Below are 57,671 nucleotides of genomic sequence, written 5' to 3' on the forward strand. Positions count from 1 at the left end.
AGAACTTAATAAAACTCTATATGCGAAACGCAAAGAAACGATCGAACGAGTCTTTGCGGACGCAAAAGAAAAGCATGGCATGCGTTGGACGACCTTAAGGGGTCTTAAAAAAGTTTCAATGCAGGCGATGCTTACGTTTGCTGCCATGAATCTTAAGAAATTGGCAAACTGGACATGGCGAGGACCATGTCCAGCCTAAAAAAAAGAAAAATCTTTTAAAATAACAGAAAACCCCATCTTCGCTTAAATGCAAAGGTGGGGTTTGTCTACGGTCTGAAGAGAGGTTCTTGAAAGAACCTCTCTCCTCGTACGATTAAATTATTTAGCAGCTGAATAACGCTTCGCTACTTCATCCCAGTTTACAACGTTCCAGAACGCACCGATGTAATCAGGGCGACGGTTTTGATAATTCAGGTAGTAAGCATGCTCCCAAACGTCAAGACCTAACACAGGAGTTTTACCTTCCATTAGAGGGCTATCCTGGTTTGGTGTGCTTGTTACTTCTAATTCACCGTTGTTTACTACAAGCCAAGCCCAACCTGAGCCAAAGCGGGTAGCAGCAGCGTTAGCGAATTCTTCTTTAAATGAATCGAAGCTTCCGAATTTGGAAGAAATGGCATCTGCCAGCTCTCCAGATGGAGCGCCTCCACCATTCGGAGATAATACTGTCCAGAATAGAGAGTGATTAGCGTGGCCGCCACCATTGTTGCGTACTGCAGTACGAGCACCTTCAGGAACAGCGTCTAAGTTAGAAACAAGATCTTCAATGGATTTGCTTAGTAAATCATCGTGACCTTGAAGTGCATCATTTACTTTCGTAACATATGCGTTATGGTGTTTCGTGTGGTGAATGTTCATTGTTTCCTTGTCGATATGAGGTTCTAATGCATCATATCCGTAAGGTAATTGCGGTAATTCGTAAGCCATTATAAATTCCTCCCTATGTATAGTTTCCTGAACAATGAATTCAGGCCGTTTCAGTATAAGATTACCAAAACTACTATATCTGTTCAAATATTTTGCCTTCATTTCTTCACTTTTTCGTACAAGTTTAAAATCCCCTATATTTTTTTCTCTAGTCATAAGAAAAAATCATTCCGGTCAAATGACAATGAAGAAATAGATAGCCATGACAATCTGGATGATTCCTTTTGTCACGACACTGGAGATGAATCCAACGACAGATCCTACGCCTACTTTTACGGCGGTCTTTAGATTGGATCTATGAACTACCCATTCACCGATGATGGCCCCTAAAAAAGGACCAATCAGGATTCCGATGACAGGAATGACGAAAGGTCCGATGAGCAAACCGATTGTACTTCCCCATATCCCTGCTTTCGTACCACCAAATTTCTTTACCCCAATAAGGTTCGCCATGTAATCAGCACCGAAAAGAAGAATCACAAACAGAACCTGCACAGTCCAGAATAACCAGCTAAAGGGTTCGAAGCTGAAAAACACTCCGTACAAAATAAAGCTTCCAATCAGAAAGACAACACTAGGCAAGATAGGATATATCAATCCAACAAAGGCTAAAATCATTAATACGATAATAATGGTCCAATAAATAAATTCCATCTTTTAACACCTCCCATAAAGTATAAAAAAAACTGACCCATTTGACAAATTTCAAATGAGTCAGCACTTGTATTATTCTACACCCAATACGGCCTCTGCGATATTAACAGCATGATCACCGATACGTTCTAAGTTACTGACGATATCAACAAACACGATACCTGCTTGTCCCGAACATTTCCCTTCGTTCATACGCAGTATGTGTTGTTTACGAAGTTTTCTTTCCATCTTATCGATCTGATCTTCTTTTTCAGCTACTTCCCTTGCAATATCAGTGTCGTTCAAGTCTAAAGATTTTAACGCTTTTTCCACTGTTTCAATTGTTAGATTGAACATTACTTCAAGGTCATTCATTGCATCATCCGTAATCTTAACCTTGTTGGTCTGTTGGTATTCAATCAGTTCAATAATATTTTCAAAGTGATCTCCCACACGTTCGATGTCACGCACGGTATCCATTAAGATTGAATGTCTCTCTGATTCATTCTCTGATAACGAAGACGAAGAAAGATCGACCAAATAGTTCGTAATTTTTTTATCAAGATTGTTGATTGCACCTTCTATTTGATAGGCTGTTTCTGCATTTTTTGAATTCTTTGATCTTAAAAATTCGTTTGTTTGTTCTAATCCTTTAACAGCAAACTGACCCATACGAAGAACTTCTTCTTTAGCTTGCCCCAATGCAATAGAAGGAGACTGTTCAATAAACATTGGATCTAAATGTTTTGAATTATAATCCACTATTGAATCCTGTCCAGGAATTAGTTTTGTTACGATAATTGCCAATATAGCAATGAATGGAAATTGAATAATTGTATTAGTAACGTTGAAAGTACCATGTGCAAATGCGATGGTCATTGGTTCATTTAAATTTAACTGCGCTTGAAGATATAATACGAACTTCTCAAACACCGGTAATATTATTAAGAAAAGGGTTGTACCAATTAAATTAAATAACACATGGACCGCTGCAGTTCTTCTTGCAGCTACTGATGCACCCAAGGCAGCTAACACTGCAGTAATCGTTGTTCCAATGTTATCTCCGAACAATACGGGTAAAGCAGCATTGATATCAATCAAATCTGACGAATAAAGTTCCTGTAGGATACCAATTGTGGCAGATGAACTTTGTACGATAACAGTAAATAGAGTTCCAATCACTACTCCTAGAATAGGGTTCGAGCTCATGCTAACCGTTAAATCGTGGAAAGCTTCTAGAGAACGCAGAGGTTTCATTCCTCCACTCATTAATTCCAGACCATAGAACAAAGCTCCAAAACCAAAAATCATCTGACCAAAGTTGTGAACTTTTTTATTTTTGAAGAAGAATAGCATAATTGTACCAACTGCTATAATTGGTAAAGCATATTCACCAATATCGATCCCAATAATAAACGCGGTTACTGTAGTACCGATGTTAGCACCCATTATAACCCCGATAGCTTGCTTAAGGGTCATGAAACCTGCGCTTACCAGACCTACAACAATAACCGTCGTACCACTACTTGTTTGTAGAAGGACTGTTACAAAAATACCAGCGAGTACACCCATAAACGGGTTCGTCGTGAACTTGTCAAGAATTTCTTTCAAACGTTCTCCAGCTGTTTTTTGAAGTCCGTCCCCCATGTACTTTATCCCGAAGAGGAAAATCCCTAATCCTCCAAAGAACTGAAACAACATCTCTTGCCAATTTAATTCCATTTTTTCAACCCCTACTTAAATTTTCGACATTAAACAACAAAAACCCCATATCATTTTTAATATATTCTATAGAAAAGGTAAATACTTTTTGCTCTAAATTTACAATAGGTTAATAAAACTCTACTTTTATTACAATTATGTTACAAAATAAAATCATTCCAAATTGTTCATATTCTCTACACTTGATGAAGAAGAAAGACAAGCATAAAATAGTAAGGGTATGCACGAAAGGAGAAAAAGTATAAATGAATGTTTTTCAACAATTGTATAAAAGTATCTATTCCCCAAAAGACATTGCAACATTCCGCTTTCAGGGAATTGGCAAGACGATCCGTTACATATTCTTACTGGCACTAATATCTATTTTACCAGTGGCTGTACAGTTTATATCGTTTGCAACCAGTGCCATCGACAATGTAAGAGAATCAGTTGAAGCTGAATTTCCACCCTTTACAATCGATAATGGCTCGTTATCTTCCGATCAATCAGAACCGATCACACTCGAAAAGGACGGTATCACCATCATCTTTGACAGTACAGGCGAACTTAAGAAAGAAAAACTTGATGCAAACGATGATACGATAGCCTTTTTGGAAAAGAGTTTTGTAGTCATCAATCAAGGGAATGTTCAATCTTCTTCCTATAGTTTATTTGGGGATACATCGCTTACTAAGGATGGCTTAATTGATCTATTGGATTCGTTAATAGATATGAAATGGATCCTCCTTCCCGTAGCGTTATTCTTTCTTTACTTATTCACTTCCGGAATGACGTTCTTGAAGATCACGTTATTCGCCATAATCGGTGTTACCTTTGCCAATGTCCTTAAACGAAATGTAAACTACCGGCAAAGTTTTCGAATGACCGCCTATTCCGCGACGGTTTCCACCATATTTTTTACCCTAATGGAAATGCTGCAAACCTATATTCCTGCAGCCCCGATATTGGATTGGTTCGTGATCACCGTCATTCTCTACTTAGTCGTGAAAGAGATTCCTCAGAGAAAGATACGATCATAATTAACTCCCCTGTATAATCATAAAGACCGCTATACAGGGGAGACCAATAAATCACTCCTCTTTAAATCAGATTGACCCTTCTTTCTTTTCTATGATTTAAATACCAAAAGCAGAAAAGGTTCACTAAAGACAATCCAAAGGTAATCTCAAACATCTCTATCGTGTCCTCTCTCCATACACTATAAGCAATCGGACCCAGGGCAACTCCCCCGAACCGCACCGCTCCATAAATACTGACAACCAATCCCCTTTCGCTCTCCGATACACTCCCCGTAATAAAGGTATTAATGACCGGCAGCATCAAGCCCAACCCACCAAAGCTTACCGTTATAAAGAACATTAAAAACCCCAACGATGAAAAAAAGATCAGAAAGCCTAATGGGACCGACATCATTAACATCCCACATTTCATATACGTCCATCCGAGTTCCTCATCCGCCTTTAACCTCCCCCCACACCAGTAAGAGCTAATGGTCATCGCGCCAAGTGGAAAGATAAATGTAAATCCCTTGAAAAAGCCATCAATATGAAAAGTATTTTCAATATGGTAGGAAAGGAAGAAGAGAATGCCGAATAATAAAAATAAGCCTACCCCTCCAATCGCATATAGTGGAAATAATAAGCGTCCCTTTGAAATAAAGATGGAGTACAGGCTCTTTTTATCAGCCTTGTGATAAACCTCTTTCGTTTCAACCGTTTTTCTTAGTCCTATCAATATCACCATGCACAATACAGGAAACACCCAAAATGCATGATTCCAATGGACCAGGATAGCCAGTGTGGCACCAGTAAGGGGTGCGACTACCTTGCCTATCCCATTAAACACCTCTAACGAACCTAACATCCTTGAGCGTTCCTTTCCCTGAAAGATATCACCGATCAATGCCATGGCCAGAGGTGTCGTTCCAGCGGCCCCCACACCTTGTAATCCTCGGCCAATCATGAAAAGACTAACGTTTTCATTTACTTCTCCGCTCACAACACAAAGTACGCTTCCCAGAACCATTATCCATAGTGAAACAATGATTAATCGTTTACGTCCAAAGCGATCCGACAACATCCCCACAAACGGAATCACCACTGCTGCAGGTATGGTGAATGAGCTTAAGATAAAACCAGACCAGCTGCTATTCAAATGTAAATCCGCTTCAATACTCGGGAGAATGGGAATAAGCATAGAATTTCCCAGTACCATTAATATGGGCAGTAATCCGATTACCAGTTGGAGAAGCTTATTCGTCATGATTTGTAACCCCCTTCATAGTCAGATTCATTCTAAAAAACCCGGGAGGAAAATATATATGAAAAGAATGGCTATTTTCTTTGGTATTATCATTCTTCTTTATAGTGTCTATTATGATTTAAATAAGGGAACCCTGAGGCTCCTTTATAATGAATCCACAGTCGCAACAGCCCAGCCACAGGTTAATCAGGCGTCTCCAGCCGCGTCACAGGAAACTGCTGAGGAAGATCCCTCATCCCTACCTTACGTGGAAATGGAGGTCAAGCCCGGTGATACAGTATTAAGTCTTGTAGAAGATCTTCTTGATGGTTCTATACCTGTTCCCATTGAACGTGTGATTACCGATTTCGAAGAATTAAATGATGTGCCGCCTGCCAAGATCCAAATCGGGAAAATCTACAAAATCCCGAATTATCAATAATCCAAGCATTCAAAATACACCTATTTCTTGTCATTTCACACAAAACACTGTTACAATAGCTTCGTATTACTTTTAATGAAAGTTTTTAGAACCTTTCTAAAGGAGCGAATTACACTTGAGTGAAATTATACATCGTTCAAAAACACGTCCGGTCAAAGTCGGAGATTTAACTATTGGTGGTAACAACGAACTTGTTATCCAAAGTATGACCACTACAAAGACACATGATGTTGAAGCAACGGTTAAAGAGATTCACCGTCTCGAAGAAGCAGGTTGTCAGGTTGTCCGGGTAGCTTGTCCAGATGAACGTGCAGCAGAAGCGATAGCTGATATTAAGAAACAAATCAATATTCCACTTGTTGTCGATATACATTTTGACTATAAACTAGCCTTAAAAGCCATTGAAGGCGGAGCCGATAAAATCCGGATCAATCCAGGAAATATCGGTCGCCGAGAAAAAGTGGAGGCAGTTGTCAAAGCAGCGAAAGAAAAAGGGATTCCAATTCGAATCGGGGTAAATGCTGGAAGCTTGGAAAGAAAAATTCTTGAAAAGTACGGATACCCAACGGCTGACGGTATGGTAGAAAGTGCCCTTCATCACATCAAGATCCTGGAAGATTTAGATTTTCATGACATAATCGTTTCCATGAAAGCATCTGATGTAAACTTGGCCATCGAAGCATACACGAAAGCGGCTAAAGCATTTGATTACCCGCTTCACCTTGGAATCACTGAATCAGGTACATTATTTGCAGGAACAGTAAAGAGTGCAGCGGGGCTAGGGGCGATTCTAAGCCTTGGCATTGGAAATACACTGCGTATTTCATTAAGTGCTGACCCTGTTGAAGAAGTGAAAGTAGCGAGAGAACTATTAAAGTCGTTTGGATTAGCTTCAAATGCAGCTACCTTAATCTCATGTCCCACATGCGGACGTATCGAAATCGACTTAATTTCAATAGCCAATGAAGTGGAAGAATACATCTCCACCATTAAAGCACCAATCAAAGTCGCTGTCCTTGGATGTGCAGTAAATGGACCCGGTGAAGCCAGAGAAGCCGATATCGGCATTGCCGGGGCTCGTGGTGAAGGACTGTTATTCCGAAAAGGAAAAACTGTCCGGAAAGTTCCTGAAGAAACGATGGTTGAAGAATTAAAGAAAGAAATCGACAAGATCGCAGAAGAATATTTTGCACAGCAAGAAGCAGAAAAGAAAGAACAGGAAGTATAAATCATGTAAAGAGGACTGATCTAAGATCAGTCCTCTTTTTAAATTTCTTGAAATGCTCCCAATTTCAAGAAAAAGCATTATTCTTAAAAGAACGGCAGTACAAATAATCCGATAATTATCGATACAGCCCCAATTCCGATTGCCCAGGCACCGAGCATTTCTGCTCCTCGTCTTCTTGCCACGAATCCAAGAACAATCCCCGCAGCCCCCATGATTACCGGGAGAATAAATAAGGAAAGAATGGATAGAGCAAGTGCAGAGTAACCTAATACACGACCTGATGTTGTCGTATCTTCGGCGTTATCCTCTTCAAAGTCACGGCTTACACTCATTGGAGCAGCAATTTCTGCTGCTGTTTCTTCACGGTATTCTTTACTCACATCTGTTTCCGGATTGTCGTAATACACGTCGATATCTTGTAGATTTCGATCAACGCTGTTTAATTCGCGTCGTTCATCATTCATACAGCAATCCCTCACTTTCTGTGTTTGGGAGCCTTCTTATTGTGTGTCACTCCGCTTTTTTTACTATGCTAATGTTTGTCAATTTTGTTAGCTAATCTTCACTTTTTAAACCATTCATTGCTTTTGAAAGGCTTCTTTTCGCAAAGTTTGTTGCGATCTTAAGGAAGAAAATAGTAGTTGATCTCCGCTCCAGGATGCTCGCTTTCCGCGGGGCTGGCGGTGAGCCTCCTCGGCACGCCTCCGGGGTCTCACCTGTCCAGCTATTCCCGCAGGAGTCGAGCATCCTTCCGCTCCAATCAACTTTCTAAGCATGTTTCTTTTAATAGTAATAAAAAAAATCAAAACCTTTTAGCAAACAATCTCTATTGAGGTGAATAGAATTAATGTCCTATTGGAGAAGAATTCATTCTTCTAATTAGTTCGTTTTTTAACACCTTTAGCTCTGTCACGAAAAAACTTTTAATGATGGTGAGGGGAACTGCGTAGACTCCTGCGGAAGTACGGGCGCGCCGAGACCCCGGAAGCGAAGCTGAGGAGGCTTGGCCGAACGTCCGCGGAAAGCGAAGCAGTTCACCTCACCATCCAGCACACACTAATGGACAGAGCCAAAGCAGATATTATGTTAAAGATAACAATCTTTACGAAAAGAGCCTTTTGAAAACAGCGGTTATCTACTGGTCAGAAATGTGATAAACTTGAAGGAGTTTTTATAAAGAGGAGCATGATAAAGAATGAAACGTTTTGGAATCGATATTGATGGGACAGTTACGTCACCTGAATCTTTACTGCCTCACATAAATGATTATTTTAAGTTGAACTTAACCTTACAAGACATCACCCAATACGAACTGACAGAGGTTCTGAATATTTCACCCCAAACTTTCGGAAAATGGTTTAAGGAAGCAGAACCAACCATTTACAAAGAATCTCCACTTGCTCATGGCGCAAAGCAAATATTGGATCAATGGAAAGAAATACATGAGCTTTATTTCATAAGTGCAAGAAGATCCGATCTCACCCAATTAACCAAAGAATGGTTCAATACCCAGGATTTGATATATCATCACATCGAATTAATTGGTTCACATGACAAAATTTCAACAGCTAAAAAACACGGAGTTGATATTTTCTTTGAAGATAAACATGATAATGCAGTAGCGATTTCTGAAGAACTATCGATTCCGGTTCTGTTATTTAACACACCATACAATCAACAACCGATCCCTGATGGAGTCATTCGCGTAAATGACTGGCAGGAAGCGAACTCCTGGGTTCAAACCTGGCTTCAAAATGAATCATAGAAAAAAGCCTCTAATCGTAAGAGGCTTTTCCTTTACTTATTAAATAAATCTTTAAAATGTTCCACCCGTTTCCGATTCACTTTAAAATCATAAAATCCAAGACGTGAACCTGACTTGATATGTAGAAGATGTTTACTTTCATCGATATAGAGTTCCAGGTCATCCATGAATTTCAACCACTTTGATGTGAAAACCGCATGCACATAATGTGACTTATCTTCCTTGATCTCTACATGATCGAACTTACTGAGGGTGCTGCGGATTCTCGCCTTCGCATCCTCTGTGCTTCCACTGATGGGAAGTGGTGCTATACGATGATATGATGTGAGGTCTATCGTGCTCACACAGTTTTTTTTATTCGTCGGGCTGTGAGTGAAAGGGATTGATTCCATGGCTGCATCTCCTTTCAATTCCTTCTGTATAATTGCATTTTTTTCCTCTTTTACCTTCACTTAAACTTTGGAAATTTCAGTAAAAGAAAAAGACTTCCAAGAAAAACAAATTTATCATAAGTGGTAGTATGAAGACATGGACCCTTCCTTTCCGCTCCACTCTGTGCTAATACAAAAAATAATCATTTCGATTATCAATCAAACCTCAGGGTTTTAAAAAGGCGTAAAATTTCTTTAAAGAGGCTGTTTTCAATTTAGTTAGTTTTTGACACCTTTTAGCTCTGTCAAGAAAACCTCTTAAAGATGGTGAGGGGAACTGAGTAGACTCCTGCGGAAGTACGGGCTTAGCCGAGACCCCGTTCGGCTAAGCTGAGGAGGCTCGGCCGAACGCTAGCTGCAAGCGAAGCGGTTCCCCTCACCATCTAAGCACACACTTGTTGACAGAGCAACCAGCAGATCTTATGTAATATAACAACAAACTTTTCGAAAAGAGCCAAGAAAAAAGAGACCCTAAAAGGATCTCTCTACTGACATTGAGGGCATTTGCCATAAATTTCGAATTTATGGCCGGATATATCATACCCTGTGTCCGTTAAATTATCTTTTAACGCTTCCATGGGACATGTGTGAATTTCTTTCGTTTTACCACAATCCATACAAATGAAGTGATGATGATGGTGATGACTTTCACATGTAAATCGAAAATGTCTTTCACCTGAGAGTTCAGTCTCTTCCAAAATCTCAAGTTCAACAAACAAGCTCAAATTACGGTAGATTGTATCAAAACTGAGCCCCGGGTAGTCAGCTTTCATATTTTCCAATACATCCCTGGCCGTCAAATATTTATTAGAGCTGGAAAACAGTTCAAGTAATTGCTCCCGTTTTCCTGTATGCTTATATCCTTTTGATTTTAACAGGTCCATTGCTTCCGTTACATTCATTTTCTACACCTCAACTCTAGAAGAATGACTCGACGTTCTTATTTTTTTAATCACAATTGTACTGAGAAGGATTAAAATAGCCGTCATGACAATCGTACCACCTGGTGCAAGATTCAAATAGAAGGCACTGATTAATCCAACAATAACAGAAATTTCACCAAATAATAGTGAAAACCCAATTGTTTGTTTAAATCCATTGGCAATCCTGATACTTGCAGCAACAGGTAATGTCATAAGAGACGAAACCAGCAGGATCCCGACGATGCGCATGGAAGCGGCAATCACAAGTGCTACCATGACCATAAAGATAAAGTGGATCGCCTTAGCGGGGATTCCTGACGCCTTTGCATGATCCTCATCAAAAGATAGAAGAAACAATTCTTTATAAAGCAGGAAAATCACCCCTATCACAAGAACGCTGATTCCTCCAATCAAATACAAATCTCCCCTGCTGACTGCACTGACACTTCCAAACAAATAGCTAAATAAATCTGTATTAAAACCGTCTGCTAGAGAAATGAAGATGACCCCTATCCCGATTCCTCCAGATAGTATGATCGGAATTGCAAGCTCCTGATAATGCTTGTATAACATACGCAAACGTTCAATGAATAAGGAGCCCACGACAGAGAATAACATTCCAAAATATAGTGGATTCAATCCCGAAAAAGCAGGTATCGTTTTACTTAAATACAGGCTCGCTGCAATACCAGACAGAGTGACGTGACTCAATGCATCCGCAATTAAAGAAAGCCTCCTTACGACGATGAATGCTCCTAATAAAGGTGCGATGATTCCAATGAGAATCCCCGTTAGAAATGCATTTTGTAAAAATTCATATTGAAAAATAGCTTGAAGCATTGTCTTCCCTCCAATCGATCATGAATGATGTTCATGCTCATGATTTAAAAAATGTACATCATGACCATAAAAAGAGGAAAGCTGATTTTCCTTTAGCTTCTCAAACTCTTCTGTTTTGCCATGGAAATGTAAATGTTTATTTAAACAAGCGACATGAGTCACTTTGTTCGAAATCGATCCAATGTCATGAGTGACAAGTACGAGAGTAATCCCTAAATCTTTATTTAAGGTTTCTAACATATCATAGAAGTTTTGGACGTTTTGACTATCCACTCCCACTGTCGGTTCATCAAGAATCAATACATCAGGCTGGCTGACGAGCGCACGGGCAATAAACACCCTTTGCTGTTGTCCACCTGATAATTCTCCAATATTACGTTTGGCGAATTGACTCATCCCAACCGATTCTATGGCTCCGTATACATCTAGTTTATATTTAGATGAAATCCTCTTGAACAAACCTGCTTTTTTCGCTAATCCGCTTGCCACCACCTCATATACTGTAGCTGGAAAGCCTGTATTGAAGCTATTGGCCTTTTGGGAAACAAACCCTATGCGATCCCATTGTTTGAATTTATGCTGAGGGATCCCAAATAGCTCAATATTCCCTTGTTTTACTCGTAAAAGGCCCAGAACAAGCTTTAGTAATGTCGATTTACCTGAACCATTAGGTCCGACGATTCCAAGGAATGCCCCTCTGGGAATGCTTAAGTTAATATCTTCGAGCACTCTTTCCCGCTCATATCTGAAATTCACATCTTCTATTTTAATAATAGGATTTGCAGTATCCATTTTAATCATCTCTCTTTATAAGAATCATTACGATTTAAAAGTACATAGGGTAGTATACATGATGGGTGCACAATTGTAAATCATTCATGCCCCAATACCGGACTGCTCAATTTGAGTGAGCAGTCCGGTATTTGTATGCTGCATTAGTGAATGGCAGACTTAAATCGTGCACCCTTTGTTTCCTGTGTACTCATAATCGTAATGAAAGCATTTGGATCTACATCAGAAACAATGGATTTCAACTTTGTTACTTCAAGTCTGGTGACCACGACATAAATGACCTCTTTATCATTATCTGTGTAACCTCCACGCCCCTTTAACATGGTTGTTCCCCTGCCAAGTCTTTTTAGTATTGCGTCGGATACATCAAGGTAATGGTCAGAAACAATGATTACAGCCTTCGTTTCATCCATTCCCTGAATCACCGTATCAATCGTCTTAAAGGCTATATAGTAGGTCATAACGGAATACATCGCTTCTTCAAGTCCGAAGACAAATGCTGCCCAGGCGAAAATGAAAATATTGATGAACATAACAAACTCTCCCACTGAAAACGGAAGTTTTTTCGTTAAAAGAATTCCTAGGATTTCAGTTCCATCCAGAGATCCACCATGACGTATCACAAGGCCGACCCCAACTCCAAGTGTCAAGCCTCCAAAAACAGTGGCTAACACTTTCTCTGTTACAAAGGGATCAATATGGTGTAATAGGCTTTCGATGCCTGCTAGCGCAATAATGGCAAACAGTGAAGAAACTACAAAGGTTTTCCCGATATGTTTATACCCGTAATACATGAAAGGGAGATTTAGAAGAACCAGCAGGGTTGCAAAGTTTACAAATGGAATGGTGTCTGAAACTAAATAATCCAAAATCAGCGAAACACCAATAATACCACCATCAATAATATTATTTGGAACAAGGAATAACTCAATGGATATAGCAGCTAATGCTGCTCCAATTATAATAAAGATTAATCGGTAAATAAAATGAAGGGGACTTTCTTTTTTATGTACTCTTTGGGTCATCGTCAATTCCTTTCCTTTCACTTTATTTTCTTATAAAAATGTCACTTTCTGATCAGGAGTTACATATGTATCTGTTGAGGAGTGATAAACATGAAGCTATTACAAAACGTGATTAATCACAAAATTAACAATATCACAAATGAAGAATTATTAAAGTACGCCAATCAATATAACATTTCATTGACTTCACAGCAGGCAACAAGCATCGTCGCTAGTGTTAAAGGAAAGAACATTAATATCTTCAATGACAGCAAACGCAGTAAATTGGTGAAGGAATTAGCAAGGCTAATAGGTCCTGCCAAGGCGAAGGAAATCAACCAACTCTTTTTGCAGCTCATCAGATAGTAAAAGAAGAGGAGGCGTCCCTATTGATGAGAGATGACCTCCTCCATTGCCTTTTTTATTGATTCAGAATTTTCGTTAATACATCTTCATCGAACGTTTGACTCTGAAGCATGTCAATTTCGAACTTGTAAGGAGGCTTTTTATTTTTCTTATCTTCCCCTACATATGGTGTTTCCAGAATCTTAGGTACCTCTTGCAGCTGTGGATGATGCACAATATAGTTCAGTGCTTTGAATCCGATATGTCCGAATCCTAAATTTTCATGGCGGTCTTTACTAGCCCCACGTTCATTCTTACTATCGTTAATGTGTAGAACCTTTAAGCGATCAATCCCGACAATCTTATCGAATTCTTCCAAGACTCCATCGAAATCATCCACAATATTATATCCTGCATCATGGGTGTGACAAGTATCGAAACAAACAGAAAGGCGGTCATTCAGTTCTACCCCATTGATGATTTGAGCTAATTCCTCAAAAGATCTTCCACATTCTGAACCCTTCCCTGCCATTGTTTCCAATGCAATTTGCACTTTATGGTCTTTGGTTAGTACTTCATTCAGACCTTCAATGATCTTTTCGATTCCCTTATCTGCTCCTGCACCTACGTGAGCGCCCGGGTGAAGCACAATCTGTCCCGCTCCCAGAGCTTCTGTGCGTTCGATTTCAGAACGGAGGAAATTGACACCTAATTCAAATGTAGCAGGGTTCGTCGTATTTCCGATGTTAATGATATAGGGAGCATGAACAACGATGTCCTCTATCCCATTTTCTTTCATGTGAGCGATACCCGCTTCAATATTTAAATCTTCGATCTTTTTTCTTCTCGTATTTTGAGGGGCACCTGTATAAATCATAAATGTATTCGCTCCATATGAAACGGCTTCCTCACTGGAAGCTAATAGCATTTTTTTACCACTCATCGAAACATGGGATCCAATCTTAACCATTCTTCTCAACTCCTAAGAAAATCTCTCTATATTGTATCGAATGTGTACAAATGAATCACGTTAAAACTCTTATTTGCTTCTGTTTTTCTTTCTTCTCTCACGTTTCTTGATCTGATCCATTTTGTATTTCATTTTCTTTTTATAACCCGGCTTAACTGCTTTCGGTTTTCGAACCATTGATTTCGCTTTTTCATCAATCTCATTAACATTCGTTTTTTGACGGTTCTTACGTTTGTTCAGGGGTGGCAACTCAGACCATTCCCCTTTCTTAATGTCTTGATGAGCAAAGCTAATTCCCAGCTTCTCCAGACGATTCAATGCATCTTCATCCGAAGGTGTATAAATGGTATAGGCAATCCCGGTATTACCGGCACGTGCTGTACGGCCAGAACGGTGAACATAGAAATCGAGATCTTGTGGCAATTCAAAGTTAATGATGTGACTTACACCTTCAATGTCGATCCCTCTTGCTGCTAAATCAGTCGCTACGATGTACTGATAATCCAGGTTTCTCGTTTGCTTCATCATTTTCTTACGCTCACGGGGAGAAAGGTCTCCGTGAATTCGTCCAACCTTTAATCCTTTTGCGATCAAAGCATCTGCCACTTCATCTGCTTTTTGTTTTGTATTGGTAAAAACGATACCTAAATATGGATTAATATCCACTAAAATATTGTACAACAGGTTAATTTTATCGCGACTCTTAAGTGGGACGATTACATGTTGAATATTCTTTGCCGATAGCTGCTCGGGCTCAACATGTGCATATTGTGGATTTTCCATATATTTCTTCAAGAATGGCTTCAGTTTCTCTGGAATCGTCGCAGAGAATACAAGCATTTGTAATTTTTCAGGCATCTTTGCCGCAATCTGATCCACATCTTCAATGAATCCCATATCAAGCATCAAATCCGCTTCATCAATTACCAGTAGACTGGCAGTATGAACAAATAAGGCTTGATCTTTCACTAAATCATTGATCCGGCCAGGAGTACCAACCACAATATGAGGCTGGTGTTTCAATTTCTCAATTGTTCTCTGCTTGTCCGTTCCACCAATAAAGCAGCGGGAAACAATGTTGCTATCTTTCGTGATCTTTAGTACCTCTTGATAAATCTGTTGTGCAAGTTCACGAGTTGGAGCAGTAATCACTGCTTGTACCTGTTCAGAATCTGCATTCACCTTCTCAATGATCGGTAAAAGATATGAATGTGTTTTTCCCGTTCCTGTCTGGGATTGACCAATCGCACTTTGCCCTTTTAAAATCAGTGGGATCATTTTCTTTTGAATTTCTGTTGGTTCGTAGAAACCCAGTTCTTCTACAGCTTCATTAATGAAAGACTGGAATCCGAATTGTAGAAATAAATTCTTTTTCATTCTTTACATCTCCTTTTATCAAAATATCCTTTTATTTACGCTGTCATCGGGATGGATGCCAAGTCGAACACATCATCACCATAGATATATATAAAATTTACGGATCACTTTATCACCACGAGTGATTTTACCTTAACGTAACAGTTTAGTAAGCGTCATATTTAAAGAACATCTAACCATTATAATGTTTTTTTGGCAAAACATCTAGTTCATACTTATTTTAATTTAAGATGATATTGTATGAATACCCTTTTTTCACCTATTGCATACTCTATACTGACGAGGAATTTATTCGAATGAAAGGAGGCTGTCATTATGCCACCTAGAAGAATGAGGAATCAGGGTCAGGATATGCGAAATCCTTTCGGGATGAGACAGCAGCGGGGATTCAGCGGGTTCGGAATGCAGCAGCCTGGAAGGAATCGCTTTGGAATGGGGCAGACGCAGCCACCTCCGTTTCAATTTGGAGGACAACGTCAAAATCAAGGATTCAATATGGGGATGAATCAGAGAGGAAAAAGCCGGGGGCCAGGTAAAGGTGGTTTATTGTCTAAGCTTCTTAAAAAGGGGGATAATCAGAATGCCGGTGGAGGATTATTACAACAATTTTCCAGAGGGGACTCATCTTCCAACACGTCTGGCTTTGAACGATCGCCACAGGCAGCTGGCGGAATCCTCCAGAGCTTATTGAACCCCGGTAATGTGAATTCATTTTTATCCAATACCCAGCAAATGCTCCAGACAGCTCAACAGTTGGGTCCGATGTTCCAACAATATGGCCCTATGGTGAAAAATATCCCGGCACTATGGAAGTTATATCGTGGATTCAAAGATATGCCTGCCGATGATGCGTCCGACAAGGGGCATAGTGAAGAAAAAATAGTGGATAATGACATCCCTGAAGTTGAATCCACCGTTAAGAAAAAAAAGAAGAAGAAACCACCAGAAGAAATTTCAGAGGATAGTGATCTTGATGATAACCATGCGCCATCAAAGTCTAGATCAGGATCAAAACCCAAACTGTATATTTAAAGCCAGGATCCCTAAAGGTACTGAATCACCTGTTTAGGGATTTTTTTATTTAACGGCCAATCAAAGGCATTTCAAGCGGGGAAAGGTTCACATTATTATCGTTCTCTTTGTCAGGAGGGCAGTTCTCCTTTATAATGAAGACAAAACCTTTTCTCATGTAGGAGGATATTTATAGATGGAAATTATTAAGATTACTCCGAGAGGCTATTGTTACGGTGTTGTAGATGCAATGGTCATTGCAAGAAATGCCGCTTTAGACAAATCGCTTCCTCGTCCAATTTATATTTTAGGCATGATCGTTCACAATAAGCATGTGACTGACGCATTCGAAGAAGACGGTATCATTACCCTGGATGGCAGCAACAGAAAAGAAATCATCGAACAAGTAAATGAAGGAACGGTTATCTTCACGGCTCATGGAGTTTCTCCTGAAGTGAAAGAAATAGCCAAACAAAAAGGACTTGTCACACTGGATGCAACTTGTCCCGATGTAACGAAAACCCATGATCTGATTCGCGCTAAAGAAGCGGAAGGCTATGACGTGATCTATATTGGTAAAAAAGGACATCCTGAGCCTGAAGGGGCTGTCGGGGTTGCACCTGAGATTGTGCATCTCGTGGAAACAGCAGAAGATGTAGAAGAACTTTCAATTGATAACGAAAAAATCATTGTGACTAACCAAACGACGATGAGTCAATGGGATGTATTGGATACGATGGATAAAGTGAAAGAAATGTACCCTCACGTTGAGCTGCACAAAGAAATATGCCTGGCTACCCAGGTTCGTCAAGAAGCAGTAGCTGAACAAGCTGGTGATGCAGATGTTCTCATCGTAGTTGGAGATCCTAAGAGTAATAACTCCAACCGGCTCGCTCAAGTATCAAAGGATATCGCAGGTACTCCTGCACATCGCATTTCCGACATTAGTGAATTGGATATAGAATGGATTAAAGATGCGGGCATCGTTGCTGTAACAGCCGGTGCATCCACTCCTACCCCAATCGTAAAAGAAGTCATTAAATTCCTTGAAGCTTTTAATCCAAATGATGAATCCACTTGGACAAGAGAGCGGAATGTTCCATTAAATAAAATTCTCCCTAAAGTACGAAAAGCTAAATTGGGAACAAAATAAAGATGAAAGGCCCCTTAGAAATTCTAAGGGGCCTTTCATTATTACATATACGTAAATGGGTTGGTTTCAGCTTTTGAGGCGAATATATTGACGATATACCCTTTTTCCGAGGATTTTTTCGCTAAATAACTGGCCACTCCATCCTTCATGACTTTTTCGATGTGATGACCTGCATCAACGACATTCAGCCCCATCATCATGGCGTCGTGGGCGGTGTGGTAATAAATATCGCCTGAGACGAATACATCCGCCCCCTGTCTTTTGGCTTTCCCGATAAACTTATTTCCATCTCCGCCAAGCACTGCTACTTTCTTTACTTTCGCTTCCCCATCACCAATGACTCTGATTCCGTCCATACCAAATGTTTTTTTCACAACTAAAGCAAATTCCTTAAGGCTCATCTCACTCTGCAAATGTCCGATTCTACCTAATCCTAAAGCAGGTGATCCGTTTTTAAGGGAATAGATATCATAGGCAACTTCTTCATAGGGATGATGGGTAATCATCGCTTTCAACACTTTTTTCTCTAAAGAAACAGGATAAACTGTTTCCACCTTCTCTTCTGCTACTTCCTCAAGGGAACCTTGCATTCCGATATGCGGGTTCGTGCCCTCCTCAGGGAGGAATCTTCCCTTTCCTTCAGTCGAGAAGCTGCAATGTGAATAGTTTCCGATGTGCCCGGCTCCTGCATTCCCAAGGGCTGTTCGAAGTTCATTTGCGTTTTCTTTTGGCACATAAACGACTAATTTACGGAGCTCCTCATTGTAAGTAGGGGCTAGTACAGACGTATCCTGCAAATGCAGCATGTCGGATAAAAGGTCATTCACTCCCCCCGTCGCCACATCAAGATTCGTATGAGCCGCATACACGGCAATATCATGCTTGATTAACTTCTCAATCATTCGTCCTTGATAGGTGTCCGTTTGCAGGGACTTTAATGGACGAAAAAGCGGTGGGTGGTGGGCTATGATTAATTTCACATTGTTTTTTATTGCTTCATCCACCACATTCTCCAATACATCCAGGGTGATCATCACATTCTCAACCTTCTCGTTCAACTTACCAATTTGAAGACCAACCGGATCCCCTTCTTCAGCTAGACATTTAGGTGAAAATTGTTCAAACAGCTGAATGATCTCATGACCGTTTACTGTCTTCATGGGATAAGAACCTCCTCCACCATTTGTATTTTTTGAATGAGTTCACGTTTTCGTTCTTCCAACACATCGGTTTTTTCCGCTTTTTCCATGTTATTCAATATATTCTTCCATTGATGAAGCTCCTGATTCCATTTTTTCATAAAAGCATCGTTGCGCTCCTTCATCAGAAATGGACCGAGGAGCAATTCTTTTTCAAGCTCACCAGAGTAGTGTTGTCTCGGATTGCCTTTCTCCGCCACTAAAATTTCATATACCTTATCATCTTCTTCAAGAATTTCTTCCCCTACTAAGTCCCATTCATTATCCATGAGCCACGTACGGATGGACCTTGCACTCACATTCGGCTGAAGAATTAACCTGGGTTGATTGGTCAGCTTTGCTTTACCTGCCTCCAAGATTGAGGCAATCAATGTGCCTCCCATTCCGGCGATCGTAATACAATCTACTTCACCTGGAGCGATCACTTCCAAACCATTTCCAAATCTCACCTCTACCTCCTGAGTTAATTGGGCATCTTCCACTTGTTTCATGGCAGAAAGATATGGCCCTTTCACTACTTCTCCTGCGATTGCAGAGGAAGCAATACCTTTATTGACCGCATAGCACGGTAAGTATGCGTGATCTGAACCGATATCAGCGATTTTAGATTGCTCGGGTATGTATGACACAACTGTTTCTAGTCGTTTTGATAATTGTTGAATATTCATTCGTTCACCTTTAATCATTTTTATTGGGTAAATTATGTACGATAATCATTCTAACCAACTTTTCCCGATAAAAAAAGTCCTTTGCCCAAAAAGACAAAGAACCTTTTTCAATCATTGATTATTTAAGTGACTTGATCCAGTCTGCCATAGCATCCAGATTTCCCTCTTCTACTAGACCAGCCGGCATCATACCTTTACCGTTTTTGATCGTTTCTTTGATCTCGTCTTTAGACAGCTTTGTTCCTTTAAGAGCAGGACCGGCGCCACCTTCATAGTTTCCACCATGACAAGATACACAAGACTCTTTGTACTTAGCTTCCGGATCGAATTCTCCGCTTGAAGCCTGTTCGCCTTCTTTACCTTCCATTTCCCCGTGTCCTTCTTCTTTTGCTTTTTCATCAGCGTTGTTAAGGCCTTCTAAAGATAAGAAGAAAACAAGACCAATTCCAAGAGCCATGATAAGTACGAATGGAATTATTGGATTACGATTCATGATTTAACCTCCTTTATGTACAACATCCAAAAATAGTGCTTTTTTCAACACTTTATATTTTACTGTAAAAAACGACAAAGTAAAAGTACTATCAATTAACTTTTCCATCTTTCTCACAAATTAGACACATTTCTTGTGAAATAAGGAAAGTTTCCATTAAAAGAAGGGAGCTCTATTGCCCCAGAGCGGACCAATAGAGCTCCTCATTGCTGTTATGGTGTTTTCACCTTATTGACATCCTATAAGCCTTGAAATGACCATTCTCTGGACTTCTGAGGTCCCTTCTCCGATTTCAAGGAGTTTGGCATCCCGTAGATATCTTTCTACATGGTATTCTTTCATGTATCCGTATCCACCGTGAATCTGAATGGCTTCGTCTGCTACTTCCATACTGATTTCTGAAGCGTAAAGCTTACACATCGAAGCTTCTTTCGAAAATGGTCTTCCCTGATCTTTCAACCATGCTGCCTTATGAACCATATTCCTTGCCAGTTCAATCTTCATTGCCATATCAGCAAGCTTAAATTGAGTAACTTGAAACTGAGATAAGGTTTTGCCAAATTGCTTTCTTTCCTTGGAATACTGCAGTGCTTTATCAAAAGCAGCCTGTGCCACACCGACAGCCATGGCACCAATTCCGATCCTTCCACCGTCCAGGGTGACAAGGAACTGCTTGAAACCTTCCCCCTGCTTTCCTAACAGGTTTTCCTTCGGCACTTCTACATCTTCAAGAACCAACTCTGTCGTGTTTGATGAATGAAGCCCCATTTTTTCATAATTATCGATTACCGTAAATCCCTTTGCTTTAGTCGGAACGATAATCGCACTAATTTCTTTGTTCCCATTGTTTCTACCTGTAATTGCTGTTAAAGCGAGATGATTCGCATAGCTTGCATTAGTAATATAGCACTTATTGCCGTTAATAACCCATTTATCCCCTTTGTCTTCTGCAGTGGTTTGGGTACCGCCTGCATCAGAACCTGCATTGGGTTCAGTCAGGCCGAAAGCTCCAAATGATTCCCCTGTACAGATTGGCGTTAAGTATTCCTGCTTTTGTTCATGAGAACCAAATAAGTTAATGGGTGCCCCTCCCAGTGAAATATGCGCAGAGTACGTAATACCTGTCGACGCACAAGCCCGGCTAAGCTCTTCGGTTACGATTGCGAAACTGACCGTATCGGCACCTGCCCCCCCATATTCCTCGGAAAAAGGAAGTCCCATCATCCCCAAGTCAGAAAGCTTCTTGAAAATTTCTTTAGGAAATTCCTTTGTACGGTCCCGATCCAATGCACCAGGAGCCACTTCTTCTTCAGCAAATTCCCTGATTGTCTTTTTAATCATTGTTTGTTCTTGTGTTAAGTCGAAATTCATACTTATCCCCCTTGTCTAACTTTGATGACTGAAAGCCCTAACTCCATTTCCATAATAGCGCTTTCAAGCATAATCACTGCACTCTATGAATGCGCTCTCATTCTTATTATAAAAGGGAATAGTGAATTTTCTCAACTTTAAAAAACTTTTAAATTTTCAGAAGTTATAGTAATATAAAAATAATTAGTAGGATCCCCCCAGCCAAACCTGAAAGGGAAAAATAACCCAGCTTCCATTTCAATCCTGCACTTATCCAAATGAAACAGTTCAGAAATAAGGTTATGTACATTCCGAAAGAACTCCTACCGAATAACTCCTCTGTTATATCTATGGAGGCAAGAAGAAATATACAAGCGGCAGCCATATACAAGAATAAAGGTGATAATTGTTTTTTAATATAATAAATTCCTATCGCTACTAATAATCCGACAAAACTTGCCAAAATCGTTGTTTGCAAAACGATTGACAATTCAGTAAAATAAATGACAAATAATGAAATTAATATCGCACAAATTGAATATAAGTAGTCTTTAAGCATTGCCTTCTTTTTGGCACTCTTTTGATCACTGTGTTCCATACCATCTCCTTCGGTATATAATGCAAGGAGATAGTCACAATAGTGCTCTGGCAGCATATTAGCATGTTTCCAAAGATGTATCTCATTCACAATCAATTCTTTTCTTGAATTTTTTACTGTTTTCACAGTTGTCACACCTTTATCTCTTAAATCTTTTAGCTACATTCGTCAAAGGTGATGAAAAACCCTTTATTTCGACCAAAAAAAACCACCTCTATTCACAATAGAGGCAGTAAACGGGGTTTCTATTCTAAAAAGTCCTTTAATCGTTTGCTTCTGCTTGGATGACGCAGTTTTCTAAGAGCTTTTGCTTCAATTTGACGAATACGTTCCCTTGTTACACCGAAGACTTTCCCTACTTCTTCAAGTGTGCGGGTTCTGCCATCGTCCAGACCAAAGCGTAATCGAAGAACATTCTCTTCACGATCTGTTAAAGTATCCAGTACATCTTCAAGCTGTTCTTTTAAAAGTTCGTAAGCAGCATGTTCTGAAGGAGATTGAGCTTCTGCATCTTCAATGAAGTCACCAAGATGAGAATCGTCTTCTTCACCAATTGGCGTTTCAAGGGATACCGGCTCTTGAGCAATCTTAAGGATTTCCCGAACCTTTTCAGGTGTCAGATCCATTTCTTCTGCAATTTCTTCCGGTGCCGGTTCACGCCCTAAGTCTTGCAATAACTGTCTTTGTACACGAATAAGTTTGTTAATGGTTTCCACCATATGAACCGGAATACGAATCGTTCTGGCCTGGTCAGCAATCGCACGGGTGATGGCTTGACGAATCCACCATGTTGCATACGTACTGAATTTGTATCCTTTACGGTAATCAAACTTTTCTACTGCTTTAATCAGACCCATATTTCCTTCCTGGATAAGGTCTAAGAATAACATACCGCGACCAACGTAACGTTTGGCAATACTGACAACAAGTCGTAGGTTCGCTTCAGCAAGACGTCGCTTAGCTTCCTCATCGCCTTCTTCAATTCTCTTGGCAAGATTTATCTCTTCCTCTGCAGATAAAAGATCAACTCTTCCAATTTCTTTCAGATACATACGAACAGGATCATTTATTTTAACTCCTGGAGGAACGCTTAAATCATTCAGATTGAATTCTTCTTCCTCTTCTTTCTCTAATTCCGTAGCACCCGGATCATCATCTTCGTCATTTTCATTGATGATTTCTACACCTTGTTCACCTAAGTGTTCGTAGAATTCATCCATTTGATCGGAATCTAACTCAAACCCTGATAATTTATCGGCAATATCTTCGTATGTGAGGACTCCTCTTTTCTTCCCTTGGTTAACTAAAAATTCTTTCACCTGATCAACTGTTAATTCTGATGCTATTTGTTTGGAACGCGCTGACTTTTCAGCCATTTGTTCCCCTCCTTCCAACTTCCTTACAAAACTTTATAGAGACTTACGCAGCTGTAAGATTTCCATTGCTATTTGTGCTTCTTTCCGGTAATCCTTTAGTCGTTCTGCTTCTTTTCTTTCCACTTCTTTTTCTTTTATTCTCAACATCTTTTGATGTTTTAACACCTGATTTACATAATCCACTAATTCCTGGTCCGTACTTTCTTCGCTTATTGACATCATTTCAATGTCCGTAACGATCCTTCTTAACCTCTCATCGGGAAGATACCCGATAAAGGCACTGGCACTTGGTGGTAGACCTTCTTCATAATAACCCAATAAATAAGTAATAATAGCCTGATGTTCATCAATATTAAGGTTAGTACCTGCAAGCCACTCCTGAATCTTGTAAGCGATGTTCGGGTCCTTGAGCATATAGGCAATCAATCTTCTCTCAGCCGTTTGGTAAGCGGGTAATAGTTTAGACTGAGTCTGCCTGGAGAAATTGCCTTGCATACCTACCTGTTTAGGCGGTTTGGAATTCCGTTTGCCGGGGCCTTCCAGTTCAAAGAGCTGCTGTTGAAGAGCATCAAGGGATAATTCGAACTCATCTGCTAGATACCTTAAATAATAATCCTTTTCAACCGCTTTACTCAGTTGGGTAATTTCCTTAAGTATGTCTTCTATATACTTAAGGCGATCTCCTTCATCATTTAAGTTTTTATTCAGCTTATAGTACCGAAGCTTAAATGCCATGAACGTTAAGCTTGCCCCTATTACATCTTGTTGAAACTTTGTTGGACCATATTTTGAAATGTAGTCATCAGGGTCTAATTGTTCCGGTATTGTTGCGACACGAATGTTCAGCTGATGATTGTGAAGAAGATTTCCTGCCCGGAATGCAGCTTCAACTCCAGCAGAATCACCGTCATAACATATGATCACGGAATCAGTCATGCGTTTAAGCAGTCCGATTTGTTGCTCTGTTAATGATGTACCCATAGTGGCTACGCCATTTTCAACCTCTGCTTCACTGGCTGATATGACGTCGGCAAATCCTTCAAACAGAATGGCCTGCTGTTTTCTTCTAATCATTGAACGCGCGCTGTGATAGTTATAAAGAATGCTGCTTTTGTTAAAAATTTTCGTTTCCGGGCTGTTTAAGTACTTCGGTTCATCATTCGCATCGATGCTTCTTCCTGAAAAAGCGACCGTGTTCCCTTTCGTATCAACTATAGGAAACATGATTCTTCCCCTGAAGCGATCCAAGAAGGAATTGTCTCTTTCTCTTCTAACGAGTAAACCCGCCGCTTCCATCAGCTCCAGGGAATAGCCGCGCTTCTGAAGGAACTTAACGGTGAAATCCCAGCTTGGAAGTGACCACCCAATCTGAAATTTAGTAATGCTTTCAGTCGTAAACCCCCGAGCCAATAAATATTCGAGGGCTTCCTGACCTTCTTTTGTATTTAGAAGGAGATGATGGTAAAATTTACTTAATAACCCATGAGCTTCCATCATTTGCTTTTCATCTTCTTGAGGGGGAAGCTCCCTTTCAGACGAAGATGTCTGTATGGAGATTTCTTCTCCTACTTTAGAACCAAGCTTTTGCGCTGCTTCGAGGAAACTTAAACCATCAACGTCCATAAGAAACGTAAACGCATTTCCCCCGGCCCCACATCCGAAACAGTGAAATATTTGTTTGTCAGGGGAAACAGAAAAAGATGGAGTATTCTCTCCATGAAACGGACACAAACCAAAATAATTGCGTCCCTGCTTTTTCAGTTGTACATAATCACTGACGACATCTACGATATCGGTTGACGATAATATTTTATTTAACTTATCTTCAGGGATTCTTTCAGACACGATTTATCACCTGTTTTTATTTACCCTCTTAATCCATTCTGTACTTATTCCGATTCTCCTGCAATTTCCGACAAGATTTTATCGAAGGAAATACAAAATGTTTCTCTGTCTTCATTTGTAAAAGGTTTAGGACCTTTACCATAGTTTCCTCTACGGCGTTCTTTTGCTGCGACGTATCGATAATCGAGTGCCGTGACTATACTCTCTTCCCTGTAGGCTTTTCCCCTGGGAGAGATGGCATAAACTTTTTTCGGCAAAACCAATGACGCCAACCCAATATCCTGGGTAACCAGTACATCATGTGGTTGAACATGGTTCATGATATATAAGTCAGCCGCTTCTTTCGAACTATCGACATATACCCACCTGCCTTGGTCAGGTGTGTTCTTTCTATGGGCATGAGAAGCAACAAAAACAACTTCAAAGCCATATCCTTTGGTAATTTTAATGATTTCCTGCTTTACCGGGCAAGCATCTGCATCTACATATACGGTAGACTTATGTTCGCTAATACTAACTATTCTACATCACTCCGTATTATCCTTCTCTCTTTATGAATTTTCCTAGAGAATTGATTAAAATTGTCGAATTTTAATTAAGACGAGACTTGACATATCACAATAATTAGTTTATTCCTTAAGAGTTTAGTCTAAACCTATTTTAAATATTTTTATCACAATTTTTTATTATAGTATAATCGGACAAGTTTGACCACTATAAAAACTTAATTTTTGAAACCTTTGATTGTTTCCGTTTAGATTCACCAAAAAAGAATGATCTTTTCCCTATTATTCAGGGAAAAGATCATTCTTTTTTAAAAGTTAATTGCTTGAGTGCTGATAGATATTCGTAATGACATTGGCTGTTTCTTCAACGGCTTTGTTCGTTACGTCAATCACATGGCAACCAATACGATTCGTTATTTTCTCGAAATATTTCAGCTCATCTTCAATGCGTTGAATATTTGCATAGCTTGCCTGATCATTCAACCCCAGAGACTTTAATCTTTCTCTGCGAATCGTATTCAACTTCTCAGGACTAATCTTTAATCCGAAGCACTTCTTCGGAGAAACCATAAATAATTCCTCTGGTGGATCGACTTCCGGTACTAGTGGTACATTGGCCACCTTAATCCTCTTCAGTGCAAGATATTGCGATAATGGCGTCTTTGAAGTTCTGGAAACACCTACAAGCACAATATCCGCTCTAAGGATGCCGCGGGGATCCCTCCCATCATCGTACTTGACGGCAAACTCTATCGCTTCCACTTTCTTGAAGTAATCATCATCCAGCTTTCTTACCGTTCCCGGTTCGAACAACGGCTCCTTTTGATAAGCTGATTGATATTTATCCATTAATGGACCGATAATATCAAATGCGTACAATTCTTCTCTTTCAGCTTCTTTTTTAATATATGCACGCATATCCGGCTTTACAAGAGTATACACGATCAGTCCCTGGTTTAATTTCGCCAGGGAAATCACTTCATCGATATGCTCTAAGTCCTCTACATACGGAAAGCGTTTAATGACCGTATTGGAACCATTGAATTGGCTAATCGCCGCTTTTGTGACTAGTTCAGCAGTTTCACCCACCGAGTCGGATACAACATAGATGATCGGTTCTTTCACGATCGTTCACCACCTTCTAATATTCATCTGCTAACGCTACAAATGCTTTCGTGATATTGGTTTTCGTAATTCTGCCTATGACCTCTAAATCGCCTTTTTCTGTTTTCTTAATCACCGGAACAGAGTCGATTTGCTTATGAATCAAGTCTTTGGCCACACCTATTAGCTGGTCATCCTTTTCACAGACCGTAATATTAGGCATTCTCGTCATAATGATATTCACCGGCAAGGTACTAAGTTCTTGTTTCCCGATGCTCGCCCTTAATAGATCCTTACGGGACAGGACGCCAACTAAGTACGTATTCCCATCCACTACAAACAATGTTCCTACGTCCTCCAGAAACATTGTAACAATGGCATCATACACGGAAACATTTTCGTTTACCACTACTGGAATCGATTGATAATCTTTAACATATATTTTGTTAAGGTTTTCTGTCAACAGCTGCGTTCCTGTTTTCCCTGTATAGAAATATCCCACTCTGGGGCGGGCATCCAGGTAACCCGCCATGGTTAAAATGGCTAGATCAGGCCTGAGAGTCGCCCTGGTCAAGTTTAATTGATCGGCGATTTGTTCACCAGTGATAGGTCCGTTGTCTTTAACTATTTGTAAGATATGTTCTTGACGCTTATTAAGTTCGATTGTTACTCACCACCTAACGGACAAACGATTTATGTTATACTTTATATTAAATATTATATACTATTTAAAGAAAATGAAAAGAGCATATTATCATTCAATTGTGTCAAGACTATATTTTAAATTTCACCTAACACAGATTATCTTTTTTTGATACAAACTTCAAATCTTTTCCCTTCTACTGATCAGTAGTTGTTTTTATTTCTTTATCATGATAAAATGTCTTCATCTTATAATCAATAATGCTATGACGGATCAATAAGTACTTGCTGCACTCAAGCGACCAGGGACGGTGAAAGCCTGGAAAGCAGGGAAACGGCAATCCCGAGCTATTTTACATTTAAAAGTGGGTATACATGCATGATGTATATCAACTAGGGTGGAACCGCGAGTATCAAGCTCGTCCCTAGGCTATATGCCTAGGGACGAGCTTTTTTATTTTATTACATACATGATGAAAAGGAGTGACTTTTATGTCAATGGAACAAGTAGTAAATTTAGCGAAGCATCGCGGATTTGTTTTCCCAGGTTCTGAAATCTATGGAGGACTTGCTAACACGTGGGATTACGGTCCACTAGGTGTAGAGTTAAAAAACAATATTAAAAAAGCATGGTGGAAAAAATTCGTTCAGGAATCCCCTTACAATGTGGGTCTTGATGCAAGTATCTTAATGAATCCGCAAACTTGGGTAGCTTCTGGTCATGTTGGAAACTTCAACGATCCAATGATCGACTGTAAGCAATGTAAGACACGCCATCGTGCAGACAAAATCATTGAAAATGCCCTTGAAGAAAAAGGTATCGAGATGATAGTGGATGGACTTTCGTTTGAAAAAATGGAAGAAATCATTAATGAGCACAGTATTGTGTGCCCTGATTGCGGAAGCCAGGATTTCACCGATATCCGTCAATTCGACTTAATGTTTAAGACTCATCAAGGTGTGACAGAATCTTCTACAAATGAAATCTATTTACGCCCAGAAACAGCTCAAGGTATATTTGTTAACTTCAAGAATGTTCAGCGCTCCATGCGTAAGAAAATGCCATTCGGTATTGCTCAAGTCGGAAAAAGCTTCCGAAATGAAATTACACCTGGTAACTTCACATTCAGAACACGAGAATTTGAACAAATGGAACTGGAATTCTTCTGTAAACCTGGAGAAGACCTGGAATGGTTCTCTTACTGGCGTGAATTCTGTAAAAACTGGTTACTAAACCTTGGAATGAACGAAGATAATATGCGTTTACGGGATCATGATCAAGACGAATTATCTCATTACAGTAATGCAACTACGGATATTGAGTACAAATTCCCATTCGGTTGGGGAGAGCTTTGGGGTGTAGCAGATCGAACTGACTTTGACCTGAAGCGTCATATGGAACATTCGAATGAGGACTTCCACTACATGGATCCTCAAACAAATGAAAAGTATGTACCATACTGTATTGAACCATCTCTTGGTGCAGACCGTGTCACTCTTGCATTCCTATGTGACGCTTTCGAAGAAGAGGAGCTAGAAAATGATTCACGCACAGTGCTCCGTTTCCATCCGGCACTGGCTCCATTCAAAGCAGCGGTCCTGCCGCTTTCTAAGAAGTTATCAGATGATGCCTTTAAGGTGTATGAAGAATTATCACATGATCTTATGATAGACTTCGACGAAACAGCATCAATCGGTAAACGCTACCGTCGTCAAGATGAAATCGGTACACCATTCTGTATCACATTTGACTTCGACTCGGTGGAAGATAGCCAAGTGACAGTCCGTGACCGTGACACAATGGACCAAGTCAGAATGCCAATCAGCGAAGTAAAGGCGTTCTTGCAGGAGAAAATTAAATTTTAAAACCATAATAAAAAACAGGCCCATTCACCATGGTGAATGGGCCCTTTCTATATAATCACAAGCAGCATTATAAGCTAGAATAAATCCTTCATGTTATCCATTTGGTCTAGGAACCTCCTGGATTTTAATGTTAAACCTGAATTTTCATCGTAATAAGTCCTGATTACCCGCTTCAATTGACGTTTTGTTTCATCTTTCACCGATATATTTCCCAATCGATTGATATCGAAATAGTAAAATACCCTCAGAAGCTTCACAGTGCTCTGCGAGATCGGAAAATGATGAGGATCTTCACTTAAACAACGATGACAGATGAATCCATTTTCTTTAAATGAGAAAGCGAATTCACCATCCGCTTCCCCGCATACACTACATCCATTCAAATGAGGATACAACCCTAATACAGGGAGCATCTTCATTTCAAAAATGTGCATAAGAATTTCGGGATCATAGTCTTCATTTAAATAGTGAATGGTCTTGTAAAGCAATTCAAATAGAAATGGGTTCGGTTTCCGGTCCTCCGTCGCTTTGTCGAGAAGATCGACGATGTAAGTGGCATAAGCCGTCTTAAACAAATCTTCCCTCACATGCCTTAACGATTCAACCATCTCTCCCTGTTGGAGTGTACCTAACCCACTTCCTTTAATAAAAAGGAAATAACCATATGTAAACAATTGTGAAATGGCGGATAGACGGCTATTAGGTTTCTTTGCCCCTCTAGCCATCAATCCTATCTTTCCGAATTCTCGTGTGTATATGGTAACAATCTTGTTTGACTCACCGTAATGATTCGTTCTGATAACGATTCCTTCACACTTCTGCAGCATATAGCCACCTCCCGACATCAATGCATCCGGGTGATGACAAGCTTATCACGTTAAAGGAAAATCAACTTCCGCTGTTTCTTCTTCAAAGCTGTAAGGATCTTCGATCGTCTCCTTTTCAAGCTCCTTAAAAAGTAAATAGGTGTCTATACTTCCTGTCTGCGAAAAAAATTTCCATGTTAAGTCTAACATAAAAAACCCACCTTTCTGGATTTAAACTAGCAAGACTTCATAAGCTTTCTTGTGATTAGAATGAGCATTTTCTCTCTAAAAGATGCGGCCTAAATATTGTTAATTCTGCTATCAATATTCGTCGTCACTGAATCCAAAGTCACGCAGGGTAGAAGATCGGTTTCTCCAATCCTTCTGTACCTTCACCCATAGTTCAAGATAAACCTTTGATCCCAACAGGTTCTCAATGTCTACACGAGAACGCTTACCTACTTCCTTTAGCATCGACCCCTGTTTTCCGATGACAATCCCTTTTTGCGAGTCTCTCTCCACAATAATGGTTGCGATCACGTCAATAAGGTCCTTCTCTTGCTTTCGCTCCATTTTATCGATCACGACTGCAATGCTGTGGGGAATCTCTTCCCTTGTCAGGTGCAGGACCTTCTCACGTATGAGTTCTGAAACGATAAAACGTTCAGGATGGTCTGTAATCTGATCAGCAGGATAAAATTGAGGTCCTTCTGGCAGTTGGTCCTTTAATAATTGTAGAAGGTTATCTACATTATTTCCTTCAAGTGCTGAAATCGGAACAGTCGCCGCGAAAGGAAACAGGTCATTGTATTGTTGAATCATCGGCAATAACGCATCAGGGTGGATTTGATCAATCTTATTAAGAATAAGGAAAACAGGTGTTTTGACCCCTTTTAACTTCTCGATGATGAAGTGATCTCCTTTTCCCAACCCTTCTTCTACGTTGACCATAAACAAAATGACGTCCACTTCTTTTAAAGTGTTCTGAGCAATCTTCATCATGAAGTCTCCCAGTTTATGTTTCGGTTTGTGTATCCCTGGAGTATCGATGAATATCATTTGTGCATCATCTGTCGTGAAAACTCCTTGAACTTTGTTTCGTGTTGTTTGAGGCTTATCACTCATAATCGCAATCTTTTGACCGATTACACGGTTCAAGAAAGTGGACTTCCCTACATTTGGCCGTCCGATGATGGAGATAAAGCCTGATTTGTATTCTGTATTACTGCCTTTATTACTCATTTAAATCCTCCGGTGAAAAAGCTCCTGGTAATAGTTCTGCAACGGTTAGTTCTTCCACATCGCCTTTAAGGTTTGTCAGTACGACTTTCATCTCTTTCGGACATAACTCTGAAATGACCTGACGACAGGCTCCACATGGCGGCACCGGTCTTGCCGTGTCTGCTACAACCGCAATCATTGAATAGTCTGTATCGCCTTCTGAGTATGCTTTGAATAGAGCTGTTCTTTCAGCACAATTACACATACTGTAGGCTGCATTCTCGATATTACAACCGTGATATACCTTACCATCCTTGGACAGAAGGGCCGCTCCAACCTTAAATTTACTATAGGGTACGTATGCTTTTTCTCTCGCTAGTTTAGCTTCTTGTATCAATTGTTCTGCATTCATTAGTTTAACTCTCCTTTTAACCTTTACAAATTCATTTTACTACAATTTTCATAAAAGAAAATGGGCTGTTATCATTTTGTAATAAAATAGTTAGATAATTCAAACTATTTATCAATTTTGTCCTTTGCTCCACTTATTCTATACAAGTATAAGAACGTTTTCAAATGTATTAAAGGCTACGGGAAAGAAATCGTTTAATTTCTCTCCTGCAGCCTTTGTTTTTCAGGTATTCGTATCTTCTTTGCATGCCATCAAAGAGCAGTGATGAGTTCAAGCAGCTTTGGAATGAATATAATGGCACCAACAATCGCTGTACACACAGCAAAGAGCAGGACGGCAGCTGAAGCAAGGTCCTTTGCCGCTTTCGCCAAGGGATGGTAGTCTGAAATTGAAAGGTCCACTGCCTTTTCGATCGCCGTATTCATGGTTTCAAGTGCCAGTACGGAAAACACCAATATAATCAGGATGATCCATTCCATGGCAGATACGGAAAGCAAATACGCTAAGATAAAAACGATTACCCCTACACATGAATGAATCCTGAAATTCTGCTCCGTTGCCCAAACAGATTTAATCCCTTCTGCCGCATATCCAAAAGACTTCAAGAACCTGAATAGGCCGAACTTAGTCCCTTTTGAGTCCATACTCATTTAAAATATCCTTTTGTCTCTGAAACATTTTCTTTTCTTCCGTTTCTTCCATATGATCATAGCCCAATAAATGCAGGAATCCGTGAAGAGCAAGAAAACCCAGTTCACGGGAAAATGAATGATTATACTCTTCCGCCTGCTCTTTCGCACGATCGATGGAGATGATGATATCACCAAGAACTCGTGGAATTTGACCACCGACAATTTCGACTTCGTCCTCTCCAAGTTCTTCAAGAGCGAAAGAAATAACATCTGTCGGCTGGTCCTTATGGCGATATTCCCGGTTGATTTCTTGAATTCTCCCGTTCGTCACAAACGTAACCGACACTTCGCTGTCATCCTCGACCTCTTCCTTTTGTGCCGCAAAGTTCAAGATGTTTTTCACCAAATTTGTTTCTTCTGCGGATAATTTTTCAGTTTCATCAATAAAGTCGATCAATAATGTCATGCTTCTTCTCCTTTTGCTTTAAGTTCCGGATATTCTATTCTCGGATGAAAGATTCCATTTAACGTTTCACAAAGTGACTTCTTTACTGTTTCTAACTGCTTTAATGAAATATCGCATTCGTTAAACTGACCATCCTGCAGACGGTCTTGTACTATGGAATGAACGAGCTGTTGAATCTCTCCCTGCGTTGGAGATTTCTTGGATCTGACAGCCGCTTCTACACTATCCGCAATGCTAATAATGGCCGCTTCCCTTGTTTGTGGTTTAGGACCGGGATATCGATAATCTTCTTCCTTAACATCTTTCCCTTGTTCCTTTGCCTTATAATAAAAAAATTTCAACAAGGTTGTCCCATGATGTTGCTCGGCAATATCGACGATTTCCTTTGGAAGCTTATGCTTCCGAAGCATGTCAGCACCATCTGAAGCATGACTTATAATAACATCCCTGCTCGTCTCAGGCGAGACCCGGTCGTGAGGATTTTCCATATTAAGCTGATTTTCAATGAAAAAGTGTGGCCTCTTTGACTTTCCGACATCATGATAATAGCAGCCAACTCTCGCTAATAATCCGTTTGCACCAATGGATTCACATGCAGATTCTGCAAGATTCGCTACCATGACACTGTGATGATATGTACCAGGTGCATCGGTTAGCAGCTTCTTTAATAATGGTTGTGTAGGGCTTGAAAGCTCCACAAGCCTCATGGAAGAAAGTATGCCAAACCCTGCCTCGAAAAACGGCAGAAAACCGATTGTTAATATAGAGGAACTGATTCCTGATACCAGGGCAAACACGAGATAATACACATATTCACTGTTTGAATAAGAGGTTCCGCTTAATAGAATCAAAAAACCGAGGATCAAAATATTCACAAGAGCTACGTAAATCCCCGCCCTTAATATATTGGAGCGCTGATTACGGTTCACAAGGAAAAGAATCCCGGATACACCACTGAATAGCGTATAAATCGCGATTTCAATATCGATTGATCCTGAGAACTGCTGATGAAATACGATACTCGAGCACGCAGAAAGGATAAACACCATCATCATTGCGATCCGTTCATTCAGTAGGATCCTAAGTATCATCCCGGTGAACGCTGCAGGGAATATGAAGGCTATATCATTGATTTCCAGCTGCTCTATGAGTCCCACAATCTTCATGATTAAGAGTGATATCACAAACACGATGCTCGTGAGGATTAAATAATTTTGTTTTCGTTCCTCGGTTACTTCCAATGTGTAGAAGAAATAATACAGTGAACTGATCACCACAAGCACAAAGAGCGCCAATCCGATGTATGGCCGGAAGGAGAACGTATTTTCCACCATTCCCAACGACTTCAGGATACTGTATTTTTTTGTGGTGATCAGTTCCCCATCTTCCACGATGACGCCGCCTTCGATAATTTCGACCTTCTGTACATTTGCCTCGGCAAGTTTTTTTAATTCATCCGTTTTTTCAGCATCATAGTAAAGTGTCGGCTCCAGAGCAACTTTCCCCAATTTGACGGCAGCACTGGATAAATCACCTTCGAACGAATAGTTGGTGATCCGCTGTTCTAAGTTCAATTTCGCTTCGTTTAGTTCTTCCTCTTTCACCCCGTTTTCCATGATGATTTTCATCTGTGTGGAAACGATGGTTTCTACCCGCGACAAGTCATCTTCTGAAGCCACCAGGAGTATCTTTAACACGTCATCACTTAAACTGTTGGTTATATTATTATTTTTATCCTTAGGCAATTTTGCTTTCAGAAGTTTCAGTTGCTCACTAATTTCGGTATTTTGGGAAGGCTTTAGATCCTCTTCTTCACCTGCCTGTGCTGAAGATTCTTTCTTCACTTCATTTACACTTTCCATCAGTGAGCGAAGAAGGGATATGGAGTTGTCGACCGCTCCTTCTTTCGTGGTATAGACATTCGCTACTTCAGCCTTTGCTTCTTCCTTTTTCTTCTCGGTAGCCTCATCATCTACGAATTTCTTAGGAGCCCTAATCGTTGTAGGAGCTTCTTCATACAAATTAATATCCAGGGTTTTCGGTTTTACATTCCCATATAAAACTCCGAAAACAATAATGCCAAGTAACACAAATAAGAGATTAGTAAATAGTCGGTAGCTAAGAAAGCTCCTTATTTTGAGTAATATTGGGTGCGTTTGCATAAAGAACCCCCTGTTATGTAAGTACAATTCCAACCAGTTCAAGGTAAAGAGCTTACAGAAAAGCACGAGAAAAAAATAATCTAGCAATTATGTAAAATGATAACAGTTTTCCACTTAATTATCCATGTTAAACCTTATAAAAAAAGATTGACCCCTGCATGTTCCGCCTGTACTAACAGATAGCATGAACACATTGGATCAACCTCTTTATTGTACTACTTTTCGATTGTTTCATAGGCATCAATTATTTTAGCGACTAACGGGTGACGAACCACATCCGCTTGATCAAGATAAATAAACGATACTCCTCTTACATCTTTTAATATTCTTTCAGAAGAAATCAATCCTGATTCACTTCCTCTAGGCAGGTCCACTTGAGAGCGATCTCCTGTAATAATCATCTTCGAATCAAAGCCAAGTCTGGTTAAAAACATTTTCATCTGTGCTTTCGTTGTGTTTTGGGCCTCATCGAGGATAACGAACGCATCATCCAGTGTACGACCTCTCATATAAGCAAGAGGAGCGATTTCGATGGTTCCCCTTTCAATTAACCGAGCTGTATGTTCAGCCCCCAACACATCATGCAGAGCGTCATATAAAGGACGTAGATAAGGGTCTACCTTTTCCTTCAGGTCACCCGGAAGGAAACCGAGACTCTCTCCTGCTTCAACAGCAGGCCTTGTGAGAATAATTTTCTTTACCTGTCCGTTTTTCAACGCATGTACCGCCATCACCACAGCAAGATAGGTTTTCCCCGTACCTGCCGGACCAATCCCAAACACCATATCGTGTTTTTTGATAGCCTGAATGTATTGGCGCTGCCCAAGGGTTTTCACCCTGATGGATTTACCTTTTGCATTTTTCGTAATTTCTTCATTGTACAAGTCTGTAAAGTATTCAAGTGTCCCTTGCTTGCCCATTTCCAGTGCATAATGGACATCTCTTTGGCCAATATTGATCCCTTTACGTATCACAGCTACGAGTCGATCTGAAACATCTAGAGCGAGACTTACATCTTCTTCCTTACCTGAAACCAGCAATTCTTCGCCTCTTGTTACAATCGAAACGTGTAATTCCTGTTCTATTAATTTAAGGTGAGAATCTGAAACACCAAACAAAGCGATGGCTTCATTAGGGTTTTCAAGTTGTAATTTCATTAAGATTTCATCTGACATTCGTTAGTCTCCTTGAATAATTGGTTGTCCTACTGCAATGTTTTCTAATACTTTGAAGTGAATTGTTACCCTAACTTTACCATTCTCAACCTTTTCTTGCAAAATTTTTTCCCCTATAACTTCTGCATCCTCAGGGAGGGTAGATTCCAAATTACTCTTGGCCAGTTTCTTCGCCGCATCGATGGCTTCTGATTTCGTATAAGTTCTCTCTACATCCTCTTTTTCTTTAAAGCTTTTATCAATATAATATATTGGCAGTTCCCATTTCAAGAAACGGACATTCTTTTTGTTCTCTTCTACGATGGACTCCTTATACTCAACTTTACCGAATCCCCAAATCGGAATATTGAAAGAACCGACTCCTACATAATGTTTTCTTTTTTCATTGCCGCTAAAAACCACAAACTGGGACTTCAACGGTAGATCAACGTTAGATTTATACCATGTTTCCCCCAGGATTTTCGCTTTGGCCGGGACCCCTTTAGGATCTTTTTCATTCCCGATCAAACCGGATACAAGGAGCTGACCTTTGTTCACATAGTCATTGACGTTCACCTGGGGATCTCCTTCTTCTACGAACATTTGAGTGATGATCGCTTTCTTCTTCGCTACAATATGCTGCAGACCAGAGGATTCAGAAGGCTCAGGGGCGTTCTTCTCAACCACTTGAAAGTGATAGGTTGTCCCTTGCAATTCCACCCCTACCCACGTAATATTGTTCATTCTGTAGGATAGCTCCCGTTGGATATTTTCCACATCCGGCAGGGAAAATTGGAGCTTCCCTTTCGACACTCCCATCTCTTCCAGCTCTTTTCTGATACTGTGCTCCGTTTGGGGTGATGCTCCTTTAATTTTGATGTCCCAAACCATATTGGAAAGCAGAAACACGATGACGAAGAAAGCAAGTCCTCCTATCATGAACCCTGAGTTCTTCAGGGATCGCTTAAACAGAAATGGAACTCCCTGACCTCTTAGAAATGTCACTTTACACTCGGATGTTCGAACAGCTCTTCGGAAGTTATGTACATCGTCTAAGGATAAGTAAAAGGTGATGGTTTCCGTTCCAGCTCTCTTCACATTCCAAATCGTGATTCCCGCCCGAAGCAATTGATTGATGACCCTCTCAACTAGTCTGCCTTCCATTTTCACAAATACCTTTCCCCTGAGAAAGGTGAACCATTGATTCTTCAAATCCGTCCCTCCTATTGTTCTAAATAGATCACTTCTACGATCTTCCCCTGAAGAAGAATTTCTTCCGGAAGAATCATCTTGATAACAAATTGTTCACCTTTTATTAAAAGTTGACCTTGTTTTAGCAGAAGTCGTACCTCTCGATCTGTGAACGTTAACAGACCCCGATGGTTTTCTATATAGATATGAATTTGTCCAATCATTGTGACGCGAGGAAGGTCCATCATGACATCTTCAGGTAAATCCATTTTTTGTGTCATCCATTTACGCATGTGTTGTAAAAAGCTTTTTGCCATAAAAAAAGAACCCCCTTTCATCTCATATTTATGAAATGAAAAGGGGTTTCATCACTCTTATTTTTGATGATGGCGTTTTTTTGATCTCGGAGGTCCGAATACCTCTGAAAAAATAAATCCTTTTACGATATCATCTTCATTTTTGAAATCAATGTTGAGAGTTGAACTTTTATCCCGTATCTTCTTTGCCCTGGTTTGATGAGCTTCCAGTCTGCGGGAATAACGCTCTTCTTTTTTTTGCAAGTCTATATAAGTTGATTCTGCTTCCTTCTTCTTTTCTTCAAATCGACTTTGAATGGAAGATGCTGCGTCTTTCAATGGTTCTTTATATTCTCTTGGCACTCTGCTCCGTGCCGGTCTCTCCCTTTCTCTTCCTCTCTCACGAGGTTCTGAAGGAGGGGGAGATGCCGTTTGAATCGGTTTTTGCCTTACCGGTTTATTTGAAGGCGACTCTTTCACTTTATTGAAAATCGACGTGATGAGCCCGATCAGTATGGCAATGATTAAAGGTTCCATGGAGAAAACTCCTTTCTCACAAGGGGAAATTACTTATCTTTAGAATTTTTCGGATCATTTTTATCCCCGGTTAGTTTCCCGATCGAATCTCTCATTTCCGTATCGGCGTCGATATTCTTTAAGTTCATATAGTCCATCACACCGATATTGCCTGATCGCAGCGCTTCAGCCATAGCAAGAGGTACTTCTGCTTCTGCTTCCACAACCTTCGCTCTCATTTCTTCTACTCTTGCTTTCATTTCCTGCTCATTGGCAACGGCCATTGCTCTTCTTTCTTCCGCTTTCGCTTGTGCAATATTTTTATCAGCTTCCGCTTGTTCTGTTTGCAGTTCCGCTCCGATATTCTTACCGATATCAACGTCTGCGATATCAATCGAGAGAATTTCAAATGCCGTACCTGCATCCAGGCCTTTCGAAAGGACCGTTTGAGAAATCAGATCCGGATTTTCCAATACCTTCTTGTGATTGTCGGATGAACCGATTGTGGATACAATCCCTTCCCCTACACGGGCAACGATCGTTTCTTCCCCGGCACCCCCGACAAGGCGGTCAATATTCGCACGAACCGTAATACGCGCTTTGGCTTTCACTTCAATTCCATCCATTGCAACACCGGCAATAAATGGTGTTTCGATCACTTTAGGGTTAACACTCATTTGAACCGCTTCAAGTACGTCACGGCCAGCAAGGTCAATCGCTGCACAACGCTCAAAGGTCAGTTCAATATTTGCACGATGAGCTGCAATCAGTGCATTGACCACTCTGTCTACGTTACCACCAGCTAAATAGTGACTCTCCAGCTGATTGATCGTTACCGTGATTCCTGCTTTATGGGCTTTAATCAATGGATTGATCACACGACTCGGGATAACACGTCTCAACCTCATCCCCACTAGTGTGAAAATACTGATTCTTACTCCAGCTGCAATCGCTGAAATCCACAGCATGACTGGTACAAATGTAAATAAAACTGCTAATACAATTACTCCCACCACAATGGCAACGAGTAATAAAATCGTACTTGGTCCTATAACCATATTCTTTTCCTCCTAAGTAATTATGAAATGTCTCTTACAACAATCCGTGAACCTTCTACTTTCACAATCTTAACTCTTTCGCCTGCTTTAATAAAGCCACCCTCTGTCACTGCATCAATTCTTTCATCATCCACGATCACGGTACCGGAAGGTCTTAAAGGTGTTTTGGTTACCCCTTCTTTACCGATCAACTCTATTCGATTGATGTTTGATACATATCCACTTTCTGTGCTTGTTGAATCTTTTAAAATGATTTTGTTGAAAAATTTCATTTTTTTACCAAACACCTTTACAAATATAATCATTGTCGCAACGGCAATAAGTAAAGCGATAAGAAGAGAAATTCCCATTTGCACTACATCGCCCCCTGCCAACATAATACTTGCGAGTATTGCCCCGATGCCAAGTCCGCCTGCAATGCCCCCCGGGAGGAAAAATTCCGCAACGACAAGAGCGATTCCAATGATAAAGAGGATGATGGTTTCGTAACCGGCAAGTCCCGCCACTAAGTGTCCATAAAAGAATAATACAAGTGAAATCAACCCGATAGAACCGGCAATGCCAAAGCCTGGTGAATACAATTCGACAATCAACCCTAGGCTTGCCAACGAAAGAAGGATCGGTACCACGACCGGATTGGTTATAAATCGTGCCAGCTTCTCTGCAAAGGTCTCTTCAACATTTACAACAGAAGATTTATCGACACCGAGGGTTTCGTATAACTTATCCAGATTCGCAACGGTTCCTTCAGAGTAGCCCACTTGCTTGGCTTCTTTTGAACCCAGTGTTAATAATTCCCCTTTTTCAATCCCCAATTCTTCGATTACTACCGATTCATCCGCCATAGCTAAAGCAACTTGAGGATCTCTCCCATTTGATTCTGCGGCACTCTTCATGGCAGAAAGCCAGTAACTCTGAGCTTTCTTATCAGCGGCATTGCCAGCTTGATCGATCACAGCCGCAGAACCGATTTGACCATTTGGAACCATATAGATCTCATCTGCATGAAGGGAGATGAAGGCACCTGCCGATAAAGCATGATTATTCACAAAGGCAACCGTCTTTGTTTCTACGCTGTCAAGGAGCTGACCAATATCACCAGCTGCAGTGACCAGACCTCCAGGCGTATCAATATCAAAAACAATCAGTTCAGCATTATCTTCCTCTGCATCACTTATCGCTCTCTCCAGAAATGCATGAAGGCCTTTTTCAACTTCTTTGTGAATAGGAATAACGTATACTTTTTTTGTATTCTCAGCAGAGCTTAACAAGGGCTGTAGAAAACTAAACCCAAGAATCATCATGAAAAATATAAGTAGACCTTTTTTCAACGCAACCCCCTCGTTTCAGGAAATATTCCTTGATACTCTATGTACGATTGACCTATTAAAATAGTTTCAACTTTTTTTAAAATATTATGTTGTTGGCGTGGAATTTATTAATATAGTAAAAAACTTGAAAAAGAAGGATGTTTTTGATGGGCTGATCCTGGGTATAACGTTTCTTTACTTTTTATTATCAACTTGCTCAAGCTTATTTTCAACCTTCAAACTATAATTTTACCTTTCCCCAACTTATTTTTAACCTCCCCCTACATGGCACCACCCCTTATTAACGCGAATAAAAAAACCGGAAAGCATTATGGCTTTCCGGTCTCTTTAATCTTATGATAAATGTTGAAGAACAAGTTTGTTGACGAGAGCTCCATCGGCTTTCCCTTTTAATTTAGGCATGATTGCTCCCATCACTTTGCCCATGTCGGCTTTAGAAGTAGCACCTACCTCCGCTACTGTCTGTTGGACAATAGCAGAGACTTCTTCTTCTGAAAGCTGCTTCGGCATATATATTTCGACGTAAGTCAGTTCTGTTTGAATTTTTCCAACGAGGTCTTCGCGACCAGCGTTTTGAAATTCCTGGAGGGAGTCTTTCCGTTGCTTCACTTCTCGAGAAAGGACAGTCAACTCTTCGTCTTCAGAGAGTTCCTGCTTCCCATGTTTAATCGCTTCATTTTGAAGTGAAGCTTTAAGCATGCGAATAACAGAAAGCTTCTCTTTTTCTTTATTTTTCATCGCTTGTTTCATATCATCATTTAAACGATTGAGAAGACTCATGCTTACACCCTCTCTTAGAACTTACGTTTTCTTGCAGCTTCTGATTTCTTTTTGCGTTTTACGCTTGGCTTTTCATAAAATTCGCGCTTTCTAAACTCTTGTAAAGTTCCTGTTTTAGAAACTGAGCGTTTGAAGCGACGAAGAGCATCTTCAAGCGATTCGTTTTTACGAACAACTGTTTTTGACATCTCTCTTTCCCTCCCTCCGAACACACTACACTTACATGTTCAAGTCAAGAAATGGTTTGTACCAATTTCTTAAGACGCAGAGTTTTCTGGCGTCCTTTACTTCACCAATAGGTTATGGCTTTGCCCTTGGATCATAGTCACAAGGGGACAGAAAGTGTATGTCTTTCTTGGATGAATTCTTTATTATTTAAAAGAAATCCATGTACTTTGCCATTATAATATATGATATGTAATAGGTCAACAATTTATCATAAAACACCTTATATAAATAGGCATGTCTCACTCATTTCTTCCATACATTTGTATAAAGCAGGCTGGTGTGTGGGAGGAATGTAATGATTTTACATGGAATCGCCTTTATTTTTTTTATTTTATGTTTTTTACTGGGGATGACCTGGCTGCGGTCTGGGCTCTTTAATATTGCCAATCAGAAAATAAAGAAATGGCTTCATTACTTAACGAGCACTCCCACAAAGGGTGTTCTTACAGGAACGATAGTGACAGCCTTTATCCATAGCAGTTCTGCCGTTATGGTACTCACTGTGGGACTGGCTTCCTCCGGCTTGATACCGTTCAGACAGACTATCGGAATCATGCTTGGATCGAATATCGGGACAACGTTCACCCTTGAAATGTTCACACTGGATATGAATTATCTTATTGTCCCTTCCATGATCATCGGATGCATTATGTATTTCTTCCGATCACCTTCCATCCGAAGTGCGGGAATGATATTTATTGGGTTTGGATTAATCTTTACGTCGATCCGCGCGATTCAGTGGTTAGCTACTCCATTAACGAATCACGAATCCTTGCGTATGTATATCATAGAAGTGAACGAGCATGTTGTACTCGCTCTACTTATTGGTTGTGTATTAACGGCGATCATTCAATCCAGCACCGTTGTGACAGGAGTGACGATGGGATTTCTGGCTGCAGGTTCCATTGATCTTCATGCTGGAATCACCATTATGCTCGGTGCAAACGTCGGGACATGTATTACAGCCTTTATTGCAAGCATCGGTGGAGGCACTCAAGCGAAACTGACGGCGTACGCACACATATGGCTTAACGTTATTGGTGTCGCTCTTTTTATCCCTTTCATCCCATTACTCGGATTGGTGGTTCGATCTTTAGCAGGCTCACCAGATTTACAATTAGCCCACGCCAGTGTCCTATTTAACATTTTATGCTCGATCCTTGTGTTGCCATTTGCGAATCAATTCGCCCGATTTATTGAAAGAATTCACCAGCCAAAAAAAAGCTGAACAAGGACCGAGATCCTCGTTCAGCTTTTTTCTTTTTAATAATCAGAGTCACTTGTCAAGCCTTGTACGATTTTCACACCTGAGCTTGCTCCCAAGCGAGTAGCTCCAGCATCAATCATTGCTTGTGCATCTTCAGAAGAACGTACGCCACCTGAAGCTTTTACACCGATATCAGGTCCAACTGTTTTTCTCATAAGAGCGATATCTTCAACAGTCGCTCCCCCAGTAGAGAATCCTGTTGATGTTTTCACATAATCTGCTCCAGCTTCTACAGCTAATTGGCAAGCTATCACTTTTTCTTCATCCGTCAGCAAGCACGTTTCAATGATTACTTTTGAAAGTGCTTTACCTTTAGATGCTGCCACAACAGCTTCAATATCGCGTTTAACCAACTCATGATCGCCACTTTTCAAAGCGCCGATATTGATGACCATATCAACTTCTGTAGCACCTTTTTCGATTGCATCTTTTGTTTCGAATGCTTTCGTTTCTGGAGTAGAAGCTCCTAGTGGGAACCCGATAACCGTACACACTTTTACTTCAGTGCCTGATAATAATTCGCTTGAATATTGAACCCATGCCGGGTTAACGCACACAGAAGCAAAGTTAAATTCTTTCGCTTCCTGGCAAAGTACTTCTACTTGGTCTTTCGTTGATTCAGGTTTAAGTAAAGTATGATCAATCATACTTGCAATATTCGTAGTCATTCATTATCTCTCCTTTTAACAGTTGTCCGTACCTCTCTTATCATAACAAAACAGAGAGAAAAAGACGAGCATTTCTTATTAGCATCTCCAAAAAAAGAAAACCTTTTCATTTTTCACAAGAAAATAAAAACAACCCCGGTATTCAATACCAGGGTTGCAATCTTCATTATATTAATCGGTACACTCTCGCCTCGTATGGCTTAAGAGTTAACTTGCTTACATTTTCATGGCCGTTTACATCATAGTTATTCAACAGGAGATTAGATGAGCAGACTTCCAATTCACCAAGGTGACAAATGGCATCCTGCGTGGAAAGATTTGTGATCACTATCATGGATTGATCTTCTCCTGTTCGGGTATACGCATAGATTTGCTTGTCTTTTTCAAGAAGCAGGTCATAGATCCCGTACGTGAAGACATCTTCCTTTTTCTTTAATTGAATCATTTTTTTATAGAAGTTCAGAATTGAGTTTTCATCCTTCTCCTGAGCTTTTACGTTGATCGTTTTATAGTTTGGATTCACTTTCATCCAAGGTTTGCCGTTTGTAAATCCACTGTTTACTTCATCAGTCCATTGCATCGGTGTTCTGCTGTTGTCTCGGGAAGAAGCCCAGATGATGTCCATGATGTCTTGGTGAGGTACTCCCTCTTCACGCTTTAGACGGTATAGATTCTTGACCGCTACATCATCATAATCTTCAATGGAAGGAAATTGAACATTTGTCATACCGATTTCCTGTCCTTGATAAATAAAAGGAGTCCCCTGCATTAAGAAGTACATGGTCGCCATGGCAGTGGCACTTTCTCTCCAATATTCTTTATCATTCCCCCAAGTGGATACAACTCGTGGTTTATCATGGTTTTCGATGAATAGGGCATTCCAGCCGTTGCCTTCAAGGCCTTTCTGCCAGCGAGTGAGCACCTTCTTCAATTCGACGATATCAAGGTCAGGGTTGGTTTCGGCGTCCCAGAGACCTAGATGTTCGAATTGGAAAATCATATCCATCTTACCCTTTTCTTTTCCAACCCACAATTCCGCTTCATCGGCTTTTACACCATTCGCTTCCCCAACGGACATAACATCATAGTTTGCATACGTCCGATCCTTGAATTCTTGCAGAAACGTATGAATCCCTTTTTGATTCATATGCATATCGAAAGAAGAAACATACTTTTCCTTTTTCGAATTTGGCATATCAGGAAGACCCGGACGTTTTTTAATATGGCTGATGGCATCGATTCTGAAGCCATCAATTCCTTTATCAAGCCACCAGTTTACTGTGTCATAAAGAGCGTCGCGAACTTCTTCATTTTCCCAGTTCAAATCCGGCTGCTTTGTAGAGAATACGTGAAGGAAATATTGATCTGTTTCTTCGTCATACTCCCAGGCCGATCCTCCAAAGATGCTTTCCCAGTTATTTGGCTCCTTGCCTTTTACGCCATCTCTCCAAATATACCAGTCACGCTTTGGGTTTTCTTTAGAGCTCTTAGACTCAATGAACCAAGGGTGCTCGTCACTTGTATGATTAAGTACAAGGTCAATGATCAGTTTCATATCTCGCTTGTGAACCTCATTAAGTAACTGATCGAAGTCCTCCATCGTACCGAAGTCTTCCATAATATCCTGATAATCAGAAATATCATATCCATTATCATCATTAGGTGATTTATACATTGGACAAATCCAAATCACATCGATACCCAGTTCATTAATATAATCCAACCGTTGAATCACGCCCTGCAAGTCACCAATTCCGTCGCCGTTTGAATCCTGAAAACTCCTGGGATAGATTTGATAGCCTACCGCTTCTTTACGCCATGCCTTTTTCATCGTAACACCTCATCAAAGTATAGTAAGATACAAACGCTTACATTTAATGCAATCGTTTGCACTATTAGTTTTAAAAAAAGACCTGTTTCATTCATTATATTGACATTAATAGTTTACAACCTTCTTCTTCACTTATCAATAGATAAATTGATTCTAATCAAAAAAAAAGAAAGTGGTTACAAAGTATTATTGTGCAAAAACAAAAAAAGCACCCAACAATTGTCAGGTGCCTTGATCTATTAAATTGCGGCTTTTTCTTCTGTTTCTTCAAGGACACGTACGAATTGGCCTTCGTTTAGAGGATAACCTGCTTTTGTGATCTTCACTTTCACCAGTTTCCCCACCATATCTTCCGTTGCAGGGAATACCACTTTCAAGTAATTATCCGTATATCCAACATAAAGATCATCTTGGTAAATTTCTTCAGGGATCACTTCTAATACTTCATTTTCAAACTGAGAAGCGTATTCTTTCGCTAATTGGTTAGAAAGTTCAATTAAACGATGAACTCGTTCGTTCTTGATATCTTCATCGATTTGGTCGTCCATACGTGCTGCAGGTGTACCTGTTCGCTTTGAATAAGGGAACACGTGAAGCTCCGAGAATTTATGTTCATTGATGAAATTATATGTTTCCATAAATTCTTCTTCCGTTTCACCAGGGAAACCGACAATGACATCAGACGTAACGGCAAGTCCCGGTAAAGCCTTCTTAAGCTTATCCAAGCGCTCTGCAAAGAATTCCATCGTATATTTTCTGCGCATTCTCTTAAGAACCGTATTGGATCCTGATTGAAGTGGAATGTGTAAGTGTCTGACAACAATATTTGATTGATCGATAACTTCAATGACTTCATCCGTCAGTTGACTGGCTTCGATGGAAGAGATACGAATTCTCTTTAGACCCTTCACTTTTTGCTCCAAATCTTTAAGAAGCATGGCAAGGTTGTAGTCTTTCATGTCCTCTCCATATCCACCTGTGTGAATTCCTGTCAGGACAATCTCTTTATAGCCGGCATCTACAAGCTGTTGAGCTTGATGAATGACTTCTTCAGGATCACGGGACCTCATCAGTCCACGGGCCCATGGAATAATGCAGAATGTACAGAAGTTATTGCACCCTTCCTGGATTTTAAGAGAAGCACGGGTACGATCCGTAAATGCCGGAACATCCAGCTCTTCGTAGACACGATTCTTCATAATGTTTGTAACGCCATTGATTGGTTGGCGTTCTTGTTTATATTCATCAATGTATGTTAGCATTTTTCTTCGGTCCTGCGTCCCAACCACGACGTCAACGCCCGGTATCGCCATAATTTCAGCAGGGGATGTTTGAGCGTAGCATCCTGTTACACAAATCACTCCATCAGGATTCTTACGGATGGCACGACGAATGACCTGTCTGCTTTTCTTATCTCCTGTATTCGTTACCGTGCACGTGTTAATGACATATACGTCTGCAATCGAATCATATTCTACACGTTCATATCCTTCTTCTTTAAATAGTTGCCAAATGGCTTCTGTTTCGTAGTGGTTCACTTTACACCCTAGAGTGTGAAACGCTACTGATGGCATTACAATCACCTCATAAGTTCTAATTGATAGCTGATGGCTGAGAGGACATACAATGGAGCAGTCTCCGTCCGTAAGATTCTTGGGCCAAGACCACATGGAATAAATCCCTCGCTCTTGCACATCTCTACTTCTTTTTCTGTCAATCCACCTTCAGGACCGAATACGACAAGGACACTTTGTCCATTTTCGATCGTCGATAACACCTTTGAAAGATTTCCTTTTTCTCCGGCTCTTGCTTCTTCTTCATATGCGATCAGTTTGTAATCAAACTGTGCCTGTATTAATTGTTTCAATGAAATGGGGGCAGATACGTCGGGAACAAGGAGTCTATGAGACTGTTCCGCTGCTTCTTTGACGATTTTCTCCCATCGTTCCACCTTTTTCTTTGCTTTTTTATCGTCCCACTTCACAATGGAGCGATCCGCATTAAAAGGGATAAATTGAGTGGCTCCAAGCTCTGTTCCCTTTTGGAAAATCAACTCCAATTTATCCCCTTTCGGCAGTCCGCTCGCAATGGTTACTTTAATTGGTAATTCTTTCGTCGTTGTTTCCCATTTTACTATTGATAGTTCTACTGAGTCACTGGAAATCGTTTCAATACGGGCAATTGCTGATGCTTGATCTTTAAAAACAGCATAGACTTCATCATCTTCCTTCATTCTCATGACACGAACGATATGATGATAGTCATCCCCTGTTATCGTAATCGGATCATTTTCTCGATATGTGTGATTTATAAAATATCGTTGCATACAGTTTCAACTCCACCGTTTTTACTTAAATTCACATAGGCTTCTTGGCAATAATAGCGACCCAGTCCTCCATGACCATAATTTCTTCTATTATAAACCCGGCAGACTCCAATGCATCACGTACTTCCTGCTTCTTAGGCTGGATAATCCCAGAGGTGATAAAAAATCCGCCCGGTTTCACAAGTTCGAAGGCATCCTCTGTAAAGCGTAAAATGATTTCAGCCAGAATGTTCGCTACAATCACATCCGCTTGCCCTGTCACGCCATTTAATAAATTATTCGCGTCAACCGTTACAGTTTGTTGAACTTTGTTCAGCTTCACATTCAGTCTCGCTGAACGAACAGCCACTTCATCTAGGTCATACGCTCTTACATGATCTGCTGCTAACTGTGCAGCAGCAATGGATAATACACCTGAACCTGTTCCTACATCGATGACCGTATCGTGTTCTTTAACGATTCGCTCAAGGGCCTGGATACACATGACCGTTGTAGGATGAGTTCCTGTCCCGAACGCCATGCCTGGATCCAGTTCAATGATGAGTTCGTCACTATGAACCGGTGTATAGTCTTCCCAAGTAGGGACAATCGTAAATTTATCTGAGATTTTCACAGGATGGTAGTATTTCTTCCACGCTGTCGCCCATTCTTCCTCATTTACTTCTGAAATCTCCACTTTGTTTTCACCAATGTCGATATCATAGGTAACCAGGTTCGTAATGCCCTGCTTGATCTCGTCAACTGTTTCACCAAGAAAGCTATTTACGGGTAAATACGCTTTGACTAAGACACCTTCACTCGGATAATCATCAGGATTGAGTTGGTAGATCTCTCCAAACATATCTTCTCTTTCCTTAATTAATTCGGCAGGGTCTTCAATGACCACACCGCTTGCTCCAGATTCATGAAGAATGTTTGAAATAGGTTCAATCGCTTCATTCGTAGTAAGAATACTGATTTCTGACCATTTCATTGATCTACCAACTCCGTTCTTTAGTTATTCGCCTTTAAAGGCTTTTTTTACTTTATCAAAAAAGCTTTCATGCTGTTCGTCTGGTATCTGTCCGCTAATATCCGCAAATTCTCTTAATAGTTGCTTTTGCTTATCCGTTAATTTAGAAGGGGTAACCACCTTCACCTGAACATGCTGATCACCTGTACCGTATCCACGTACATTCGGTACTCCTTTACCTTTCAAACGGAATCTCGTGCTTGTTTGAGTTCCTGCAGGCACTTTCAGCTTTACTTTCCCGTGCAGGGTCGGCACTTCAATTTCATCACCTAATGCCGCTTGTGCAAACGTCACTGGCATTTCACAATAGATATCATCTCCGTTACGCTCAAAGAAATCATGTGAGCGAACGTGGAAGACAACGTACAAGTCACCGGCAGGTCCTCCATTTATACCTGGTTCACCTTGACCAGTCACACGCAGCTGCTGTCCATCATCGATACCAGCCGGGATTTTAACAGAGATTTTACGGCGCTTCTGTACTTTTCCGGCTCCACCACAAGTTGAACATTTCTCCTTGATTTGTTTTCCTGTACCGTTACAGTAATGACAAACCCGTCTGTTCACTATGCGGCCAAAAGGTGTATTCTGTTCCACATTCAATTGACCCGATCCATTACAGTGAGAACATGTATTGACCTTTGTTCCCGGCTTCGCGCCTGAGCCATGGCAGGTGTCACATTCTTCTTCTCTCGGAATCTCGATTTCTGTGTCTTTCCCAAAGACCGCTTCTTCAAATGTCAGTGACATCGTGTACTGGAGATCGGCACCTTGTCTAGGTGCATTCGGATCTCTTCTGCGTCCTCCGCCGCCACCGAAGAATGTATTAAAGATGTCTTCGAAACCACCGAAACCTCCACCGCCAAAGTCAGCGCCGCCGCCAAATCCCTGGTTAGGGTCAGTATGTCCGAAACGATCATATTGAGCACGCTTTTGATCATCACTCAATACTTCATAGGCTTCTGATATTTCTTTGAATTTTTCATCCGCATCCGCTTCTTTATTAATATCCGGATGATATTTTTTGGAGAGCTTGCGGTATGCTTTCTTCATTTCGTCTTTTGAGGCATCTTTTCCGACACCAAGAATCTCATAATAGTCCCGTTTACTCATTAAAACACCACTCCCGAATCCTTTGCATAAAGGTTATTTTAACATTGAGCTTTGACTATTATCAATAAAAACTCAACATTCCTTCTAATTGATTGTGTCTGTTAGATGAATGAATCACCTTCTATTTCTTTCAATCATAGAAAAAGTCAAAGCCAAGAACCGCCCTGACTTTGACTTTTTCGTTCATACTAAATTATTTCTTATCGTCGTTTACTTCTTCGTATTCAGCATCGACTACATCGTCGTCTTTCGAAGCTTCACCTTCCGCTCCTTGAGCTGCTTGAGCTTCCGCTTGAGCCTGCTCATAAAGCTTCATTGTTAAGCTTTGAACGATTTCCTGTAATGCATCTTTCTTTTCACGGATAAGATCTAATTCATCTTTCTCGATTGCTTCTTTTAATTCAGCTTTTGCATCTTCCGCTTTTTTCACTTCATCTTCTTCTACTTTGCCTTCAAGGTCTTTTAACGTTTTTTCCGTTTGGAAAACAAGTTGGTCGGCTTCGTTGCGAAGTTCGACTTCCTCTTTACGTTGTTTATCCGCTTCGGCATTTTCTTCTGCTTCCTTCACCATGCGTTCTACTTCATCATCTGAAAGACCGGTAGAAGACTTAATTGTGATGTTTTGCTCTTTACCTGTTCCAAGATCCTTCGCACTTACATTCACGATACCGTTCTTATCAATATCGAATTTCACTTCGATTTGTGGTACTCCACGTGGTGCCGGCGGAATGTCAGCTAATTGGAAACGACCAAGCGTTTTGTTATCAGCAGCCATCGGGCGCTCTCCTTGTAGTACGTGGATATCAACAGCTGTCTGGTTATCAGCGGCAGTTGAGAATGTTTGAGATTTAGACGTCGGGATCGTCGTGTTACGCTCGATAAGCTTAGTTGATACGCCACCCATTGTTTCGATACCAAGTGAAAGTGGTGTAACGTCAAGTAAGACAACATCTTTAACGTCTCCAGTAAGAACTCCACCTTGAATCGCTGCACCCATCGCTACAACTTCGTCAGGGTTAACACCTTTAGATGGCTCTTTACCAGTTTCTTTTCTGATCGCTTCTTGTACAGCCGGGATACGAGTTGATCCACCAACTAGAATGATTTTATCGATTTCACTTGCAGAAAGACCGGCATCTTTCATCGCTTGACGAGTTGGTCCCATTGTACGTTCTACAAGATCAGAAGAGATTTCATCGAATTTCGCTCTTGAAAGTGTCACTTCCAAGTGAAGAGGACCAGCTTCTCCAGCCGTGATGAATGGAAGTGAAATCTGAGTTGAAGTCACTCCTGAAAGATCTTTTTTCGCTTTCTCAGCAGCGTCTTTAAGACGTTGGAGAGCCATTTTATCTTTAGAAAGGTCGATGCCGTTCTCTTTTTTGAATTCAGCTACAAGGTAATCGATGATCACTTGGTCAAAGTCGTCTCCACCAAGACGGTTGTCACCGGCAGTAGAACGCACTTCGAATACACCGTCACCAAGTTCAAGGATGGATACGTCAAATGTACCGCCACCAAGGTCATATACCAGGATGGTTTGATCTTGATCCATTTTATCCAGACCATATGCAAGTGCAGCAGCAGTTGGTTCGTTGATGATACGCTCAACTTCAAGACCCGCGATTTTACCAGCGTCTTTTGTTGCTTGACGTTCTGCATCATTGAAGTAAGCAGGTACTGTGATGACTGCTTTTTCAACTTTTTCTCCAAGATAGTCTTCTGCATATGATTTTAAATGTTGAAGAATCATAGCTGAAATCTCTTGTGGAGTGTATTCTTTTCCTTCCGCTTCTACTTTATGATCTGTTCCCATATGACGTTTCACTGAGATGATCGTGTTTGGGTTTGTAATGGCTTGACGCTTCGCTACTTCTCCAACTTGCTTTTCTCCATTTTTGAACGCAACAACTGATGGAGTTGTGCGGTTTCCTTCTGCATTTGCAATAACCTTTGGCTCTCCGCCTTCAAGTACTGATACACATGAGTTTGTTGTACCTAAGTCAATACCGATAATTTTACTCATAGTAAGAAACCTCCCTATTTTGTATATGTAATGTCTTTATTATTGATTGACCTTCACCATGGAAGGACGAATTACTCTGTCTTTCAGTTTGTATCCCTTTTGGAATTCTTCAACCACTACATTGCTATCGAAGTTTTCATCTTCTGTTTGCATAACTGCTTGATGCAAATGTGGATCAAACTCATGACCTACCGCTTCAATTGGCTCTACTCCCTCTTTCTTAAGGGCTTCAACAATACTTCTATGAACCATTTCCATTCCTTGAAGCAGTGTTTTTGTTTGATCATTATCAGCATCTATATTTAAAGCACGCTCGAAATTATCAAGTGCAGGTAATAGTTCAGTAATCAGTCCTTGAGCACGATACTTCTCCTTCGCTTCGCTCTCTAAATTGACTCGGCGGCGGAAGTTATCGAAATCGGCTCTTAAACGGAGATAACGATTCTCAGACTCATTCAGCTTATCTTCCAATTGTGAAAGCTCATCTGATTCTTGTTGTTCTCCTGCTGCTTCCTCTGCTTGAGGTTCTTCAGCGAACACTTCTTCTACTGCTTCGCTGTTTTCTTCTTTCGCATCATGCTGCTCTTGTTTTGTTTCTTCAGACATAACATTCACCTCCTTAAAAATCTACGAACACCAGAAGGCTCCAGATGACGATAAAGACGGCATCAGGGCCTTATTTTCCTTTATACAATATGTCCACTAATCTTCACTTTGATACAGTTTCGTAAGAACCTTGGACATATCATTTGAAAAGAAATTAAGTAAACTCACGACACGGGAATACTCCATTCGGGTAGGCCCGATAATCGCAATGGATCCTAATTGTTCTTTACCAATAGAATAAGTAGCGGTTATGAGACTGCAATTCTCCATAGCAAGATGATCATTTTCTTTCCCGATTTTAATGTTCAATCCAGTAGCGGATGGACGAATCAAGTTGTAGACGCTCTCTTCTTGTTCGATCATCTCAAGGAGCATGCGAACTTTATGGACGTCATTAAACTCAGGTTGGTTGAGTATATTGGTTTTCCCACCAAAGAACAGCTTATCTGTGACCGTTGGATTAAAGGAATCCGTAATCGAGTGAAGGATAAAATCATAGTTCTGAATATGCTCTCTTAGTAAAAGAGCGACTTCCTTGAAAATTTTATCGTTTAACTCACTGATAGGAACACCCGATAACCGGTCATTCAGGATGTGCACAAGCTTCTCTAGCTCTGCTGCATCCATTGTCGGGGGGATATGGAACAGTTTATTTTCAACATGTCCATTATCCGTCACGATGATGGCTATCGCTGTATCTTTGTTCAGAGGAATAAGTTGAATCTTTTTCAGCTTATTTTCCTTCAAATCGGGACCTAATACGATGGTCGTGTAATTCGTCAGCTCGGAAAGAATCTTTGCCGACTTCTGGACCACTTTCTCCAATTCATATATTCGCTCAGTAAAGATGGAGCGTATCGCATACACGTCATGCTTCTTTAATTTCTGTGGAGAAAGCAAGTGATCCACATAATAACGATAACCCTTTTCAGATGGAACACGTCCTGAAGAAGTATGCGTTTTTTCGATAAAACCCAAATCCTCCAAATCAGCCATTTCATTTCGAATCGTAGCCGAGCTGAAGGAAATTTCATCCTTCTTGGACAAGCTCCTCGAACCGACAGGCTGAGCTGACAGGATAAAATCATCAATGATCACTTGAAGAATTAGAAGTTGTCGATCTGTTAACAACATTCATCACCCCTGTTAGCACTCTCTCAAGATGAGTGCTAAATCTAATTAATAAATTATCAAATCAGAAAAGGGATGTCAATATATTAGATTGGCTCTTTTCCTAAAGTCTGTTGCTTTTGAAAAAGCGAGTAGTGGTTGATTTCCACTCCAGGTGCTCGCTTTCCGCGGGGTGTGAGTTGAGCACCAGCAGCGAGAATCAACTTTCAAAGCATCATCTACTTGATATGGATTAATATAAACACCATACACCTTTAGAATTCAGCCATTAGATTACACCTAGGAAAGATTGAAATACCTCGTTTCCTAGAAAGCGCCCCTGTTTCGTAAGTGCCACACGCTCCTCATCTACTAAAAGCAGTCCTCGCTTCTCCATTTCCGCGATGGAGGTACCAAAGACGGACTCCACGCTGCAATTAAATTTTTGTTGGAATATGGATTTACTCACTCCCTCTACTTTACGTAATCCGAGGAACATTTCTTCTTCCATGCTTTCTGCTTTCGTTACCTCGTGTTTCTGAATGGTAGGCAGGGAACCTTCTGCAATCGGGTCCATATATTTCTTCAAGGGACCGTAATTGGAATAACGTACTCCGTTTATATATCCGTGAGCACCGGCTCCTAAACCATAATATTCATTATTGTCCCAATAAACGAGATTATGTTTGCTTTCGAATCCCCGTTTAGCAAAATTACTGATTTCATATTGATTGATCCCGTATTTCTCCATCGTTTCGATCAGAATCTCGTACATAGCCGCTTCCTGATCTTGAGAAGGCAATGACAGCTTCCCTTTCCTCATCAGGTTGTAGAAGACCGTTTTCGGCTCTACGATGAGTGAATAAGCTGAGTAATGAGGAAGATCAAGGTCAAGTGCTTTCTTCAATGTATCTTGAAAATCTTCCTCTGTTTGCTTAGGCAGGCTGTAAATCAGATCAATGCTGATATTCGAGAATCCTACTTTTTGAGCCGTTTCCACAGACGTATACACATCTTCGCTTCTATGTGTCCGTCCGATTCCTTTTAGGCGCTCATCATTGAATGACTGAACACCAAAACTCAATCGATTCACACCGTGGTCCTTTAACACTCGAAGTTTGTCTTCCGTCAAATCGCCGGGGTTTGCTTCAAATGTGAATTCCCCCTGATCAAAGGGCAGGTGAGTGTTGATCGATTCGCATAATATATCGAGCTGGCTCGCATTCAATGACGTCGGAGTGCCGCCACCGACAAAAATCGTATCAAGCTTGTCAGGTGACATGACTCTTTGCTTCATTTCATTGCCCAGGCTGATTAAATATTCATTTACAGGCTGTCCTTCTAAAAAGACTTTATTGAAATCACAATAGTGACAGATATGTTCACAGAAAGGTATATGAATATAAGCTGATTTTACCAAGTATATCCCTCCTTTTGGGGCAGTCATAGAGAAAAGGGGGTAAGCAGTGCTTGTTTGGTACAAGCCACTTTCCCCCTTTATCATCAAGACCAATTATTTTTTATCCGTATCGTCCATTTTCAGGACTGCCATGAATGCTTCTTGCGGAACTTCTACATTACCAACGGACTTCATACGTTTTTTACCTTCTTTTTGTTTATCAAGAAGTTTACGTTTACGTGAAATATCTCCACCGTAACATTTTGCCAGAACGTTCTTCCGAATGGCTTTAATGGTCGATCTTGCGACAATCTTCTGTCCGATCGCTGCCTGGACGGGTACTTCGAATTGTTGTCTCGGAATTAATTCCTTCAATTTTTCAACAATCAACTTCCCGCGTTCATAAGCGAAGTCACGATGAACGATAAAGCTAAGGGCATCGACATTTTCAGCGTTCAACAGGATATCCATCTTCACAAGTTTGGATTCCTTGTATCCGATCAGTTCATAATCAAATGAAGCGTACCCTTTCGTATTTGATTTCAATTGATCGAAGAAGTCATACACGATTTCAGCAAGCGGGATTTCATAGACGATGTTCACTCGTGTATCATCCATATACTGCATGTCGATAAAGTTCCCGCGTTTTCCTTGGCAAAGCTCCATTACGGCACCAACGTAGTCATTCGGAACCATGATCGTTGCTTTAACATAAGGCTCTTCTACATGATCCACTTTTTGCGGATCAGGCATCATGGACGGGTTATCCACTTTCACTTCTTGACCATCTGTCAATTTGACATGATAGATAACACTTGGTGCAGTCGTAATAAGGTCGATTTTGAATTCGCGCTCAATGCGTTCCTGAATGATCTCCATATGAAGTAGTCCCAGGAATCCACAACGGAACCCGAATCCTAACGCTTGAGATGTTTCAGGCTCATATTGAAGTGCCGAGTCATTCAATTCAAGTTTCTCAAGTGCTTCCCTAAGATCATTGTATCGATTTGAATCGATTGGATATAAACCGCAATATACCATCGGGTTTAAGCGGCGGTATCCTGGTAATGCTTTTTCAGCAGGTTTTTTCGCAAGAGTGATGGTATCCCCCACCCGGGTGTCGCCAACATTCTTGATCGCTGCTGTTAAGTACCCAACATCCCCGACCGTTAATTCTTTTTGTCCCGTCGGTTTCGGAGTGAAGACACCGATCTCTGTTACTTCAAACTCTTTCCCGGTCGCCATCATACGGACTTTATCTCCGACTTTGACACTTCCTTCCATCACACGGATGTAGGCAACGACTCCTCTATATGCGTCATATAAAGAGTCAAAGATTAGGGCTTTTAGTGGGGCATCTGGATCTCCCTGTGGGGCGGGTACTTTTTCAACCACCTGCTCGAGGATCTCTTCAATCCCGATCCCTGCTTTGGCTGATGCCAAGACTGCTTCCGATGCATCCAGACCGATGACATCTTCCACTTCCTGTCGAACCCTTTCAGGATCTGCTGCAGGAAGGTCGATTTTGTTGATGACCGGCAGGATTTCCAGGTCATTATCCAAGGCAAGATACACGTTTGCCAATGTTTGCGCTTCAATCCCTTGAGCTGCATCCACAACAAGGACGGCTCCTTCACAAGCAGCTAAACTACGAGATACTTCGTATGTAAAGTCTACGTGCCCTGGTGTATCAATCAGATGAAAGATATATTCTTCTCCATCCTTTGCTTGATACTTTAATTGCACAGAATTTAATTTGATTGTGATTCCACGTTCTCTCTCAAGATCCATTGAATCCAGTAATTGCTCTTTCATTTCACGCGCCGTCAGTGCTTTCGTTTTCTCCAAAATACGATCGGCAAGGGTAGATTTCCCATGATCTATATGAGCAATGATTGAAAAGTTTCTAATTCTCGATTGTCTTTCTAATTTCTCTTCACGGTTCATTATACGTTCAACTCCTGTTATTTCCACACATGTACACTATTTTGAATTATAGCAGTAGACTATATATTATTCAATGTAAACTAAAGGGCTATACGGGAATTGTCCATTTTCAAAGGAAATCAATTAAGTTCTTAGAGACAAAGCCTCAAAAAAAAGAGAAGGCTGGAACATTTCCGATAGCCCTCCCTTATATTAACGAAGCAATAAAGTTCACTATTTCATTGGTGATACTTTCAATTATATTCGCCAGCGCCTTTCCGATCGAGGAAAACGCATTAAAGGCCTTCATGTCCTCTAATTTCTCTTTCTTTTCGCTTAACGTTTCCGATTCTACTTCATTCCCAAGGAAAGACGCTTCCACGTTTCCTTCCCGGTCCTGACTCACTCCCACCGGTGAAGTGAAGTTTTGTTGTTCATGTCCCTTCATTTCCACGATGCCCTGATTCGCATACTGCATCCCGATCAGTACCCCGATAAATAATGCAGATATAAGTAATGCACATTTAAAGAAGAATTTTATCATTGGTTCATTCATCCTTTTTATTACTGACTTGAAGCAGGAGTGACAGGTATATGATTCACCTTTTCAGCCTGCCAATAATATTCAGCGAATACTTCAGCGAAAGCCTGTGCAGAACGTTCCAATTCTTCGAACGTATTATCGA

Annotated in this window: 60 protein-coding genes (1 of these 60 running past the window's edge); 10 read left to right on the forward strand and 50 right to left on the reverse strand. The window is 40.6% G+C overall.

Annotated features, from left to right (window positions below; translation table 11 throughout):
- The coding region (locus F0342_RS22290) for a transposase (RefSeq protein ID WP_188048619.1) at window positions 1-199 on the forward strand (199 nt) is incomplete at its 5' end.
- A gap of 119 nt (window positions 200-318) precedes the next feature.
- Here the strand turns inward: F0342_RS22290 and F0342_RS22295 are convergent.
- The 3 genes from F0342_RS22295 to F0342_RS22305 all read right to left on the reverse strand — a co-directional run bounded on the left by F0342_RS22295 (window position 319) and on the right by F0342_RS22305 (window position 3,282).
- Window positions 319-927, reverse strand: a complete 609-nt coding sequence (locus F0342_RS22295; RefSeq protein ID WP_149157998.1) for a superoxide dismutase — start codon at window positions 925-927, stop codon at window positions 319-321.
- Between the two features lie 174 nt (window positions 928-1,101).
- Window positions 1,102-1,581 carry a DUF456 domain-containing protein gene (locus tag F0342_RS22300; protein WP_149157999.1) on the reverse strand — a complete coding sequence of 160 codons (480 nt, stop codon included), beginning with the start codon at window positions 1,579-1,581 and terminating at the stop codon, window positions 1,102-1,104.
- A gap of 72 nt (window positions 1,582-1,653) precedes the next feature.
- Window positions 1,654-3,282 (reverse strand): Na/Pi cotransporter family protein, encoded by a 1,629-nt coding sequence (locus tag F0342_RS22305; protein WP_149158000.1) that lies wholly within the window; start codon window positions 3,280-3,282, stop codon window positions 1,654-1,656.
- Window positions 3,283-3,527: 245 nt separating this feature from the next.
- Between F0342_RS22305 and F0342_RS22310 the strand changes: the two genes are divergently transcribed.
- A complete protein-coding gene (locus F0342_RS22310; RefSeq protein WP_149158001.1) occupies window positions 3,528-4,301 on the forward strand; it encodes a DUF1189 domain-containing protein in 774 nt (257 codons plus the stop codon).
- 61 nt (window positions 4,302-4,362) lie between these two features.
- Here F0342_RS22310 and F0342_RS22315 read toward each other — a convergent pair whose 3' ends face one another.
- On the reverse strand, window positions 4,363-5,544 hold the full coding sequence (locus tag F0342_RS22315) for an MFS transporter (protein WP_262481855.1): 1,182 nt from the start codon (window positions 5,542-5,544) through the stop codon (window positions 4,363-4,365).
- 58 nt (window positions 5,545-5,602) lie between these two features.
- On the opposite strand from F0342_RS22315, the gene F0342_RS22320 reads away from it, so the two are divergent.
- On the forward strand, window positions 5,603-5,965 hold the full coding sequence (locus F0342_RS22320) for a hypothetical protein (protein WP_149158003.1): 363 nt from the start codon (window positions 5,603-5,605) through the stop codon (window positions 5,963-5,965).
- A gap of 124 nt (window positions 5,966-6,089) precedes the next feature.
- The gene (ispG, locus tag F0342_RS22325) at window positions 6,090-7,193 is read left to right on the forward strand and encodes a flavodoxin-dependent (E)-4-hydroxy-3-methylbut-2-enyl-diphosphate synthase (protein ID WP_149158055.1); all 1,104 of its coding nucleotides are present in this window, start codon (window positions 6,090-6,092) and stop codon (window positions 7,191-7,193) included.
- 83 nt (window positions 7,194-7,276) lie between these two features.
- Here ispG and F0342_RS22330 read toward each other — a convergent pair whose 3' ends face one another.
- Window positions 7,277-7,657 carry a DUF4190 domain-containing protein gene (locus F0342_RS22330; protein ID WP_149158004.1) on the reverse strand — a complete coding sequence of 127 codons (381 nt, stop codon included), beginning with the start codon at window positions 7,655-7,657 and terminating at the stop codon, window positions 7,277-7,279.
- A gap of 731 nt (window positions 7,658-8,388) precedes the next feature.
- Here F0342_RS22330 and F0342_RS22335 point away from each other — a divergent pair.
- On the forward strand, window positions 8,389-8,958 hold the full coding sequence (locus F0342_RS22335; protein WP_149158005.1) for a hypothetical protein: 570 nt from the start codon (window positions 8,389-8,391) through the stop codon (window positions 8,956-8,958).
- A gap of 32 nt (window positions 8,959-8,990) precedes the next feature.
- Here the strand turns inward: F0342_RS22335 and F0342_RS22340 are convergent, their stop codons facing one another.
- The 5 genes from F0342_RS22340 to F0342_RS22360 form a co-directional block, all read right to left on the reverse strand.
- Window positions 8,991-9,350, reverse strand: a complete 360-nt coding sequence (locus tag F0342_RS22340) for a DUF1499 domain-containing protein (protein ID WP_149158006.1) — start codon at window positions 9,348-9,350, stop codon at window positions 8,991-8,993.
- Between the two features lie 524 nt (window positions 9,351-9,874).
- The gene (locus tag F0342_RS22345; protein ID WP_149158007.1) at window positions 9,875-10,291 is read right to left on the reverse strand and encodes a Fur family transcriptional regulator; all 417 of its coding nucleotides are present in this window, start codon (window positions 10,289-10,291) and stop codon (window positions 9,875-9,877) included.
- Window positions 10,292-10,294: 3 nt separating this feature from the next.
- On the reverse strand, window positions 10,295-11,152 hold the full coding sequence (locus F0342_RS22350; protein ID WP_149158008.1) for a metal ABC transporter permease: 858 nt from the start codon (window positions 11,150-11,152) through the stop codon (window positions 10,295-10,297).
- Window positions 11,153-11,170: 18 nt separating this feature from the next.
- Window positions 11,171-11,944 (reverse strand): metal ABC transporter ATP-binding protein, encoded by a 774-nt coding sequence (locus F0342_RS22355; protein ID WP_149158009.1) that lies wholly within the window; start codon window positions 11,942-11,944, stop codon window positions 11,171-11,173.
- 143 nt (window positions 11,945-12,087) lie between these two features.
- Window positions 12,088-12,969 (reverse strand): YitT family protein, encoded by an 882-nt coding sequence (locus F0342_RS22360; RefSeq protein WP_149158010.1) that lies wholly within the window; start codon window positions 12,967-12,969, stop codon window positions 12,088-12,090.
- Window positions 12,970-13,059: 90 nt separating this feature from the next.
- Between F0342_RS22360 and F0342_RS22365 the strand changes: the two genes are divergently transcribed.
- Window positions 13,060-13,314, forward strand: coding sequence for a DUF2624 domain-containing protein (locus F0342_RS22365; protein WP_149158011.1), 255 nt, complete (start codon window positions 13,060-13,062; stop codon window positions 13,312-13,314).
- A gap of 55 nt (window positions 13,315-13,369) precedes the next feature.
- Here F0342_RS22365 and F0342_RS22370 read toward each other — a convergent pair whose 3' ends face one another.
- Both F0342_RS22370 and F0342_RS22375 read right to left on the reverse strand, forming a co-directional pair.
- Complete coding sequence (locus tag F0342_RS22370; RefSeq protein WP_149158012.1) at window positions 13,370-14,263, reverse strand: deoxyribonuclease IV; 894 nt, start codon at window positions 14,261-14,263, stop codon at window positions 13,370-13,372.
- A gap of 69 nt (window positions 14,264-14,332) precedes the next feature.
- On the reverse strand, window positions 14,333-15,640 hold the full coding sequence (locus tag F0342_RS22375; protein ID WP_149158013.1) for a DEAD/DEAH box helicase: 1,308 nt from the start codon (window positions 15,638-15,640) through the stop codon (window positions 14,333-14,335).
- 315 nt (window positions 15,641-15,955) lie between these two features.
- Between F0342_RS22375 and F0342_RS22380 the strand changes: the two genes are divergently transcribed.
- Both F0342_RS22380 and F0342_RS22385 read left to right on the forward strand, forming a co-directional pair.
- Window positions 15,956-16,672, forward strand: coding sequence for a YqfQ family protein (locus F0342_RS22380; protein WP_262481856.1), 717 nt, complete (start codon window positions 15,956-15,958; stop codon window positions 16,670-16,672).
- Between the two features lie 175 nt (window positions 16,673-16,847).
- Window positions 16,848-17,804 carry a 4-hydroxy-3-methylbut-2-enyl diphosphate reductase gene (locus tag F0342_RS22385; RefSeq protein ID WP_149158014.1) on the forward strand — a complete coding sequence of 319 codons (957 nt, stop codon included), beginning with the start codon at window positions 16,848-16,850 and terminating at the stop codon, window positions 17,802-17,804.
- A 41-nt stretch (window positions 17,805-17,845) separates the two neighbouring features.
- On the opposite strand, the gene F0342_RS22390 is transcribed toward F0342_RS22385, so the two are convergent.
- The 10 genes from F0342_RS22390 to ccpN all read right to left on the reverse strand — a co-directional run bounded on the left by F0342_RS22390 (window position 17,846) and on the right by ccpN (window position 27,607).
- The gene (locus tag F0342_RS22390) at window positions 17,846-18,964 is read right to left on the reverse strand and encodes a Nif3-like dinuclear metal center hexameric protein (protein WP_149158015.1); all 1,119 of its coding nucleotides are present in this window, start codon (window positions 18,962-18,964) and stop codon (window positions 17,846-17,848) included.
- A complete protein-coding gene (locus F0342_RS22395) occupies window positions 18,961-19,671 on the reverse strand; it encodes a tRNA (adenine(22)-N(1))-methyltransferase (RefSeq protein ID WP_149158057.1) in 711 nt (236 codons plus the stop codon). Before F0342_RS22395 ends, F0342_RS22390 begins: the two co-directional genes overlap by 4 nt.
- A 118-nt stretch (window positions 19,672-19,789) precedes the next feature.
- A complete protein-coding gene (gene cccA, locus F0342_RS22400; RefSeq protein WP_148969708.1) occupies window positions 19,790-20,164 on the reverse strand; it encodes a cytochrome c550 in 375 nt (124 codons plus the stop codon).
- A gap of 228 nt (window positions 20,165-20,392) precedes the next feature.
- Window positions 20,393-21,535 carry an acyl-CoA dehydrogenase family protein gene (locus tag F0342_RS22405; RefSeq protein ID WP_149158016.1) on the reverse strand — a complete coding sequence of 381 codons (1,143 nt, stop codon included), beginning with the start codon at window positions 21,533-21,535 and terminating at the stop codon, window positions 20,393-20,395.
- A gap of 163 nt (window positions 21,536-21,698) precedes the next feature.
- Complete coding sequence (locus tag F0342_RS22410) at window positions 21,699-22,238, reverse strand: hypothetical protein (RefSeq protein WP_149158017.1); 540 nt, start codon at window positions 22,236-22,238, stop codon at window positions 21,699-21,701.
- Window positions 22,239-22,357: 119 nt separating this feature from the next.
- Window positions 22,358-23,488: an RNA polymerase sigma factor RpoD gene (gene rpoD / locus F0342_RS22415; protein WP_148969711.1), complete on the reverse strand. Its 1,131-nt coding sequence runs from the start codon at window positions 23,486-23,488 to the stop codon at window positions 22,358-22,360.
- A gap of 33 nt (window positions 23,489-23,521) precedes the next feature.
- Window positions 23,522-25,333, reverse strand: a complete 1,812-nt coding sequence (gene dnaG / locus F0342_RS22420; RefSeq protein ID WP_149158018.1) for a DNA primase — start codon at window positions 25,331-25,333, stop codon at window positions 23,522-23,524.
- A gap of 44 nt (window positions 25,334-25,377) precedes the next feature.
- Window positions 25,378-25,845: a YaiI/YqxD family protein gene (locus tag F0342_RS22425; RefSeq protein WP_149158019.1), complete on the reverse strand. Its 468-nt coding sequence runs from the start codon at window positions 25,843-25,845 to the stop codon at window positions 25,378-25,380.
- Between the two features lie 309 nt (window positions 25,846-26,154).
- The gene (locus tag F0342_RS22430) at window positions 26,155-26,967 is read right to left on the reverse strand and encodes a pyruvate, water dikinase regulatory protein (protein WP_113970612.1); all 813 of its coding nucleotides are present in this window, start codon (window positions 26,965-26,967) and stop codon (window positions 26,155-26,157) included.
- A gap of 13 nt (window positions 26,968-26,980) precedes the next feature.
- Window positions 26,981-27,607 carry a transcriptional regulator CcpN gene (gene ccpN, locus F0342_RS22435; RefSeq protein WP_149158020.1) on the reverse strand — a complete coding sequence of 209 codons (627 nt, stop codon included), beginning with the start codon at window positions 27,605-27,607 and terminating at the stop codon, window positions 26,981-26,983.
- 470 nt (window positions 27,608-28,077) lie between these two features.
- Between ccpN and F0342_RS22440 the strand changes: the two genes are divergently transcribed.
- Window positions 28,078-29,451, forward strand: coding sequence for a glycine--tRNA ligase (locus F0342_RS22440; RefSeq protein WP_149158021.1), 1,374 nt, complete (start codon window positions 28,078-28,080; stop codon window positions 29,449-29,451).
- A 74-nt stretch (window positions 29,452-29,525) separates the two neighbouring features.
- Here F0342_RS22440 and recO read toward each other — a convergent pair whose 3' ends face one another.
- The 15 genes from recO to rpsU form a co-directional block, all read right to left on the reverse strand.
- Window positions 29,526-30,278 carry a DNA repair protein RecO gene (gene recO / locus F0342_RS22445; RefSeq protein ID WP_148969716.1) on the reverse strand — a complete coding sequence of 251 codons (753 nt, stop codon included), beginning with the start codon at window positions 30,276-30,278 and terminating at the stop codon, window positions 29,526-29,528.
- A gap of 45 nt (window positions 30,279-30,323) precedes the next feature.
- A complete protein-coding gene (locus F0342_RS22450) occupies window positions 30,324-30,467 on the reverse strand; it encodes a YqzL family protein (protein WP_098353091.1) in 144 nt (47 codons plus the stop codon).
- Between the two features lie 111 nt (window positions 30,468-30,578).
- The gene (era, locus tag F0342_RS22455; protein ID WP_149158022.1) at window positions 30,579-31,499 is read right to left on the reverse strand and encodes a GTPase Era; all 921 of its coding nucleotides are present in this window, start codon (window positions 31,497-31,499) and stop codon (window positions 30,579-30,581) included.
- Complete coding sequence (locus tag F0342_RS22460) at window positions 31,492-31,890, reverse strand: cytidine deaminase (RefSeq protein WP_034757514.1); 399 nt, start codon at window positions 31,888-31,890, stop codon at window positions 31,492-31,494. The genes era and F0342_RS22460 overlap by 8 nt, the downstream gene beginning before the upstream one ends.
- Window positions 31,891-32,141: 251 nt before the next feature.
- Entirely contained in the window at window positions 32,142-32,495 is a 354-nt protein-coding gene (locus F0342_RS22465; protein WP_188048667.1) for a diacylglycerol kinase family protein, read from the reverse strand.
- Between the two features lie 19 nt (window positions 32,496-32,514).
- Complete coding sequence (gene ybeY, locus F0342_RS22470) at window positions 32,515-32,988, reverse strand: rRNA maturation RNase YbeY (RefSeq protein ID WP_149158024.1); 474 nt, start codon at window positions 32,986-32,988, stop codon at window positions 32,515-32,517.
- The gene (locus tag F0342_RS22475; RefSeq protein WP_149158025.1) at window positions 32,985-35,150 is read right to left on the reverse strand and encodes an HD family phosphohydrolase; all 2,166 of its coding nucleotides are present in this window, start codon (window positions 35,148-35,150) and stop codon (window positions 32,985-32,987) included. The genes ybeY and F0342_RS22475 overlap by 4 nt, the downstream gene beginning before the upstream one ends.
- 215 nt (window positions 35,151-35,365) lie before the next feature.
- Window positions 35,366-36,325, reverse strand: a complete 960-nt coding sequence (locus F0342_RS22480; RefSeq protein ID WP_149158026.1) for a PhoH family protein — start codon at window positions 36,323-36,325, stop codon at window positions 35,366-35,368.
- A gap of 3 nt (window positions 36,326-36,328) precedes the next feature.
- Window positions 36,329-37,516, reverse strand: coding sequence for a sporulation protein YqfD (gene yqfD, locus F0342_RS22485; RefSeq protein WP_149158027.1), 1,188 nt, complete (start codon window positions 37,514-37,516; stop codon window positions 36,329-36,331).
- Window positions 37,517-37,527: 11 nt separating this feature from the next.
- Window positions 37,528-37,812 carry a sporulation protein YqfC gene (gene yqfC / locus F0342_RS22490; RefSeq protein WP_148969724.1) on the reverse strand — a complete coding sequence of 95 codons (285 nt, stop codon included), beginning with the start codon at window positions 37,810-37,812 and terminating at the stop codon, window positions 37,528-37,530.
- 57 nt (window positions 37,813-37,869) lie between these two features.
- Complete coding sequence (locus tag F0342_RS22495; protein ID WP_149158028.1) at window positions 37,870-38,328, reverse strand: hypothetical protein; 459 nt, start codon at window positions 38,326-38,328, stop codon at window positions 37,870-37,872.
- Between the two features lie 29 nt (window positions 38,329-38,357).
- Window positions 38,358-39,359 carry a flotillin-like protein FloA gene (floA, locus tag F0342_RS22500; RefSeq protein WP_149158058.1) on the reverse strand — a complete coding sequence of 334 codons (1,002 nt, stop codon included), beginning with the start codon at window positions 39,357-39,359 and terminating at the stop codon, window positions 38,358-38,360.
- A 26-nt stretch (window positions 39,360-39,385) separates the two neighbouring features.
- The gene (locus F0342_RS22505) at window positions 39,386-40,696 is read right to left on the reverse strand and encodes an NfeD family protein (RefSeq protein ID WP_149158029.1); all 1,311 of its coding nucleotides are present in this window, start codon (window positions 40,694-40,696) and stop codon (window positions 39,386-39,388) included.
- 333 nt (window positions 40,697-41,029) lie between these two features.
- A complete protein-coding gene (locus F0342_RS22510; RefSeq protein ID WP_149158030.1) occupies window positions 41,030-41,476 on the reverse strand; it encodes a GatB/YqeY domain-containing protein in 447 nt (148 codons plus the stop codon).
- A 14-nt stretch (window positions 41,477-41,490) separates the two neighbouring features.
- The gene (rpsU, locus tag F0342_RS22515; RefSeq protein WP_032087602.1) at window positions 41,491-41,664 is read right to left on the reverse strand and encodes a 30S ribosomal protein S21; all 174 of its coding nucleotides are present in this window, start codon (window positions 41,662-41,664) and stop codon (window positions 41,491-41,493) included.
- 335 nt (window positions 41,665-41,999) lie between these two features.
- Between rpsU and F0342_RS22520 the strand changes: the two genes are divergently transcribed.
- Complete coding sequence (locus tag F0342_RS22520; protein ID WP_149158031.1) at window positions 42,000-42,932, forward strand: Na/Pi symporter; 933 nt, start codon at window positions 42,000-42,002, stop codon at window positions 42,930-42,932.
- Window positions 42,933-42,967: 35 nt separating this feature from the next.
- Here F0342_RS22520 and deoC read toward each other — a convergent pair whose 3' ends face one another.
- The 13 genes from deoC to spoIIP form a co-directional block, all read right to left on the reverse strand.
- Window positions 42,968-43,639 carry a deoxyribose-phosphate aldolase gene (gene deoC / locus F0342_RS22525; protein ID WP_149158032.1) on the reverse strand — a complete coding sequence of 224 codons (672 nt, stop codon included), beginning with the start codon at window positions 43,637-43,639 and terminating at the stop codon, window positions 42,968-42,970.
- Window positions 43,640-43,805: 166 nt separating this feature from the next.
- Window positions 43,806-45,470, reverse strand: coding sequence for a glycoside hydrolase family 13 protein (locus tag F0342_RS22530; RefSeq protein ID WP_149158033.1), 1,665 nt, complete (start codon window positions 45,468-45,470; stop codon window positions 43,806-43,808).
- Between the two features lie 239 nt (window positions 45,471-45,709).
- Window positions 45,710-47,044, reverse strand: a complete 1,335-nt coding sequence (mtaB, locus tag F0342_RS22535; protein ID WP_149158034.1) for a tRNA (N(6)-L-threonylcarbamoyladenosine(37)-C(2))-methylthiotransferase MtaB — start codon at window positions 47,042-47,044, stop codon at window positions 45,710-45,712.
- A gap of 5 nt (window positions 47,045-47,049) precedes the next feature.
- Window positions 47,050-47,796 (reverse strand): 16S rRNA (uracil(1498)-N(3))-methyltransferase, encoded by a 747-nt coding sequence (locus tag F0342_RS22540; protein ID WP_149158035.1) that lies wholly within the window; start codon window positions 47,794-47,796, stop codon window positions 47,050-47,052.
- A gap of 31 nt (window positions 47,797-47,827) precedes the next feature.
- A complete protein-coding gene (prmA, locus tag F0342_RS22545; RefSeq protein ID WP_149158036.1) occupies window positions 47,828-48,769 on the reverse strand; it encodes a 50S ribosomal protein L11 methyltransferase in 942 nt (313 codons plus the stop codon).
- A 24-nt stretch (window positions 48,770-48,793) separates the two neighbouring features.
- Window positions 48,794-49,921 carry a molecular chaperone DnaJ gene (gene dnaJ / locus F0342_RS22550; RefSeq protein WP_149158037.1) on the reverse strand — a complete coding sequence of 376 codons (1,128 nt, stop codon included), beginning with the start codon at window positions 49,919-49,921 and terminating at the stop codon, window positions 48,794-48,796.
- Between the two features lie 193 nt (window positions 49,922-50,114).
- On the reverse strand, window positions 50,115-51,944 hold the full coding sequence (gene dnaK / locus F0342_RS22555) for a molecular chaperone DnaK (RefSeq protein WP_149158038.1): 1,830 nt from the start codon (window positions 51,942-51,944) through the stop codon (window positions 50,115-50,117).
- 39 nt (window positions 51,945-51,983) lie between these two features.
- Entirely contained in the window at window positions 51,984-52,550 is a 567-nt protein-coding gene (gene grpE, locus F0342_RS22560) for a nucleotide exchange factor GrpE (RefSeq protein ID WP_149158039.1), read from the reverse strand.
- A gap of 96 nt (window positions 52,551-52,646) precedes the next feature.
- Window positions 52,647-53,681, reverse strand: coding sequence for a heat-inducible transcriptional repressor HrcA (gene hrcA / locus F0342_RS22565; protein WP_149158040.1), 1,035 nt, complete (start codon window positions 53,679-53,681; stop codon window positions 52,647-52,649).
- 268 nt (window positions 53,682-53,949) lie between these two features.
- Window positions 53,950-55,107: a radical SAM family heme chaperone HemW gene (gene hemW / locus F0342_RS22570; RefSeq protein WP_149158059.1), complete on the reverse strand. Its 1,158-nt coding sequence runs from the start codon at window positions 55,105-55,107 to the stop codon at window positions 53,950-53,952.
- A gap of 66 nt (window positions 55,108-55,173) precedes the next feature.
- The gene (gene lepA, locus F0342_RS22575; protein WP_395940718.1) at window positions 55,174-57,006 is read right to left on the reverse strand and encodes a translation elongation factor 4; all 1,833 of its coding nucleotides are present in this window, start codon (window positions 57,004-57,006) and stop codon (window positions 55,174-55,176) included.
- 187 nt (window positions 57,007-57,193) lie between these two features.
- The gene (locus F0342_RS22580) at window positions 57,194-57,529 is read right to left on the reverse strand and encodes a DUF3679 domain-containing protein (RefSeq protein ID WP_149158041.1); all 336 of its coding nucleotides are present in this window, start codon (window positions 57,527-57,529) and stop codon (window positions 57,194-57,196) included.
- Between the two features lie 20 nt (window positions 57,530-57,549).
- On the reverse strand, window positions 57,550-57,671 hold the 3' end of the coding sequence (gene spoIIP, locus F0342_RS22585; RefSeq protein WP_149158042.1) for a stage II sporulation protein P. Its footprint extends 1,087 nt past the window's final position; 122 of the gene's 1,209 nt are visible here — the last part of the coding sequence; the start codon falls outside the window, past its right edge — the gene reads right to left on this strand; its stop codon occupies window positions 57,550-57,552.

Origin of the sequence: Bacillus sp. CH30_1T, from assembly GCF_008364765.1 — a bacterium.
Classification (GTDB): domain Bacteria; phylum Bacillota; class Bacilli; order Bacillales; family Bacillaceae_B; genus Rossellomorea.

Excerpts from the sequence above, each read along its gene's own strand:
- F0342_RS22460 (WP_034757514.1), bottom strand. The coding sequence starts at position 31,890 with ATGAATGCAGAACAATTGATACAAGAAGCTAAACTAGCGAGAGAAAAA.
- F0342_RS22580 (WP_149158041.1), bottom strand. The coding sequence starts at position 57,529 with ATGATAAAATTCTTCTTTAAATGTGCATTACTTATATCTGCATTATTT.
- yqfC (WP_148969724.1), bottom strand. The coding sequence starts at position 37,812 with ATGGCAAAAAGCTTTTTACAACACATGCGTAAATGGATGACACAAAAA.
- F0342_RS22395 (WP_149158057.1), bottom strand. The coding sequence starts at position 19,671 with ATGAATATTCAACAATTATCAAAACGACTAGAAACAGTTGTGTCATAC.
- F0342_RS22480 (WP_149158026.1), bottom strand. The coding sequence starts at position 36,325 with ATGTCAGATGAAATCTTAATGAAATTACAACTTGAAAACCCTAATGAA.
- F0342_RS22295 (WP_149157998.1), bottom strand. The coding sequence starts at position 927 with ATGGCTTACGAATTACCGCAATTACCTTACGGATATGATGCATTAGAA.
- F0342_RS22350 (WP_149158008.1), bottom strand. The coding sequence starts at position 11,152 with ATGCTTCAAGCTATTTTTCAATATGAATTTTTACAAAATGCATTTCTA.
- F0342_RS22440 (WP_149158021.1), top strand. The coding sequence starts at position 28,078 with ATGTCAATGGAACAAGTAGTAAATTTAGCGAAGCATCGCGGATTTGTT.
- F0342_RS22310 (WP_149158001.1), top strand. The coding sequence starts at position 3,528 with ATGAATGTTTTTCAACAATTGTATAAAAGTATCTATTCCCCAAAAGAC.
- F0342_RS22375 (WP_149158013.1), bottom strand. The coding sequence starts at position 15,640 with ATGAAAAAGAATTTATTTCTACAATTCGGATTCCAGTCTTTCATTAAT.
- dnaK (WP_149158038.1), bottom strand. The coding sequence starts at position 51,944 with ATGAGTAAAATTATCGGTATTGACTTAGGTACAACAAACTCATGTGTA.
- F0342_RS22355 (WP_149158009.1), bottom strand. The coding sequence starts at position 11,944 with ATGGATACTGCAAATCCTATTATTAAAATAGAAGATGTGAATTTCAGA.
- F0342_RS22540 (WP_149158035.1), bottom strand. The coding sequence starts at position 47,796 with ATGCAACGATATTTTATAAATCACACATATCGAGAAAATGATCCGATT.
- F0342_RS22390 (WP_149158015.1), bottom strand. The coding sequence starts at position 18,964 with ATGAAGACAGTAAACGGTCATGAGATCATTCAGCTGTTTGAACAATTT.
- F0342_RS22510 (WP_149158030.1), bottom strand. The coding sequence starts at position 41,476 with ATGAGTCTTCTCAATCGTTTAAATGATGATATGAAACAAGCGATGAAA.
- grpE (WP_149158039.1), bottom strand. The coding sequence starts at position 52,550 with ATGTCTGAAGAAACAAAACAAGAGCAGCATGATGCGAAAGAAGAAAAC.
- F0342_RS22405 (WP_149158016.1), bottom strand. The coding sequence starts at position 21,535 with ATGAATTTCGACTTAACACAAGAACAAACAATGATTAAAAAGACAATC.
- cccA (WP_148969708.1), bottom strand. The coding sequence starts at position 20,164 with ATGAATCGTAATCCAATAATTCCATTCGTACTTATCATGGCTCTTGGA.
- F0342_RS22450 (WP_098353091.1), bottom strand. The coding sequence starts at position 30,467 with ATGTTAGACTTAACATGGAAATTTTTTTCGCAGACAGGAAGTATAGAC.
- lepA (WP_395940718.1), bottom strand. The coding sequence starts at position 57,006 with ATGAACCGTGAAGAGAAATTAGAAAGACAATCGAGAATTAGAAACTTT.
- F0342_RS22300 (WP_149157999.1), bottom strand. The coding sequence starts at position 1,581 with ATGGAATTTATTTATTGGACCATTATTATCGTATTAATGATTTTAGCC.
- rpoD (WP_148969711.1), bottom strand. The coding sequence starts at position 23,488 with ATGGCTGAAAAGTCAGCGCGTTCCAAACAAATAGCATCAGAATTAACA.
- era (WP_149158022.1), bottom strand. The coding sequence starts at position 31,499 with ATGAGTAATAAAGGCAGTAATACAGAATACAAATCAGGCTTTATCTCC.
- F0342_RS22330 (WP_149158004.1), bottom strand. The coding sequence starts at position 7,657 with ATGAATGATGAACGACGCGAATTAAACAGCGTTGATCGAAATCTACAA.
- ybeY (WP_149158024.1), bottom strand. The coding sequence starts at position 32,988 with ATGACATTATTGATCGACTTTATTGATGAAACTGAAAAATTATCCGCA.
- F0342_RS22305 (WP_149158000.1), bottom strand. The coding sequence starts at position 3,282 with ATGGAATTAAATTGGCAAGAGATGTTGTTTCAGTTCTTTGGAGGATTA.
- F0342_RS22495 (WP_149158028.1), bottom strand. The coding sequence starts at position 38,328 with ATGGAACCTTTAATCATTGCCATACTGATCGGGCTCATCACGTCGATT.
- F0342_RS22315 (WP_262481855.1), bottom strand. The coding sequence starts at position 5,544 with ATGACGAATAAGCTTCTCCAACTGGTAATCGGATTACTGCCCATATTA.
- F0342_RS22520 (WP_149158031.1), top strand. The coding sequence starts at position 42,000 with ATGATTTTACATGGAATCGCCTTTATTTTTTTTATTTTATGTTTTTTA.
- F0342_RS22475 (WP_149158025.1), bottom strand. The coding sequence starts at position 35,150 with ATGCAAACGCACCCAATATTACTCAAAATAAGGAGCTTTCTTAGCTAC.
- F0342_RS22385 (WP_149158014.1), top strand. The coding sequence starts at position 16,848 with ATGGAAATTATTAAGATTACTCCGAGAGGCTATTGTTACGGTGTTGTA.
- F0342_RS22370 (WP_149158012.1), bottom strand. The coding sequence starts at position 14,263 with ATGGTTAAGATTGGATCCCATGTTTCGATGAGTGGTAAAAAAATGCTA.
- F0342_RS22360 (WP_149158010.1), bottom strand. The coding sequence starts at position 12,969 with ATGACCCAAAGAGTACATAAAAAAGAAAGTCCCCTTCATTTTATTTAC.
- F0342_RS22335 (WP_149158005.1), top strand. The coding sequence starts at position 8,389 with ATGAAACGTTTTGGAATCGATATTGATGGGACAGTTACGTCACCTGAA.
- F0342_RS22345 (WP_149158007.1), bottom strand. The coding sequence starts at position 10,291 with ATGAATGTAACGGAAGCAATGGACCTGTTAAAATCAAAAGGATATAAG.
- F0342_RS22380 (WP_262481856.1), top strand. The coding sequence starts at position 15,956 with ATGCCACCTAGAAGAATGAGGAATCAGGGTCAGGATATGCGAAATCCT.
- recO (WP_148969716.1), bottom strand. The coding sequence starts at position 30,278 with ATGCTGCAGAAGTGTGAAGGAATCGTTATCAGAACGAATCATTACGGT.
- hemW (WP_149158059.1), bottom strand. The coding sequence starts at position 55,107 with ATGACTGCCCCAAAAGGAGGGATATACTTGGTAAAATCAGCTTATATT.
- deoC (WP_149158032.1), bottom strand. The coding sequence starts at position 43,639 with ATGACTACGAATATTGCAAGTATGATTGATCATACTTTACTTAAACCT.
- mtaB (WP_149158034.1), bottom strand. The coding sequence starts at position 47,044 with ATGCCATCAGTAGCGTTTCACACTCTAGGGTGTAAAGTGAACCACTAC.
- rpsU (WP_032087602.1), bottom strand. The coding sequence starts at position 41,664 with ATGTCAAAAACAGTTGTTCGTAAAAACGAATCGCTTGAAGATGCTCTT.
- dnaJ (WP_149158037.1), bottom strand. The coding sequence starts at position 49,921 with ATGAGTAAACGGGACTATTATGAGATTCTTGGTGTCGGAAAAGATGCC.
- F0342_RS22320 (WP_149158003.1), top strand. The coding sequence starts at position 5,603 with ATGAAAAGAATGGCTATTTTCTTTGGTATTATCATTCTTCTTTATAGT.
- prmA (WP_149158036.1), bottom strand. The coding sequence starts at position 48,769 with ATGAAATGGTCAGAAATCAGTATTCTTACTACGAATGAAGCGATTGAA.
- F0342_RS22530 (WP_149158033.1), bottom strand. The coding sequence starts at position 45,470 with ATGAAAAAGGCATGGCGTAAAGAAGCGGTAGGCTATCAAATCTATCCC.
- F0342_RS22340 (WP_149158006.1), bottom strand. The coding sequence starts at position 9,350 with ATGGAATCAATCCCTTTCACTCACAGCCCGACGAATAAAAAAAACTGT.
- F0342_RS22365 (WP_149158011.1), top strand. The coding sequence starts at position 13,060 with ATGAAGCTATTACAAAACGTGATTAATCACAAAATTAACAATATCACA.